Genomic DNA, 40,635 nt, shown 5'->3' with positions numbered 1-40,635 from the left:
GTTCCATCCATTACAATGGTCAAACAATCCAAATCCTTAATAATGTCAGTATTGTCGAATTTTCTAAGTTCATCACAAATGGTTTCGGATGTTGCTCCGTGCTTGTAAATGTAATCTTCAAGCATGAAGTCCAATTGTGCGGGACGAACTTCTTTTGGCATTTTTTGAATCATTTCAAGTCTTTTAGCAAAGGCACCGCCCCAGTTTGCATTGCCTGGATCAACAATACACATTCTAACACGTTCATCATAGATTGCGGCTCTAGGCACTAGAAATCCTCCAAAGCTTATTCCGAAAAGTATTATGTTTTCCTCATCTATGCCTTCAAAGTTTTCTAAACAGTAATCGATAATTGGGGTTATTACATTTTCTATATCATGTCTGAATGGAATTCCGTTCATTCTAAGGGCAAATCCCTGACCTGGACCGTCATACACAAGACAGTTTATTCCTCTTTCGAGTGCCTGTCTGTAAACCCATGCAGTATCTTCTGCGAAAGTATCTCTTCCAGGAGTCAATATCATTAACGGTGCATTTTCATCTGCAACGGGAGATTGATAATAATGTGCTGGAAGAAATGAGTCTCCATAAGGGATTTCGATATATTCCCCTGGGAAAGTGGATACTTCTAGATATTTATGATAACAATCCAAACTGTTTTGAGAATACTTGGAAAGTCTATCATCATCAATTGAGTTAAAATACATTAAAGCAATTCTCCAATAGGTTGATGCCCTTAGATATGCACTTTCTTTTGTCACGTTACTGTTGGAGTTTTCTGCTCTTTTTTCAAGTGTTGTTGCCATTTCAGACCATGCATCAATCCATTCTTTTCCTGCTTTGAATTTAGCAACTGTTTCCAGTACTTCCCCTACATCTGCCATTTGCAGGTAGGTTAATCCTAGTGCATGTCTTATCAGTGCATCCTGCAGGACATTGTCGCTGAATTTATCCGCTGACCAGTGGCCTTCAACGCCAACTGACGGCATTTTATTCATCATTTTTTTCATTAATATCACCTCAAATTGTTTTTTATAAATTCACGAGCTTTTCTAAAGTCTTTTTCGTTGGGATGGTTTTTGGCTATTCCACCGATTTTTTCGAAAAATCCATATGTGTCATATCCTCTGCAGCTGAATCCTCCAATGAATTCGCAGTCTTGGGATCTGATTGTTTTTTGGATGCCTCTTGCATAGTTTATGTAATTAATACCGCATGTGTAAACAGTGAAAACCTTTTTGCCGGTCAAGTCAATTTCTGAAGCCAGCTTTTCGATGCCTTTGTGGAATTTATGGAAATATATTCCTGAAGCAAATCCTATTGCATCATAAACTGAAAAATCTGTTTTTTTAGCTTCAGATATTTTTAATAAGTCGATATCATTTGAATATGCCATTACATCTAGAACTTTTTTTGTATTTCCATGATGTGATGAAACATATATTATTGCGGTTTTCATTTTTTATCATCTCGAAAAAATTTTATTTCCTATAAAATAATTTCCTATGAAACTATTTCATAGAAAACTATTTAACAATAATCATATATAAACATTGCTATGGAAGAAAAAAAATTAGGATTCCTAATAGCCAATCTATTCAACGATTACACAAACTACATGAATAGCTATCTTAAAGAAATGGATTTGACATTAAGTCAGACAAGAGTGCTCCTTGTTTTAGCATTGAATAATGGTGTTTCTATAGATTATCTTGCAGAAAAAGCAAACATAGGAAAAAGCAGCGTAACCAAATCTGTGAAGATACTTGAAAAGAAAGGATTTCTGACAAAAGAAATTGATCCCGAAGACAACCGTAGGAAAATCGTTAAAATCACAAAAAAAGGAAAAGAAATACAAAAGGCAGCTCTTCAAATCAATAATGAAATAGAAGAATCAATAATCTCTAAAATAGGTGAAAATGAAATTAAAACCTTAAAAGAACAGTTAATCACATTAGACGAATTAATTAAAAATTAAAAAACAGTAAATAACTTTTTGAAATTTAAATAAGGTTTTGTTTCCAATTGTGTATATTTTAATAATAGTTTGAATATACCTATTAAATATGTCAGAACTAACTAGTGAAGTTTTAAAAGAAATTGTTGAAAAATTACCTAATGATTTTATAGTTGAATTTAAAGATAGAAACGGTTCTACTGTTACTGTATCAGATGATTAACGTTAAGATATCTGAAAAAAAATTAGTATTGAGAACCTACTAAAATATTTGTTAATTTTTAAATAAAAAAGAAAAAGAGTTAACATTAACGTTAACTACTGTATAAATCTGTAAAAATCCAGGATGGATCATAAGCTATAAGATATCCATCTTCACACCAAATGGATTTAACATTTCCTGAAGTTGTATCTGCCACTGCAGCAGGATCTCTATTAATCCAATTACCCCCAGTATGTTTTTTATGCTTTAATCTTAATCTTATATGGCCAGTTCCACTCACACGACATTTAACATGGACAAACTGTACATCATACCCTAAGGATTTGGCTATACGATAATAGACTTGTCCCCAGTCCACACAATTGGAACCTTTACCTGCTTTAGCATCATTAATTGTTTTCTTGTCTGTTTTTTGTGAATCAAAGTATTTGCTGTATAATTTCTTCTTTGCTATAATAGCTAAAGCTTCATCAATTGTATTTCCTTTGAAGTTGAATACATTGATAAATAGCTTCATTGTGGAATCTTTGTAATCTGGAAGTTTAGACATCCTATATACAATAGCTGGAAGTCTTTTATTTGCTCTAATGTAAGCTTCTGTCCTTATGGCCATATCTACATATTCGGCTTTATCAATTTGTTCTCCGTTCTTTAATGTTACATAGTTTGGAAGGAAATCTAAAGACTTGTTATCTTTGATTAAGGCCATTGTATACATTGATACTAGTTTATCGTTTCCTAATTTCTTCGCTTTCTTTTCTATATCGCTACAACTACCTTTTAATGTTAATATTTGGTAATGGTCACGTTTCTTGTACTTCTTTTGGTTTTGGAGTAGCCAGTATGCTATGGAATTCATAGCCTGGCAAAAACTAGTCCAACTAATAGATTTATTATCTGACATATTATATTATTTATATAAACAAGATAATAAATTTGTTGGAATACGACTCTTTCAAAAACTTTGTTGATTTAAAATTTTTTGATGAAAATTAGTTGTGAATTTTTAATTTTATCTAAAAATAGTTAAATTTAATAAATAGGTGGAGTAAAAGTTTTTATCATGCCTAATCAAAAAACAAATACTCCAAATAGTATTTTAGATGTTAAACAATATATATTTTGCGATTCTAATGGAGGATTAGTCCTTTCAGATCCTCGTTTTGTGAAAATTTTTAAATCCTGTCAAAAAGCTCTGAAATCTTTTGATTTAAGTTTTAAAAAGGATGTTCCTTATTTTAAAATGAGTTTAGCTAGGTGCCCACATTGTGGAACTCGTCATGTTGTTAAATATGGTTTTACAAAAAGAACATTAGTATTTAAAGAAATTGGTAAAACTAATGTGAAGGTTCAGCGTTATATTTGCAAACGTTGTGATAAAACATTTCAAACAGATTTAACAAGTCTTGTTGATAAAAACAGCAATTTTACGAATGAATTGAAAAGTGAATCAGAACATTTAATTTCAGATTATCTGGGAAGCTTAAAAAATGTTTGTAAATCATTTAAAAAATTCTTTGGAATCACGATTTCACATCAAACAATTGAAAATTGGCTTTTTGTTAATGAAAACATTTTAGAATTTGATTTAGGGCGTTGCTCGGGTTATTATGTCTTTGATGTAGAATGGATAAAAATCAACGGAAAATGGAAATATCGTCACACATTACTTGATTCTATTTCAAATTGCATCGTAGCCGATGCAATTTACGATACTGAAGATGAAACAACTGTTGAAAAGTTTTTAAGAGAATCTACAGCAAATAAAAATAAAATTGCAATCACAACAGATTTAGATAAAAAATATGCCTCAATTATCCCAAAATTAGGTTTTAAACATCAATTATGTATTTTTCATACTAAAAAAAGTTTAAATAAACAATTAAAAACTTTTAAAGATAAAAATCGTATTTCTGACGAAGAATATCAAGAATGTCACAAACAACTAAAAATAATCAAAGATTTATTTGATTTAAATAATTATAATGAATTCAAAAATGAAGTACAATCTTTAATTTATCGTAAAGATGATTTTCATCCAGTGATTTATAAAATAATCAGAAAATCAATCACTCCACGATATAAAAGCTTCATTTATCACTTAAAAGATAAACGAATTGAAAAAACAAGTAACAAAATTGAAAATGCATTTCAAAAAACAATGCCAAAATCAAGAAAACGAACATTCAAGACCAAACGAGGCGTTTTAAAACGAATCTATCGCAGAGATCTCATTTGGAATGACAATCGCAAAAAGGATTTTGAAAATCAACAAAGTTTTTGAAAGAGTCTCATTATCACATTTTTATTATATTAATTATTATATTATTTATTACTTATTTTATATAAATCTTTATTATATTTCAGTACCGCTTTCGCTAACAATTCTCTCACCGACAGGCTGTTCCTCTTCAAAGTTACTGAGATAATTCTTATAGATTTCATCACCTTCAGCTGAAAGCTCCATGACATATTTAACAACATCATCTCTGGAATAGCTGAAGTAAACATCATAAGTTTCTTTAATGCCCATCAAATCCATTTGTCTTTTTAATAATTCATTGCAGTGCTTTAACACCCATTTCTGGTCATTGGCCACATTAACAATGAAACCTGTAATAGCTGAATCGTTAATGTACTCGGCCACGTTCTGATTAGACCTTTCATTACCTGCCTGAGATTGCGGAGTTACGAAAGTCCTTAAAATATTATTTCTAAAGATTTCAGTCTGTCTAGTATAATCTGACTGGTAGTTGTTACCCCCCAATATTTTAGATTCAATTCCCGGAGGCACAATAGCTACATTACTTCCAGCAGTTGTACCATAATCCGCATACAAGTTTTCTTTAGCAGTGGATGAAAGCTCAGTGATGTATGGCTGGCCGTTAGCATCCATTGCAGGCTTAACTTCAATAATATTATCCTTATTAATTCTCTCTACTTGGTTTCTTTCAAGATTGCATTTGTGATAGATATCATCCAAACAATTCAGGATAATACTTTGAGCTTCAGAATAGATTTCATTATACATAAAGTTAATAACCTCATCCGGCTCATATTGAACCGTTAATGTTCCCTCTTCAACACTGACGAAGTTATTGAACTCTTCAGGACTTCCATTAACAACATCCTTAGGCATTTCATGCAAGTATAGCTGCACTTCATTATCATCATTAAATTCTTTCTTAAGGCCATACCCATGTGCACCAATTTCTAAAAAGATAGGTTTAATATATTTGCCAATATCCTTATCCCATCTCTCTACAGGTTTAATAACTCCCTCACCATCAACCATTCCTCCTTGCAGGATATTTTTAGCAACTTGACTGATGTCGATTTTTCTTGCCCACAAGATCAAAGTCAATTTCTGTTCCGCTGAAAGCTTGTTGTCCTTGTCGACCAGGACAATATTAACATTAGCTTTATCAATTCTATTTTTCAAAATACCTGAAGTATAACCATCAAGCTTAATAGCATACCTGGCATTAGCTATAGTTTTATTAATCACTGGAGGAAGAGCATCAATCAAATCCAATCCAGTATTGATTCCATCAGTTCTAGGCTGCCTTTCATCCTCACCCCAATAGCTACGCTTGGTGTTGTACTGTTCTACTCTATTATTCAATAATCTGGTTTTAATATAATCAGTAATTCCCATAGTAATCATTTCACATTTTTTATTATATTATTTATTATATTTTTTATATAAAATATATAATAAAATTAATGTAAACTTTCCGGACTTTTTGTAAAAATTAAAGTTTAATATCAATTAATTATTTGGGCAAGCAAAACTAGTTTAATTAACATAATTGAATAAATTATTAAATAATAAAACTATCTTTCATCTTGATAACTTCTATGTCTTTAATGGTGATATTATGGAAAAACTTAAAAATTTAGAAGATATGTATGAATTAATGGAAACAATAAATTCAAGTAATTATTCAAATATTAAAGAAAAGATTAATTCATTTTTAAAAGAGACAATTAATGAAGAAAATAAAAAAGCCATTAAGTGTGAACATACATGTTTGGAATTTAGAATAATTGATGCTAAGGTTGACGGAGTATTCACTATTGAAAATAATGATGGAAAAATGGTTACGATTCCTAATCTAGATAATCTATCTGAAGAAGATTTTAAATACATTGAAAATAGAATGAATTCCGTTAATAATAAGTTCCTTAAGTTTAGATATTCAGCCATATTATGTAATAAATATCCTCATATTGATAAAGCCAGAATATGTTCAGATTCATCTTTTGAATTTATTAATGATGTGGAAAATGAGATTATTGAAAATAAATCAATCGATAGTTTTTATGTTACAACAATAATTAATTCCTATAGATTTTCATTTAAATTTGGGTATAATAAACTCCGAATTAAAAATAAAATAATTGAAATTATCAATAATGAAAATTATTGGAATAATGAGCTTTATTTAATTCCATGTAAATTAATTCAACATATTTTAGATGAAAAAAAGAATTTCAGGGATGTAGACAATTTAAATACAATTTGTTGGAATATTTATGAGAATATTAGTTCAATAAATCCCCATGGAGCTATTGATGTTCTTGAATTGGGTGAGAAAACTGATAAAAACTCACAATACAATTGGAGATTAGAAATTGGTAAAATGTATGAATGTCTCATGAATCAGAATGATAATGCAAATATCAAGGCGGATTTCTGTATTTTAGCTAGTGAAAATTATAAGAAAGGTGGTGCAAATTCAGAAGCAGAGTCATTATTAAAACAATATGAAACATTTTCTGCAGATTTTCAATATTTCAAACATTCTGAAGAAATAGAAAATTATTCTGAAATAATGGATGGTATACTTGATTATGCTGACCGCATTGTTGAAAATTGTAGTTCTTATGAAATTTTACAATATTTGATGAATGATCCAGAATTAACAAAGCATCATAAAGGCGGCTTAGAATTTGTTGAAAAATCCAAGAGAGATTTTCCTTTATTGCATGCTGTTTCAAAAAGTTTACGCGACAGAAATGGATTTGTCATTGAAAAAATCGTATCGGATGAAGAAAAAGATAATCATGCGGTCATGGAATATTATTCACGAGGTATTTCAATTTTTTATTTGCCTTTCATTACACGAATAATCAATACTGCATATTTTAAAGGAAAATTATCTCCAAAAATTGTTTTACAATTCCTAAAAGAAGAAACTTGGTTGGGTTGGAGTGAAATCCCAAATGTGGGTGAAAATCCGTATTTCATGATGATTGTCCCAATAATTAATAATTATTTTTATGAATTGGAATTAATTTATTTGTATAATATCCCACAACCTAACTTTATTTTAACTATTGATTCATTAATTTTAAAAATTGAGGGGATGCTTAAATTAGTTTACAGTATTGATAATGTTATTAAAGAACCAACCGGAGATGGGGCAACTCAGGATAAATCTTTAAATAAGCTATTGGAATATGGAACTTTTGATTTAATTTCTGAAGACGATCTTTTCTTTTTAAAATATTTGCTAATAGATAAATCTGGACTTAATTTAAGAAATAAAGTGGCGCACTCTTTAATGAAAAAAGGAGATTATTATTGGGGTAATGCAAATTTATTGATTTTAGCATTGCTTAAAATATGTGCATTTAAATTAAATTTAAAAAGGAATGATTAATAAGTAGACTGGTGAATTCAAATATTATTTTCCAAAATTAAGATTTATGGGTGGCAGTTATGGGCATTGATTATAATTTTACAATGAATGAGGAAATCGGTGAAAATTTAGTAAATCTAATTGAAAATCCGGAGTATACATTAAAAAATTTTGTTTATGATTTAATCATAGAACCTGATTATTCATTAAATGAATTTTCCATATCTGATGATGAATTAAGTGAAGTATTATTGAAGTTTGTTGAAAACAATAAACTCTATTTTCCAAAATTTAACACAAAAACTAATAATGTTCAAGAAGAATTCTTAAAGTCATTTGAAGAGCATTATACTACTTTAAAAAAAGAGCGTGAAAAACAAATCATGATTGCGACTAATAATCTCCCCATTGATTTGATTAACAATTCATTAAATGATTTTATGAGGGTTTCCGATCAAATTATGCGAATATATGATTCTCCAATAATTAATCAAGCCGTAGAAATGATGAGTCTTCAAAGTCAGATGTTAGCCCCATTTATATCTCAAGTTGATTTATTTGTTAAAATGATGCCCCCAATTGATTTAATTAAAAAGTTAACCTTAACAACTGATGCATTAACTAGAGTTCATGAAAGTTTTAATTTAATTAATTGGAATCAAATTAATTTAATTGCAAATGCCGCTATGCAAACCTTTGCAAATCTTAATTTAAATTTAATCATTATCGAAAAAGAGATATTTGCAAGAGAATTATATTCATGTGTTTGTGAAAGTGATGATGATTGGATAAAATCTGTTTTCTCATTAAATTTTATAAGAAGAATAGTTTTTGATGATTGGTGGATTATTCCAACAATAGATAAGGAATATTATGAAGAATTATCTAAAAGTGATGATGAAAATTTTAACCAATTCTTCTTAAATAATTATTATGATGATCCTAATTTAATAATAGAAAAAGTTAATGGTTGGAGATTATCTGATATTCGAAGAACTATTATTGAACAAGCTATATTTAATTATATGCATGGAAAATATGAGGCGGCTGTAATTATTCTAACATTGCAACTTGAGGGAATATTAAGGGATGAATTGGGTGTAGATAAAATGTTTGGAGGCTTAAGAAAATCTTTAGAAAATAAGTTAAATCAATGTACTAATGATGATTCATGGAAAAAATTTTTAAATAAAGTTAATGTAAAATTCATTTCTGAAATATTGAAACCTTTAGGTGACAACATAGATTTTAAAGAAGATATTGGGTTAGTGAATAGAAATGGAATAGCACACACAGGAGTTGTTGATGCGAATCAAATTGTCGCTTTGAGGTTGATTTTTATAATAGATACTTTAATTTATATAACTAAAAATCTTTAAGTTACCAATAAATTTAAAAATCAAATAAAGTAGTTTGTTTTGGTTCAATATATTTTATTACTTCAGTATCTGTTAGTTTGTCATTTTCTTTAAGGTGTCCTAGCAACAACGGTGATTTCTCATCATGCAATTTTATAACATTTTTTGGAATTTCAGGTTTTCGATTAGCGTAGCAATATTTACATTCACTTAAACAGGAATTATAAGCCCCTATGTCTCTTGATGGAATACAATGACAATTTTCCCTAATCCCTGTTCCTTTAACATTTTTATAAACTACACCATGAGCCTGTTCTAGTATTTCACGAGTGGTGCATCCTGCAGGATGAATGCCATATTTTTCATAGCTTTCATTTGTTGCACAGGATTGTGTATAAATATTATATCTCCCTGATATCTCACCAATCCCTTTCAATAGCTTCACTTTATCTTCCTCAGTAAGCGGAATTATTTCAGGCAGGTTCTCTTCAACTTTTTTGTACATATCAACAAAGCTGAATATGCATCTGTAAACTAATGGTGAGATCTTTTCGGCCATATATTCAAATGTTTCCAGATGTTTTTCAACTGTGTATTTTTCAGTCAGAAGTATTGGATCATATCTCCAGAGAATCTTATTGCTGCCAACAATATCAGATAATCGTTTCAACGTTTTAATAGATTGATTTATTGTTGGGACTTTAGGTTCTATGTCCTTGCTGTATGCAGTAATTGTGTAGTTGCACAATATATTGTACTTTTCATCAATGTCACCTATATGTTTTAGTATGGGTTGGTAGTTTTTGGAGCAGAACAAAAGACAATCAACATCTTCAGGCCTTAAGCTTAACTTGTATACATTCTCCCTTGCAAATGGATTTCTTGAATATGCATATCCTTCACTAAGCCTATTCAGTAGCCATGGAGTGTAGTAGTTTACTATATCTGTTCTTCCGCCGACGTTTATTATCATGTTATCACTTACTATATCTGGTGACATTAACATTTCTTATTTGTGTTTTGACCAGCATCATACAGCCAATTCTGATAAATAATAACTGTTCAAGACAACATTTTTATTTTTATACATTCACTAATGTTTTTATTTTATATCTGAATATATGTTAAAATTCTACGATTTGAACGAATTTCCAAAACTTTAATTACTGAGGAAAATAAAATTAGTATCTGTAGTGAGAGAAAAGTAGTAGATAATTTCGTTACTATTGGCATAACAGTATTTGCATCCATGCATGCAAGTGTTATATAATCCAATATCTCTTCCCATTAAACAGTTGCATTCACGATTCTGGTATTTTCCTTTAGGGACTATTAGATTATTTCCAATAGCCTTTTCCAGCACCTGCTGAGTCATGCATCCTGTTGAGTCAAAGCCGAATTGGTCAAGCAATGTTCCTTCAACACAGGTTTTCATCTTAATGCCATACTCTGCAGCAATCTTCGCAAAATTTTCACCAATAACCAAACGTTCTTCAACTGTAACCTCCCTGGCTTCAGGAAAATTCCTCAATACCTTCTGATACAAGTCAATGAAGCTTATTGTGCAGTCTGAAGTGTATTCATGCAGTTCAGATGCCATCTCCTCAAACTTTTCAATGTGAAAATCAAGATTGTACTTTTCAGTTATGAAGATTGGATCATATCTCCAGGACACTGCACTGATTCCTACAGTCTCGGACAACTCCTTAAATGTTTCTATAACTTTTTTATAATCGGGAACATTAACTTCTATATCTTTATCATAAGGATTTATCGTTGTAAACCAAAACTGATTATAATCGGAAAGCTTATCCAAATTTTTTACCAGGGGCTTCGGATTTTTAGAACAGAAACAGATGACATCAACAGTCTTAGGATTAAAATTATACTTATAGATCTGATTGTTGTATGGGTTCTTGCTAAAAACAAAACCTTCCTCAATCCTGTTCAGGAACCATTTTGAATAAAAAGCGGGAATGTCAGTCCTTGTGCCCGTATTGAGTATCATAAAAAAAGAAAAAGTAAAAGAGATTTATAAATCTCTTCCGAAAATGTGTACAGCTGCAGTACCACCGGTACCACCGATGTTGTGGGTCATACCGATTTCTGCACCGTCAACTTGACGTCCACCGGCTTCTCCTCTGAGTTGCCATACGACTTCAGCAGCCTGAGCGATACCTGTAGCACCTAATGGGTGTCCACGTGCCTTAAGACCACCGGAAGTGTTGATTGGGAAATCACCATCAATTTCGGTTTGTCCTTCTTCGATAGCTATTCCTCCTTTACCTTTTTCGGCAAATCCTAAGTCTTCAACTGCTAAAAGTCCATTGATGGAGAAACAGTCATGAACTTCAGTCAAGTCAATATCTTTTACGGTAACTCCTGCCATTTCATAAGCTTTTCTGGAAGCTACTTTTGTAGATTCAATGGTAGTGATATCTTTTCTGTCGTGTAAGGTCATAGTTCCAGAAGCTTGTGCAGAAGCCTTTACATAAATTGGAGTGTCAGTGTACTTTTTAGCATCTTCAGCAGGAACCATTACAACTGCTGCTGCTCCGTCAGTTACAGGGGAACAGTCAAGAAGTGTTAATGGGTCTGCAACCATTGTTGAATTGATTACCTTATCAACAGTTACTTCAAATGGGAACTGTGCATTAGGGTTTTTGGATGCGTTCTTGTGGTTTACAACTGAAAACTGTGCCAGTTGTTCACGGGTAGTACCATATTCGTACATGTGCCTTTTTGCAATCATTGCATATAATGATGGGAAAGTAGCACCTTGTTGAGCTTCCCATTCCTGATCTGATGCTGTAGCGATAGCTGGTGTAGCATCAACCACATCAGTCATCTTTTCAACACCTGCAGAAATTACAACATCATGGAAACCTGATGCAACTGCCATGATTCCTTGCCTTAATGCCAATCCTCCTGATGCACAAGCAGCTTCTACTCTTGTGGTTGGAATTGGATTAAGACCTACGTGGTCGGAAATAAGTGCTGCAATGTGTTCTTGTTCAACAAATAGTCCTGAAGACATGTTTCCAACAAACATTGCTTCAATGTCGTCACCACCAATATCCGCATCTATTATAGCTTTTAAACCAGCTTCAGCAATTAAATCTCTAAATGAGGAATCCCATAATTCACCAAATTTTGTCTGTGAAACTCCGATAATAGCAACATCTCTCATATTCAAGCCCCCTTACATTTTAATTTTACCTTTGAATTTAGCATACACAGCATAATCAACATAGGTTTTTTGTTCAATGATACTTTGTGTTTTTGGAGCTAATTCTCTTCTTTCTTCAATTTCATCTTTAACAGTTATTGTAAAACCGTCACTTCCGGCACCTGAACCATATGAAATAACAAATATGTTATCACCAGGTTCTGCCACATCTAAAATGTTAGATAATGCCAATGGTACGGCACCTGAGTAAGTGTTTCCAATGTTAGGAGTCAATAATCCTTGTTTGATTTGTTCGGATGTGAATCCTAATTTCTTACCAGCCCTCAAGTAGAATTTACCGTTTGGCTGGTGGAAACATGCATAATCATAATCTTCAGGTTTTGAATCTGTTTCTTCAAACAACATTTTTGCTGCGCTTAAAACATGCTTGAAGTAAGCAGGTTCACCTGTAAAACGTCCACCGTGAGATGGATAAGGCTGACCTTCCCTTCTGTAGAAGTCAGGAGTGTCTGTTGTAAAACTGCATGTATGGTTGATGTCTGCTATTGTGTTTTCCTTACCGATGATATAAGCTGCCCCTCCAGCAGATGCAGTGTATTCCAAAGCATCTCCAGGTGCACCTTGTGAGGTATCTGCCCCAATAGCCAATCCATATTCAATCATGCCAGATTCAACTAATCCCATAGTCATTTGAATACCGGCTGTTCCTGCCTTACATGCGAATTCCAAATCAGCAGCAGTTAATTTTGGAGTTGCACAAACCGCTTCAGCTACAATGGAAGCAGTCGGTTTAACTGCATATGGATGTGATTCAGAACCAACATAAACAGCACCGATTTTTGACGGATCAATTTGAGCTCTTGCTAGAGCATATCTAGCAGCAGTAACTGCAATGGTTGCAGTATCTTCATCAGGAGAAGGTACGGACTTTTCGTTAACGACCAATCCATTTGATATAGCAATAGGGTCATCTCCCCATACTTTAGCGATTTCTTCTACCTTTATTCTATATGATGGCACATGTGCCCCATATCCTACTATTCCTACCATTAAATCACCTTAAATTATAATCTTGAACTAAATTAAAAATCAATTTAATTATTAATATTTTATTCTTATTATTATATAAAAGTAACTAAAAATAAAGCATTTTTAAACAAAAAAAGATTTTTAAAAAAAAATAGATAAATCGAGATGCAGTCGCCGGGATTCGAACCCGGGTTGTAGGCTTGGAAGGCCCAAGTAATAACCAGACTATACCACGACTGCATATGTAAAAAGTGCGCCGTCCGGGACTTGAACCCGGGTCACTAACGTGGCAGGCTAGTATCTTAACCAGACTGGACTAACGGCGCATAAAAACTAACAACAAATAAACTTATGTTTTAATGTTATATAAAGTTTTCGTTGAAACATGAAAAAATAGAAAAAAATTAGATTTTTATTGCAGTAATGCAAATCCAATCATTTTCTTCATCAATAAATGCCTTAAAATCCTTGAAACCTGTTTTTTCAAGGGATTCCTTCAAAACATCCTCAGAATAGATTTTCATATCCAACAATTCAACCAGATCATCATACTTTTCCATTTCGCCTTCCCTGTAAACCGCTTCGTTACAGAAAAAAACCAAACCTCCTTTCTTTAAAACCCTATTGACTTCTTTGAGGTCATTGATAAAGTCCGGCCAGAAATAAATTGTTTCAAAACCGGTGACAATGTCAAATGTTTCATCATAAAAAGGCATGTCTGAAACTGATCCCTGCAATACATTGACTATTCCTTTCTCGATTGCATCCCTGTTTAATCCGATGGATTTTTCAACGCTGACTTCAGAGTAGTCAATTCCAACGACCCTTCCCTCATCGGATATCTGTGCAGCAAACCTTTCTATGTTTCTTCCACCGCCACAACCAATATCAAGAATTTTTGAGTCTTTTTGGATGTCGAAATGGGTTACACCCCACTGAGCCATGCTTTCATGGGACTCGTTCATTCTGTCAAGTATCTGATGGCCCAGCTCGCCAACAGGTTTTCTTGCATTTTTAATTAGCTCTTTATCTTCAATATGATGGCCCGTATTTACCTTATCGTTATCGCTCATAATATCACTTTCCCATTCCCTTACGGGTTTTGATGGCCTGACCTGTTTTGAACTGTCTGATTTCACATGCCCCGAGAATTGCCTTTCCATAGGCAAGGAGCTGGTCCTGCTCATTAACGATTAAAACCTCATCATTGGAACGTATGTCCTCATCACATTCAACTACAAACTTGCAGAATACGCTTTTTCCGTCAAGCGCAAATGGTTCGGAGTCCTTGTTGACAACAACCCTGTTTTTCGGGTAGGGCATTGCATTGTGAAGCCTCTTTGCACCTTCCTTTGAAAGAATCAGGTATGAATCTGATGCCCTCATATTCACAATAAGCACCTTGCCGTCATAGATGTGTCTGATTTTGCCAGTTTTCTTACTTTTTTCTATATTGATGTTGCCTTTAAAGAGCGCTTCGCCGGCTCCAGGACCAAACTGGTAATCTGCAATTGCCTTGACCTTCTTGACATCATCCTTTTTATACCTGATTTCATCTGAAGATATTGATTTGTTATATAGTCCGATTTCAAGGTTCTTGATAACCCTCGAATGAATCAGGACCTGCTCATAGTATTCCACAAATTCATTAAGGAAATCCTCCAAAAATTCTATGCTGTCAACATCACGGGTTTTTGGAGCGTCATTTTGACTTAACGGATACACCTCATCAATTTCCAATGGTATCAATCCGAACGGTATGTCCAATACCATGAAATCTGTATTTTCCAAATCTATTTCCTGTTCGGACCCGTAGATATAGAATTCGCCAAGCTTTCCGGAAACGAATTTTGAGTATGGCTTTCTTGTTGGAGGCAATATAACCAAATCACGTTTTTTAGGCATTTCACGAAGCTTCTGCATGTGCCTTAGGACTTCAGGTCTGCAAAGGGATTCGGGACCTGTGTAGAAGAATGCTGATTTTTTGCTTCTAGGTTCATACTTTTCCAAATCCTGTGTATAGTTTCCAAGTTGCCTTTGGGCTTCGAGAAGTGCAGGGTGGGCTCTGCATCTTTCTTCGACAAGTTCCATCAGGTTGCCGTCATAGATTGCCTGTCTGATTAATCTTAACTCTGCAAAAGAGACATGCAAGTTATGTTGAGCAATCAAATCTCTTCTTTGCTCTTTAGGCATTGCCCTTAAGTCATCAGGAGTGTATTTGGTACACACTTCACAGGAACATGGCATTTCCTGAAGGTTTTCCAATTTGAATGTTCCCCTAGTTGAAAGAAGCCTGTCATCTTCCGCATATAGGATATAAGCTGCTGAATCGAAAAGGTCACAACCCATTGCAACGCACAATGCGAATATCATAGGATGGCCCGCTCCCATCAGATGGCGCGGAACTGTGTCTGAAAGCTCTTTCATTGAATTCATCACCACATCAACAAGGTCCTTGTAATGATATGACTCCATCAAAGGCACAACAGCACCGATAGGATACAAATCGGCATCGAGCTTAGATAATTCCCTTGCACATTCCCTTCTTAAATCCAGGAATGTTGAGCCCTGAACGACTGAATTCAAAAGCATTTCCATATTCTGCTCTTTTTTATACTCAATGGCTTCACGAGCCCTTTCAAGTGTGATTTCCATGTCGCTTTCCGCTTTTTCCCTGTCTACAAAAGGGGCGGTCGGAATATCCAGGCTTGTTCCTATATCTGTTTTGATCAGTTCCTGAAATTCGATTACTTCCTTGTTTGTTATCTCCACATCCCCATAAACTGACAATTGAAAAGAGCCTGAATCAGTCATTATCGGCCCATCAAAGTTGATTAGCTTATGCAAACCTTCTTCCACAGCCTTTTTCTTCAAATCAGCATCTTTATAAATCAAATAAGCGTTAGTGATTACGATATCCGCACCGTATTTGCCTACATCCAAGGCCTGTTTTCGAGGATGAATAACAGGCATCAATGCAGGAGTCTTCACATCACCATGTTTGGTTTTTAAAACACCTACACGGCCTTTTCCATCTTTTGCTTTAATCTCAAACATTTACTTAACCTTTAAAAAATTCGTTAAAATAAGATTTAAATTAGAAATTATATAAATTTTGCTCATAAAAGACTTTAAAAATGATTTGAGTTTGAAAAAAAATAGTTTTCCTGAAAAATTGATTTGAAAAGAAAAAAAGAAAAATGGAAGGTTAAGTTAAACTTAACCCGAATGATGTGCTTTGTTTTACCATTTTCTTTTTAGGTTTTAAAGGGCGTATTTACGGGTTCTAATAGATTTCTTATTATTTTAGTGTTATGAAATACCCATAGGGAGATTTACTTTAAATGTCAGATTTTAAGCATTGGATATTCCATCCATGTCACGGCATAGATCAATTCCCATTTAAACCAATTTTGAAATTAGGCGTGTTATTATATCCAATTAGGTGTGACAGATCTATAACTTCCACAAACGCGTGAAGTTACCGAATCTTGAATTATTGAGGAAATGTTGTTTAAATCAGGAATATCACTTTTTATCATAATTGGAGAAATGAATCATAAGGCATATCCTGTAAAGGAGATTTAAATGAAATCTATTAAATTTTCCATCAACACATTTATCATCATCATAGAAACATGCGTTTTGATAAATTATCAGGATTCCCCACCCCTCATTCGTACAAAGTCGAATTTTCAGTATATGTTACGACAACCCCAAAATATTGTAAAAAATTTTTCAATAAATTTATTGAATAAGTACAATACTTGAGATTGACAGTTATTATTATGAAATAACTATTATATAAATGTTTTTATTCAAAAATAAGCAAATATTTAGAATTAATAAGAAAAATAAGCATTTTTAGACGAAAAATTAAATGGCTTAAAACGGTTCAAATCACCTAATTCAAATCCAGAGCAAATGTATTTCAGCTCAATGTCTCGAAACCAAACCATATCAAATAAGATTATATCCGGCTTAATAAGATTAAATATGGTTCAATAAACTTATTTTAAATAAAATATTACAAAATAATACTATTTTAATAAAAATATTAAAAATTTATCGTTTATTAAATGAAAAAAGAATGGAAAATAGAAAAGATTGTAAAAATTCCCAATCTCTAAACAAAGGAAAATCCATGAGTATTTTTAAAAATAAGTCAAAAATAATATAATTTTGAAATAAAATGATAGACACAAAATGATTGGCACCAGCACTCAAGAAAACCAATAAGTGCAATTTAAGCCCTTTTAATCAAAAATGACTCAAATAGAACTTTTTATCAAGAAATTCAAGCGTAAAATAGAATTTAATTTTAAAGGTAAAACATGAGCAATAACGCTGAAATTGAACTTGATTTATGAAAATACTCATTTTAAAGCAATCAAATATTTAAAAATTAAGTGAAATCGATGCGAAATATCCTTTTAGAGCAATATATTTAAGAATTTAAATACCGTTCTGCCAATATTACACAAAATTATTTTTCATGCCATTCATTCAAATTATTAAAAAATGACAAAGAGCGATAGCTAAATTTAAAAAATGAAATAAATAAAATCGATTAAATATGCAAAAACCTGAAATTAATGCCGAATAAGATAAACAGGTTAATTTAGACCATTTATTAAAAATGTTTTAAGAAAACCATATCCCAGCTAGAACAACAAATGAAAACATCAATGAAACAATTCTACCTGCAATAATATCACAACATTGCGGAAATGACTTCTGAAATAACCAAATATTTAAAGTTTCTGTAACCAAAAATATACTTGATAAAATGAGTTATGAAAACAGTGCTAGAATAATCAATGACGATATTTTTGATTTGGTAAATGAAACTTTTCGTCAAGAAAAAAGTAGTCGAAATAATGAATGGAGGCTCAATTTTTTTGATACTTATAACAAATACTTTGTTTTAACCGATGATGGATCCTATTCTATCAACTCTAAAGAAATAAATCACAAAGTTGAAACGCTACATACATCTACAGGTGCAATAAGTGAGTCATTTGAAAAATTTATCAAGCCGATGAAATTCAATTATGACGAAGACATAGCCATTCTTGACATATGTGCAGGATTAGGCTATAATTCATCAGCTGCAATAGCTGACTTCATGAAAAATTCAACTGCAAATCTTACAATAGACATGGTTGAAATATCAAAGGCAACACTTGCCTGCGGACTTTTGGTGCCTTCACCAATTCCCGAACATGACATTACCAAAAAAGCAATTGAAAACGAGTTGATAGCACAGGAGTATGCGACATTAAGTTTGGAAACAGGAGAAATTCCTGAAAACATGAATATAAATGTATTCATTGAAGATGCAAGGCAAACCGTCCAGAATCTTGATGACAATACTTACGATGCAATATTTTTAGACCCATTCAGCCAGAACATGGCTCCTGAACTGTTTTCAGTCGAATTCTTTAAAGAGTTCAGACGCCTAATCAAGGATGATGGAATAATTGCAACATACACCTCCTCAGCACCAGTAAGGGCAGGATTCATTGAAGCTGATTTTTATATAGGATTAGGTCCGATATTTGGAAGAATGCAAGGGGGAACTTTGGCAAGTCCAAATCCTGAAATGCTTGATTGGTCACTTCCAAAAAATGATGAGATAAGAATAGCCCTCTCAGATGTTGGAATTCCATTTAGAGATCCTGGATTGAATAACTCCAGTGAATATATTCTGGATTCAAGAACCGAAGAAAGGCATAATGCTCGCCACAACACCAAAATTTCATCAGCCGTCAAGACACCAATATTTCTGGGTCAGGAAATGGATGATGAAAAACTAAAAAGGCGGGTTGAACGCAACCTCAGCAAAATGAATATTCCATCAACAACTTCGGATGAAGCATATTACATAGTCGAAGTTGAAAATGACTACTCAGAAAAACAGGACCGCGAAAACAACTCCACAAAAAGAATTTTAAATATGAAAAAAAGATTAAAAAAAGTAAAAAAGTGAACTTTTGGTTATCTCACAAAAGTTCCGGATTTAAGCAAGTATGCAGCTTCTTTTGAAGATTTTACAGGACCATATACAACAGTCAACTTCTTAGGATTGTTATATATATGTTCCAGACCGAATACTGAGAAATCAGCATCACAATGATCACAGAAAATCATACCTTCAGTACTTCCAGGCTCTCTTCTGCCGGTAGCGGAGAAAATGCCCACTTCATCATGTTCATTTCCTGCCCAAAAGACATCCCAGTACAAATCATGACTGCCACAGTACGGACATGTTCTTTCAAATTCAGTCATATACCATGTATAACCGTATTTTGACTCTTCACCCGGTGCAGATGGCCTACCAATTGCCAATATGGTTCTTCCATCAGCAGAAACACCATATTTACTATAAGACACAGACATTCTGTCCTTTACAACAGAAATCTGACGGGTTAGCTTATATCCAACATCTAAATCTTCACATACAACCTTATATTTTCCAACAGGGAACTTGAAGTCCACATGTGCTTTACCCTTAGAATTTGTTTTAACAACATGGCTAACGCCATTTAATGTGATTTTCATCTTGGTATTAGCAGCGACTTTACCACTTTGCTTATAAAGGGTTGCATAGAATGCTGACTTCTGATTTTCAATAGCTCCGATGTTACGTGCTTCTATAGATGCCAATTTAACTGTGACCTTTTTCTTTAAGGAATAACCAGTATAAGGATCAACTGACCTGAATACATATTTTCCTTTACTTAACTTAAATTTGACAGTTGCAACACCTTTAGAATCTGTTGTTACCTTCTTTTTAGAACCATCAACATAAACTGTCATCTTCTTTTTAGAAGCCAAATCACCGTTAGGCTTATGAAGGGTTACTTTAAACTTGGAAGTGGTTCCAGTAAAGACAGACATTGACTTTGCAGACAATGGGGACAACACAGTAACAGTCTTGGTTACTTTTTCACCAGTAGCCGGATTAATGGAAATCATTTTAAAAGTTGAAGGAGCAGAAACAATACTAATTTTTGCTACACCCTTTGAGTTGGTCTTTACAGTAAAGTACTCACCATGAGCATAGAATTTAACATATTTCTTGCTTAAAACTTTACCATCTTTTCCATAAAATTTAGCTTTGAACTTTTCAGAGCCTTTATAATATTTCTTCAAATCATATGCAACAACAGATGATTTGACAATTATCTTATTGGAAATCTTATACCCATTTGGATGGACTGCATAAACTACATAGTTTCCGACTTTTAAATATTTATCGAAAGTAGCTACACCTTTTGAATTGGTCTTTTTAGTATAGGTTTTGCCCTTAAAAATAAATTTAACATCAGTATTTTTTAAAGGAGTACCGTTTGAATCCAAAAAGGTTGCAGTGTAATGAGTTGAACTCTTAAAAGTCTTTGTAATATCCTTTCCAATTATGACCGGCAATACCTTAATGTTATTATTAATTGAAATATTGCCGAAACTAGCGGATATCACATAAGTCTTCGGATTTAAGTCAATCGGAAGTGAAACTTTACCATCTTTACCGGTAGTTAACACATGAGTAACTCCGTTCAATGTTAAGGAAATGTTAGCTCCCTCGACAGGAACATTTCCATCAGATAAAGTTACCTGATAACTTGAATCACCTTTATAATACATACTTACATCGTCACCAGTCAATGAATAGTTCTTATCATCAGTCTGATCGACGACATCTTCATCAGCAGATAAAACTCCTACATCACCCGATGGAGGTTCTTCATCCACATCACCAGCAATAATGTCATCTGTTGAATTTGAGTCAGCAGCAACAACTGCTGATATAGACAACATAAATACTAGTGTCATTAAAACTAAACTAATTTTTTTATTAAACATAACGTTAACTCCATTTAACATTTGTTCTTATGTAAGTATTAAAAGTTTAAGGTATAAAAAGCTTTTGATTTTTAAAAAAAGCATAAAGAGTTTTAATTTTGAATAAATAAGTCTAAATATTTTTATAATAGCTATAAAAAGGTTAAATTAATTGAAATTAATATCAAAAGACTAAATCCATTTAAAATAGAAATATTTTTAAAAGATATTAATAAAAGTTACAGTCAAATGCACAATTCCATTGAAAATAGATAAAACAAAGATTTTAAAAATTTATGAATAAATTAAAGATTTAAATGATTTAAATTTAAAAAAAAATAGATATTAATAGCTTAAATAATATTTAAGCCATAAATATAAATTATTCTACAGTCACACATTTTGCCAAGTTTTTAGGCTTATCAGGGTCGTGACCTTTCTCAAGAGTGATATAATAAGCCATTAACTGCAATGGAACAATATAAACCAATGGCGCAATAATCTCTTTAACATCACTATTTATTGCAATGACTGCATCAGCTTTGGCTTTTAGAGATTCATCATCATCTGACCCAATAGCCAGCACATTGGCACCACGAGACTTAACTTCTTCCAAATTGCTCATTGTTTTTCTATAATTATCACCAGGAGGAATTACAACAACAACAGGAATTCCTTCATCAATCAAAGCCAAAGGACCATGCTTCAGTTCTCCAGCCGCATAGCCTTCACCATGAATGTATGTAATTTCCTTGAGCTTCAATGCACCTTCAAGCGCTGTAGGATAAGAATATCCTCTTCCCAAATAGAAGAAGTCACGAGCATAGTTATATCTTCTAGACAACTCCTCAACCAGATCAACATTTTCCAAAGTTTCATCAATGAAATCAGGAACATTATCAAGCTCCTTTAAAAGTTCTGAATTTTTGGAAATCAATGCTGCGAATAAATAAATTGCAGTCAGTTGAGCAACATAAGTTTTGGTTGCCGCAACACCAATCTCCGGACCTGCCTGAGTTTGAATGACATGTTGGGCCCGCCTTGTAATGGATGAACCCGCAACATTAACGATACCCAAGGTCATGGAAGTTTCATTGGCAACATCCAAAGCCTTTAGGGAATCAGCGGTTTCACCGGATTGGGAAATGAATATGACAAGGGTCTTTTCATTCAATGTATTTGCGGAATACTTAAATTCAGATGCAAGAATCACATCGGTAGGAATGCCTGCAAGAGACTCTATGAGATATTTTCCTGTCAGTGACGCATGATAAGAAGTACCGCATGCAACAAAACAGATTCTTTGAACATCCCCTACATCGTCAATGATTTTCTGGATATTGTCCCTTTGTGTCAATGTATTTCTAACAGCAATTGCCTGTTCGTTAATCTCCTTTATCATGAAGTGGTCATAGCCTTCTTTTTCGGCCATTTCAGGTGTCCAGTTAATGGTGTCTATTTCCTTGTTGACTACATTGTCAAATTCATCATGAACGACAACACCATTCCTGTCTAAAATGACTATCTCGCCTCTTTCAGGATATATTATGTCCCGGGCATATTTTAAAATTGCCGGAGAGTCTGAAGCCAAATAATATCCGTCTTCACCTATTCCAACTATCAGAGGGGAATCCTTACGTGTTGCAACAATTTTATCAGGCTCATTAATTGAGATTGCTGCAATCGCATAAGCCCCTTCAATAACATCAATTGTCTTTCTGACTGCATGTTCGAGGTCGAACTTTTCAGCCATGAACTTCTGAATCAAATGAGGAATTACTTCAGTATCGGTGTCTGACTTGAATACATGACCTTCAAGAATCAGTTTCTCCTTAATCTCAAGGTAATTTTCAATAATTCCGTTGTGAACCACTGCCACAGTGTTCTCCTCATCGACGTGAGGGTGTGAATTGAGCTTTGATGGGTCCCCATGTGTTGCCCATCTCACATGCGCTATTCCAAAGTTTCCAGGCATGTCTGTAAGATCCAATTTCTTATCCACTTCGGCTATTTTTCCCTTATCCTTTTTTATATGGATTTTATCTTCATAAAAGGTAGCCAAACCTATGGAATCATATCCCCGATATTCAAGCTTTGATATACAGTCAAAAAGAATAGGTGCTACATCCCTATCCTCCTTTAATATACATCCAACAATTCCGCACATCTAATCACCTTTGGTAATCATAAATTTCCTTATACATGTTTACAACATCCCCAATAATCAGTATTGCAGGAGTGTTGATCTTCTTGTCCGCAATATCTCCAAGAGTTCCAAACACCAAATTCTGATTTGGCAATGTTCCGCTTTCAACAGCACAGACTGGAGTGTCTGCCGGACGATATTTCATTATCTCTGAGGTATTCTCCTTAATGTTTCCGATACCCATCAGTATTATAAGAGTGTCTGCAGTATAGTCCCAGTGCACCTGACTTTCAGGTTTTGTTGGGTCTTCATGACCTGTTACGATAGTGACTGAAGTTGCCACTGCCCTGTGAGTTACTGGTAGTCCTAGTGAAGTTGGTGCCCCAATAGCTGAAGTTACACCTGGAATAACAACAAATTTGATATCATGTTCCATTAAAGCCAATATCTCTTCTCCACCACGACCAAAGACAAAAGGGTCACCTCCCTTAAGCCTTACAACATTCTCATGATTTTTAGCCTGTTCGATTATCAGCTCGTTTATTTCATCCTGAGTTTTGTAATGCTCACCTGCTTTCTTACCGACGTATATTCTTTCAGCAGTATCCGGAGCATGAGCCAATATTTCTTCATTAGCTAAATAATCATACAATACAACATCAGCTTTATTTAAAGCCTTCACGGCTTTAAGAGTTATTAAATCAGCATCTCCAGGTCCTGCACCAATTAAATAAACTACCATTTTATCACTATAAAAATCCTTTGAAGAAGTTTAAACCATCGTCTGAACCGAATAATTCTTCACATGCTCTTTCAGGGTGAGGCATCATTGCACATACAAGTCCTGATTCATCACATACACTTGTAATTGCTTCCATTGAACCATTTGGATTCTTGCCTTCAAATTGAAGGACGATTTGGTCCTGATCTTTTAACAGGTCAATGTCTTCTGTGTAGAATCTTCCTTCGGCATGAGCTATTGGAAGAGCAATTGTTTGATCTTTTTTGAATGCCTTTGTAAATGGGGTTCTTGAAGTTGCAACTTTTAAATCTACCCATTCACAGTTGAATTTAGGAGTTTCGTTAGTAATGAAAACACCCGGAACAAGTCCGATTTCACCTAAGATTTGTGCCCCATTACAAATTCCTAAAACCGGTTTTTCTTCCTTTACCAATTCCTTAATTCCATCAATTACTGGTGTAATGGATGCCATTGCACCAGCTCTCAAGTAATCACCATATGAAAATCCACCAGGAATGACAATACCATCATAATCTGTGAGTTTATCTTCACTCCACCAGACATATTCAGGTGTGAGACCTGCAAGCTCAACAGCTTTTGCTACATCACGGTCACAATTAGTTCCTGGAAATCTAATTACTCCAATTTTCATCTTATACACCTATTTACCGCAAGCCATGTTTTGTGGAATAACATTAATCTTATAATCATGGATTACAGGATTACAAAGCAATCTTTCACACATGTCAACGACATTTTCTCTGATTGCTTCCCTGTCTTCCCCTTCCATTTGGAATTTGATTGTTTCAACAGTTTTAACATTTTTAACTTCGTAACCTAATAAATCAAGTGATCTTTCAACTTGAGTAGCTTCAGGGTTCAACATACCGCTTTTCAATGAGATTTTAATTTCAATATCAAATAACATCTAAATCACCTTTTCATCATCTGGAATAACTCTATTATAAACTTCAATATAAGCCGCCATTACTTCATTGTCCTTTCCTTCACGGAACAGTTCCTTATCCAACATTTCCAGAGTTTCACTGTCCCATAATCTGCATCCGTCAGGAGATATTTCATCACCCAAAAGAATGTTTCCATCCTTATCCTTACCGAACTCGACCTTATAATCAACGAGGATGATTCCCGCATCCGCAAAGAATTTGGTCAAGACCTCATTGATTTTCAATGCCTTTTCAATCAGGATATCGACCTCTTCGTCTGTAGCGATGTCAAGTGCTCTTATAAGTGACCTGTTAAGCATAGGGTCATGATACTCATCATCCTTATAATCCATTTGAACCAAAGGAGGGTCCAATTTAGTGCCCTCTTCAATAGGATATTTGCGAACTAGACTACCTGTAGCAATATTTCTTACAATAACCTCAATCGGAATCATTTCAAGCTTTTTTGCAATCATGACATTAGGTTCAGGCAAGTCGACAAATTGAGTTGCAACACCATTTTCCTCTAAAACCTTGAATATTTTAGCTGAAATTACTGCATTGTAAGCTCCTTTATTGTCCATCACTTCTTTTCTTGCACCATCACCTGCAGTCATGTCATCCCTAAACTCGATTATGACCTCATCAGGATTATCAGTAGTGAAAACGCTTTTCACTTTTCCAGAATTAATCAACTCTTTTTTGTTCATGATATCAACAAGAATATTAAATTATTATATTATAATTTAAGTTCTTAATATTATATAAAAATAGTTAAAAATAGAGAAAAAATAGCAGTTATAATTTGTTGATTGGAATTCCAACACTTTCATTTTGCGGGAACTTCATGCCATTCAAAAGGCCTGTTGGAAGTTCGGACAGCACAATAACGGGAAATTCCTCGCCAGGCTTGATAAACAGATGATGTGTTACATCCTGACGTGTTGTAACTGCTATTTCATAAGTGTTTCCTTCTTTTGTGAGTTTTCCATCCAGAAAAACTTTGTTGAATGTTTGATTTAAAAGATACTCCGGCAAATCCTCATCAATATTGAAATGAATTAACAAATCCTTTAGAATCATCTTACTCATTCCATGCTTGGAAGTTTGCTTTGATCTGAATCATATGATGAACCTATCAGTTCACCAGTTTCTGTATCATATTGCCTGAATCCACCATCTTCGTAGGTGACCTCCTTATAAGAACCTTCACCATTTTGATAATTCTGCTTAACCTCTTCCTTTACAATATCTACGACATTGCCTGAATCAGAGGAAGAATCAGAACCAGATGATGAAACTGAACTTTCTGAAGAATGAATATTAAATACTTTATCAATTATGGTTTTAACTGTATCTGCATTGATGTCTTCAATGCCTGCTTCATGCATCACATGTACTGCCGCCACACCTCCGACGACCAATACAACGGCGATGATACCTAATATTAATAAAATAAAGCTTTTCATATTTTCACCTCACTAAGCTTTCAATAGATATTTAACCTAATCCATTTAAATACTTTTCTATTAATTTATATATTACTAAAATAAAATTATATGTATGAACATGAAAAATACTGTAATACTTCTTATATTTATACTATCAATATTAGGTCTGATAATGGGAGTCTACTACACAGAAGATGCAAATACCAATAGCTCTCAGGATAATGATCTTGATATTGTAAAAGAGGATTCAAACAGTATTAAAATCATAAACCTCACCGATAATGAAAATAATGTTTTAACCGGCTTTTTCAGATGACTTGTTTTAATAAAAAAAAGATAAAAGGTTAAATTTGAAATTTAACCCAAATTTAAACTCTTTCTTCAGTATTATCCCATTCAGGATTTTTCGCAGGCAAGATGGTAAATATCAAAGTGGAAACCAATAGCAGGAATGCTGAGGCAATTGTGAAGTTCAGCTGATCAAATGAACCGCTGTGAGCCACGTCAATCATTCCTCCAATCCAAATAATTGAAATGAATATTGGAAGAATATATTTGACAATCAGCAACCACCATTTTCCAAGAGTAATTGTTTTACTTTTTGAATTAAGGAAATCAATTAATTTTTCAGCCTTAAATATCCAAGCAAAGATAATGCATTCAACGATTACACCAAACAGCAATGCAATCTGGTTAATAAAAGTATCGACAAATCCAAGCAGGGACCCTCCAAATGCTGTTGCATAAATCATTGATATGCATGCGCCAACGGCAATCAATATTGTCATTGTCTTAGACCTTGAAAGTCCAAACTTGTTTTGAATTGAAAAGGACAAAGGTTCAACTGTAGACAGGATGCTTGTAAGGCCTGCAAGATAAACTGTCAAAAAGAACAGAGGTCCAAGAACATATGCCCATTGACCCAATACATTAAATACTGTAGGATAGACTACAAATACAAGTCCTGTTCCTTGAGTTACAAGCTCTGAAACTGCAGTTCCGGATTGCAATGACATATAACCTAAAATTGAAAATACACCCAATGCTGCGAAGTTTTCAAACAATGAATTGGCAAGGGCGATTGAAATTGTATTTGTGATTAAATCAGCATCATCCTTAGTGTAGCTGGCATAAGTAAATGCAATTGACATTCCCAAACTTAATGAAAACACAATCTGTCCAAATGCAGCCATCCAAATTTCAAAATGTCCTAAAAGTGACCAATCCGGATTGAACAGCTCGGCAAGGCCGATTGAAGCACCAGGCAAAGTCAATGAAAATATCACTATGATGACCATAATGATAAATAATGCAGGCACCAAGACTTTTGAAACCTTTCCAAGCCCTGCTTCAAGATCTCTGTGTGAAATAAACCAAATAATTACCCAGCCCACAATCATAGCCACTGCAATAACAGGAATGAAATTTAATAAACCAGTGTAAGATTCTGAAGATTGCAGAAGAGTGGTTGCAAAGAAAGCATCCGGATTTGCTCCCCAACCCTTAAAGAAACTCAATATTATATATATTCCATCCCAACCGAGAATGGCTGAGTAGTAAATCATAATCATAAAAACAGCAACCGGTAAAAACCAGCCTAAATACTCACATTTGGAGTTAATCTTTCTTGCAGCCTTTGCAAATGAAGATTTGAAATTATACCCTACACCATACTCCAAAATCAGGAATGGAATTCCCATTAAAAGAATAGCTACAATATAAGGGATGTAAAAGGCTCCCCCACCATTAGAATAGAGCACATAAGGATATCTCCAAATATTTCCAAGTCCAACGGCAGAACCTATCATTGCCAATATGAAAGATAGATTACTGCCCCATTCATTTTTATCTGCCATAATTTTCATTTCCATTTAATAATTTTAATATAATATATATTTGAAATCACTACTTAAAAATGTACCATATATTAGGTATCATCAAAATATTGAATTTTTAAGAATTTTAATTAGATAATAATTGTTCATTGACCCCCTAAAAATCATATAAATAAGTTGATATCCGTATTGTATAAATCAATTATTAAACATCTTTTAACAATCAAAGAAACATGAATAATTATTCAAAATACTTAAATATTACTTACGAGTTATTACTTTCATGAACAAAAAATATCTGATTGCAATTATTGCAATATTAATAATAATTTGTGCAGCAGCATTTGCACTGACAAATTCCAATAATTCAAGCAATGGATCAGTCAGCATTGATGCAAATGCTCTGGAAGACAGAGGAAACATTGTTGTTGACTCTGAAAGTTTGGATGAGCATGACGGATACTATCACAGTGATAGTGCAGACACAAATTCCATTTTAATCAAAAATGGTGGAAATCTGAAATTAACAAACTCAGCAGTTAATAAAACCGGAGATACTGCAACCAGCGGTGACGACACTGATTTCTATGGAGTCAACTCTGCCGTTTTAGTCAATACCAACGGCACATTGGATATTTCAAATGTGGAAATCAATACAGATTCCAAAGGATCAAACGGTATTTTCGTGACCAATGCAAATGCATCCTCTTCAAGCGGAGATAACCAACAACAAGGCCAAGGAGAAGGAGGCCAACCGCCTGAAGCAATGGGCAATGGCGGTGGAGATGGAGGCCAACCACCTGAAATGCCTGATGGAGATGGAGGAGAAGCTGGACAGGCTCCAGATGCACCTAATGGACAAGGCGGCGGAGAACAGCCTGGACAAAGCACTACTGAAGGAAGCACCGAAGCAAACATCAACAATGTTAAGATAACCACCCATTCAGACAAGTCAAGAGGTCTTGATGCAACCTACAATGGAGTAATCAATGCAGAAAACGTCATCATCAACACTGACGGGCAAAGCTGTGCAGCTCTTGCAACAGACCGTGGAGAAGGCCAGGTACATGTCAAAAACTCCGAAATCAATACAGGAGTCAGCAAAACCAGCGGCAGAGGATCACCATTAATCTATTCAACTGGAAACATTACCGCTGAAAATACCAAAGGTACATCCTACGTATCTCAAATCGCATGTATTGAAGGTAAAAACTCAATTGAATTGACAAATTGTGATATGACAGGATTTGCAGAAGGCAACAGACAGGATGGTGATAAATACGTGGATTTGGGAGGAATATTCATCTACCAAAGCATGAGTGGAGATGCTGATGTTGGTACATCCACATTTACCGCTAAAAATTCTAAATTAACAATAGCTGAAGACTCCTCAGTATCCAAAGAGGCCCCAATGTTCCACATTACCAATACTGCCTGTGTAATCAACCTGGAAAACGCAGAACTCAGTTTCAACAGTGGAGTATTTCTGGAATCCTCCAGTCAAAACCAATGGGGAAATGAAGGATCCAATGGAGGAACCTGTGAGTTAAACACTGAAAATGAGAATATTGCGGGTAATGTCCTCGTTGATTCAATCAGTTCATTAAACTGGAACATGAAAAATACCCAATTTAAAGGAGCAATCAATTCAACCGGAAATACAACCGTTAGTGTAGGTGAAGGTTCTACCTGGACTTTAACTGGTGACAGTACCGTTTCATCATTGGAATTGAATGGAAACATTGAATATGGCGAATACACTTTAACTGTTGACGGCAAAACATACAACAGTTCAAATCAATTTAAATAGGAAAGATGATTCTTTCCTATATTTTTTAATTTTCAGCAATTGAAACCAGCATCATATGCCTTTTTCAATTGGTCTTTTTGAGATTTCACATTGCCTAAGACTTCAAATACTTCTTTTTCTGTCGGATTTTTAGAAAAACCAATGAAGTTTCTAATTCCGGCCAATGCATCTCCGCAGCCGCTGCCCGCAGCAAGTATTATGTAATAATCCTTGTTTTCAAGATCCCTGAATATCGGATAGCACCTGTCAAAAAACATCTTCAATGTTCCGCACATACCGTAATAGTATACGGGTGTTGCATACAGTATTACATCGGCTCCCATCATTTTATCAAGAATTTCAGAGATTTGGTCTTCCTGGAAACACTTCATTTCAGGAGTCTTGCATTTGTAGCAAGCCTTGCAGGAAGAAAATTCAATATCATCCAGAAAATACTTTACCACATCATTTCCGGCTTCTAATGCTCCCCTTACAAACTCATCACATATAGTATCGGAATTTCCACCTTTCCTTGGGGATGAGCTTATTACAACTACCTTCTTACTCATCTTCAATCCATCCCTTAGCTTTTGAAACGTCCCCCATGAATCTCATTCCTTTTGCGAAATTGAGTTCTGGATAGGTGTTTGCCAAATCGCTAACACATTTATCGATTCCAGAACCTCCGGAGGTACAGAATGCCTTGATTGTCTTTCCGCTTAAATCAACGCTTTCAATGAAAGTGTTGATTATTGTAGGAGCGGTATACCACCATACAGGAAAGCCGATTGCAACTATATCATATCCGCTTACGTCACATGAGCCGGCAATCGGAGGCCTGAATTCCTTATCGTTCATTTCTATTGTTGATCTGGAGTTCCTGTCTGTCCAGTCCAAGTCTTCAGGAGTGTAGATTTCTTCAGGAACTATTTCAAATATATCATAACCGTTTTCATTTGCTATCTTTTCAGCTATGCCTTTGGTTACTCCGCTAGCTGAAAAATAAGCGACAAGTACATTGCTCATATTATCACCTATTTAAAAATAGGTTTTCATATTATATAATGTTAACATTCGCAACAATTAATCAAATCCAAAGTAAATTTTCAAGAAAAAAGTCAATTTTTAGATTAATATTAACAATGAAAAATCATATTAAAAAGTTGAAACATAATATATTACATTATTAAATTAATGAAGGTAATGAAAAATGTCAAAACCTGTTGTTGCAATAACAAGACCAAAAGACAGGGCCAAGAAAGCCTGCGAAATTGTTAGAGAATTAGGTGGCGAGCCGATATTGGCACCAACCCTTGATTTGAAACCGGTCAACACACAATCCCTAAAGGATTTGGTTGCAAAAAAGGAGGAGCTTGATTGGATCATATTCACATCCCCTACAACAATAGTTTCACTGAAACAGTTTCATCCGGACTTTCTGAAAAGCCTGGACTGCAGGCTGGCAGTCATTGGAAACAAAACCGGAAAATTGGCTGAAAAAGAGGGCTTAAGAGTTGACCTTATGCCTGAAGAGTTTACAGCCGAAGGCCTTATCGAAGAGTTCAAAAGACAAGGCATCACCGGCAAAACAATTGGAATTCCAAGAACAGCTTCTGCAAGGCCAATTTTACCTGAAGAGCTGGAAAAACTTGGAAATAAAGTGATTTTAGCCGAAGCATACAAATCACTCTTTCCGATGGATGAAAATGCGGTCAAAGAACTCATTGAAAAAATTGAAAACAGGGAAATTGATGCAATTACATTTACAAGCCCGCTGACTGTTGAAAACTTCTTTGAAATAGTGGATGACAAGCAAAAGATTGCAGGACTGCTGTCCGATAACCTGTTGACAGTTTGCATCGGCCCAATTACCGCAAAGGTTTTGGACAAATATGACATTACCTACATTTACCCAGACACTTACACAGTTCCAGACATGATGGAGCTATTATTTGAAGAATTAGACAGGTGATAAAATGATAACTATCTGGCCACAATATTTGGATAAAAACTTGACCCTGAAGGAAGGGCGCAAAATCGCTAAGGAATATGCCGTAGCGGATCCTAGCCTTTCAGACATTGAAAGGGCTGTAAAAAGACTTGGATTACAACACAGTGTTCAAAAAGAAGTTTCATACCCTGGAAAATGGTATGAAAAATCAGGACGAATACTTGTTGAATGGGAAGGAACAAAATTGGAACTTCTACGTGAAGTCAGCTTAGAAATTAAAAACATGAGAAACTGATTATTATGCAAATACCACAACTAATGTCTGAACAGTATCATGAGGCAAAAAAGATTATTGAATCATCAACCAGCATCAAAATCTATTCACACATCGACTGTGACGGAATCTGTTCAGGCGCAATACTATCAACCATACTAGACAGAGAGAATAAAGAACATGAAATTGAATTCGTAAACCTTGATGTTTTGGACAATCTTGATTTGGACCACGAACTCACAATATTTTCAGATTTGGGTTCCGGCCAGCTGATTGATACCAAAGCAAAGGAAGGTCAAAAGATCATAATTCTAGACCACCACCCACCTTTAAGGGATCTCGACTATAGAATCGGCAAGGACTATACCTATCTGGAAATCAATCCTCACCACCACGGCATCGACGGCTCATACTATGTTTGCGGCGGAGGACTGTGCTATTTCCTTTCAAAGGAATTCGGATATACTGATTTGAGCTGGATTGGAGTTCTATCTGCCATTGGAGATATGCAAAATACAAAAAGCGGACACTTTGAAGGACTGAATGAAATCATCCAGCAGGACGCAATCGATGGAGGATACCTTGAAGTTATCAAAAACGACATCAACATTTACGGAAGAAATACCCGTCCGTTATTTGTGGCACTTTCCTATTTCAACGATGTCAAGCTTCCGATTACAAACAATACTTCCGAGACTATGGCTATTCTGGAAGAGCTTGGAATTGATGAAAAACATCACAGAAAAACCTTGAATGAACTTACAATGGAAGAGAAAGGCAAACTTTACCAACGCCTTTCCGGAATGATATCACAGGTGGTTCCGGGAAGATATGTCAAATATATTCCCCAACTGATTATTGGAGATTCATATACCTTCATCAAGGAAGATGAACACAGCTTTTTAAGGGACGGATCCGAGTTTTCAACAGCCATGAACGCCTGTGGAAGAAATCATGAAGAAAAAGTAGCCATGGAAGTTCTTAAAGGTGACAGATGTTCAGCATTGGATGAACTGGAAAGCATCAGCAGAGACCACCGACGCAACTTGGCACAATCAATAGAAAAAGTTAGTGATGGTGAACAATCAAATATAATTGAGTTGGAAAACTTACAATATTTTGATGGAACCGGCATTAAACCTGAAATCGTTGGTACTATCACCGGAATGATACTAGGATACTGCAATTGGAAAAAACCTGTTATAGGATATACCCAAACCGATGATGAAGGACTTAAAATCTCATTAAGATGTTCCAGACTCCTATCCTATGATGGAATCCATTTTGGGAACATGATTCGTAAGGTTTCAGCCGAAATTGGTGGAACCGGTGGCGGACACTCAATGGCATGCGGAGCTTATATACCTATTGACAAAAAAGAAGAATTTTTTGAACGATTCAATAATGAACTTGAAGGCCAACTAACAAATTAGTATATATACTAGTAAAGATAAAAATACTAATTAATCAATTACAATTGAGGAATGAAAAATGAAGGCTTTTAAAAAAAGAGGTGCGTTAACACATTTCCAAATTTTAAGTGAAATATCAAAACAAGACCCTCACCTCAAACAAAAAGATTTGGCTGAAAAATTAGACATTACAATTCAGGCTGTTTCTGAAAATATTAAAACATTAATCGAATTAGGATATATAACTTCCAAGGATGGAAGATCACCATACAAAATCACTCAAAGTGGTATTGATAAGGTTAAAAAGGATGCAATAAGCTTAAGAAAATATAGTGACTCTGTTTTAGAAACTATGAACCATTATAAAACAATATGGCCAGCTATCGCAAAAGAAGATTTGGAAAAAGACGATATTGTTGGTTTATATATGGAAGACGGAGTTCTGTATGCTCATAAAAAAGAAGAAAACGCAACAGGTGTCGTTCTCGAATCCGCTGAAGCTGACATGGATGTGGCACTGACCAATCTCACAGGAATAATCGACATGAATGTGGGCGAAGTTACCGTAATAAATGTTCCGACAATCAAAGACGGAGGATCCAAAGCAAGCGATTTGGATTTGATTAAAAACGTCTATGAAAAAGGAACAAACAGCGGCGAAGAAATAGACAAGATTGCCGTTGCCGGTACTGTTTCAAGAGCCATCGTTAAAAAGCTCGGCTTAAGCATTGATATAGAATATGCGGCTCCTCAAGCAACTGCAAATGCTGCCCGTAAAGGATTGAACGTTCTTGCAATCTGCGTGGGAGACATGAGCAAAGCATTTACACGCGAGCTTGAAAACGAAAAAATAAAATACAACATTATCGATGGTGGAAAATAATTATTTTTCCATTAACATCTTTAATAATGCAGATGCCAATTCCAGATTATTGCATTCAGCATTATTAATCATTTTTTTATAGTTATCCAAATTATCATCACTAATTAATGATTTAGCATCATTCAAGAGCTTTTTAATTTTGATGCTTTCTATTTCCTCAAGCGTGGGAAACTCCTTTTCAATGATTTTAACATTGTTTGCCTTTCTGATATTGTTGAATCTTGCAATTTCATCCTTTGAAACCAATGTGAATGCAAATCCCTTTTTGCCGGCTCTTGCCGTTCTTCCGATTCTGTGAATATAATCCTCTATGTTTTGGGGAACATCATAATTGATAATAACATCAACATTGTCAATGTCCAAACCACGGGCGGCCACATCGGTTGCAACCAGTATGTTTATGTTTCCGTTTCTGAACTTATTCATTACCTTATCCCTTGCCTGCTGAGTCATGTCCCCATGAATACTGTCAACCTTGAAATCATCTTTCAAGTGCTTTCTAACAAAATTAACGCTTTTTTTGGTATTGCAGAATACAAGTGCCAATTTCACATCATAAGCCTCAAGCAACCGGGCCAATCCATTGAACTTATCTTTTATATCACATTTAAAAGCGTATTGGGTTATTTTTGGAATGTTCTGTCTTTTATCAGAAATTCTTATAGATTTTGGATTTTTCTGATATTTTTGCGCAATATTTTGAATCTCCTTAGGAATTGTAGCTGAAAAAAGTAGAGTCTGCCTTTGATGAGGAGTTTTAGCCAAAATCGTTTCGATATCTTCCCTGAAACCCATTTCCAACATTTCGTCAGCTTCATCCAAAACAACGCTTTCAATGCCTATCAGCTCAAGGTTTCCCCGTTCTATATGGTCAATTACACGTCCGGGAGTTCCAACAACAACATGAACACCCTTTTTAAGCACTCTTGTCTGCTTGCCGATAGGTTGACCTCCATAAACTGCAAGAACCTTCAATTTTTTAATTTTGGATCCGGTCTTTTCAATCTCTGAAGCAACCTGCATACATAGCTCTCTAGTCGGACATAGGACAATGGCCTGAGGAGACCTGTCGGGAATGAAGATTTTCTCAAGAATCGGCACTGCGAATGCAAGTGTCTTTCCGGAGCCAGTTTGTGCCTGGCCAATCAAGTCATTTCCTTTCAAGGCTTCAGGTATAGCGGACTCCTGAATCGGAGTTAACTTTTTAAACCCCATTTCATCAATAGCCCTTTTGATATCATCAGATATGTTCAATTCATCGAAATTCATTATTTTAATATATAAAAAACAAGTTATTTAACCATTTAGATTAACCGGGACTGCACTGATTTGGAAGGGAACTCATGCAAATACTCAAAGATTTCACCAAATTCATTTAAAATTCCATGTTCTCGAGTTCTCCTTTTAAAGATTCCCATCAGTTTTGCATTGTTTGGAGACGGAATTTCATAATTATCACCGAATTTTCTGATGTATGTTTCCTTCAATCCGGGAAAATGCTTATCCAAATTTTCGTAAAAATATTCCCTGTTGCCCTTTCTTAATGTAAGCCCCATCTGAAAGCACAATATCCCATGAACATTGGCATCAATGCAATAATCCAGAATCGAATTGATATTGTCTTCAGTATCATTAATGTATGGTAAAATAGGGCATAGCCATACAATTGTAGGAATTCCCTCCTCATTTAATGTTTCAAGCACTTCAACCCTCCTGGATGTAGGGCAGACATTGGGCTCGATTATTCTGCAAAGGTCATCGTCTGCAGTAGTCAGGGTCATCTGGACCACTACCCTTGACTTTTCATTGATTTTCTTAAGCAGGTCCAAATCCCTTAAAATCAAATCGGACTTTGTGATGCATGTAAATCCGAATCCATACCTGTAAATCAATTTCAATGACTTTCTGACATATTCCAATCTAGCTTCAAGTGGAATGTAAGGGTCTGTCATAGCCCCCGTACCAATCATTGATGGCTGTCTCTTAAGGAGTTCCTTTTTGAGCAATTCAAGAGAATTCTCCTTTACTTCAATATCTTCGAATTTGTGGTCCATGCCATAGATTTCACTTCTTGAATCACAATATATGCAGCCATGAATACAACCACGGTACAGATTCATACCATTGTTCTTAGACAGGATACTTTTTGAGGATACGTAATGCATGAGTTATAACTTTAACTTTTAAAGTTAATTAATTTATACCATCGCAAACAAAAAGAGAAACATGCAACAAAAAAACATTATCGAATATGATAAAACATATGAATTTAAAGACCATCCTTCAATAAAGGGACTTAAAATAATCGAAGGAAAAAACAATTTCCCAATAAGTTGGCTAAACCAACAGGGATATTGCGAATACCAGCTATATCTCGAGAACGTAAAGGGCATAGAAACACAACCTACAAAAGCGATGACCCAAGGAAGCAAGATTCACCATGAGCTTGAGGATATTTTCAAACAGGACTCAACCCCAGCAAAATTCGAAGAAGCTGTTGAAGCATAAAAAGCTGAAGCATCAATGTCAAGGGAAGTGTTTGTAGTGGCACCAGATTACGGCATCAGAGGATATATTGATGAAATATGGATGAAACCCGATGAAATAGTGATAATTGACGATAAGCCTGGAAGAACACCTTACGAATCAACAATGAACCAGGTAAGGGCATACTGTCTTGCATTCAAAGACATGACTGGTGACGATAGAAAAATTAAAGCTGCCCTTAGAGAAAGAGGTACAGAAAATCTCTTTTGGATTGAAGTTTTCACCCCTGACATTGAAAAGCAAATCCTATTCACAATTGATAGAATGCAGGGATTGTTTGACGGGACAAAACCGTTTAAAGCAACTAAAAATCCGAAAAAATGCAGATCATGCAGATTTAAAAATGAGTGCGAGCAGGCAAAATGAACAAAAAAACGATTTCAATAATCCTATTAGCCATATTCATAATAACATCTGCCCTGACATTAGCTAATGTGTTTTTGAATGATGCAGACACAGACATCAATCAAACAGGAACATTATCTATTGGAAACAAGACAGTCCATTATGAAAAAGCGGGAAAATGCCTTGATGTGATTGACGCAAACACCATCCAGGTTTACGGTGTTGGCAGAGTCCAATTAACTCAGGTTGACGTGAATAAAGAAGGACCTTCATTTAACCAGGCCAAAGACTTCGTCATCGAAAAATGTCTTGGAAAAACAGTGTATCTTGATATCGACGACGAACAGCCAAAGGACAAGTACGACCGCACATTGGCCATAGTGTACACTAATGACACAAACATTAACAGGGAACTGTTGAACAGCAACCTGGCCAAAATATCATACTTCGAGCCAAGCGAATTTGAAAAAGGGTTAAACTAGTTAAACAACCCTATTCAATCCCAAATAGATTTTATTTTTCTTGTATACCTTATCTAAAATCTCATTCCACTCTTCAATACTAATTCGACCCTTATTAGGTATCAAATTATCCAGTGAAGCTTCGGTCACATTTAAAATATCAGAAAGAACATAAGATAAAGTTCTGCCAGTCAAAGACAGGTCATAAGGATCGTAACCCGTAACCGCCAGTACCCAAACATTATCCTTTGAGGAACTGTTATACTCCTTTCTAAGTGAATCATACCAGCTTGATATTCTGGTGCCCTCATTGCCTATTCCATCACCAATTGAAATATAATAATCCTCACCGGAAAAATCAATAGAATCAACAGCCATTTGGATTTTATCTTTAAGTTCCGGAGAATCTAAATCAAGTTCAAATTCATTATTAGTAATTGTATCAGCCAAATAGTTTTCAAGCTCTTTGATATTTTTGAAATAGCCTAACGGCTCTAGCCTATCAGGATCCCTATCGCATAAGTCATAAATTAAATCCTCATCAACATCAACTATTTCATAACCTTCAAGCTTATGGGATTTGTATTCCTTAAAATCTATGCAGTAGTTCTCCAAATCTTCCTTATTTAAATACCAAAGCACCTGAACCTTCTTTATCATAAGTATATCCATCAATTAAGAATAGTCATTAACAACAATAGTTCTAGTAATGTTATTCAAAATCCTATCAGTCTTCAAAAATTTGCCTATAATCCAATCAAAAATTATAGGAACCCAAAAGATTTTGGTGAGATTACGTACAAGAGCCTGTAGCCAGGAAATTCTGGCACCATTCTTTGAACGGACTTCCAATTTCATTATTGCCTTACCTACACTTGCACCGAGGATTTTTTCACATAACACAAAGTATAAAAATCCAAAAATCGCAACTAAGAAAGGTAAAAACTGATAAGCATTATAAACATTTTTTGGACCGAATAATCCAAATAAGAAAAATGATATAATCCACATTACTGCTGAAACTACCAAGAAATCAAGCACATATGCAACAACTCTTCTTGTAAATACTGTAGCCATTTAATCACCTCAGCAAACTCTAGGAACCGGATCTGCTATTGGCGCTTCAAGGATTCTTTCACCACCTATCGGAGTGTTGACAACAACATAATCCCCTTCAACAACTTCGCCAATAATTGCTGCATTTTCACCATATTTTTCGCCTTTAATAGCTTCAAGGATTTCTTCGGCCTTATCGGCTTTAACTCCCATAACAACCTTTCCCTCATTAGCTACTTCAAACGGATCAATGCCTAACATTTCAGAAACTGCATGAACTTCCTCTTTAATAGGTATCGCTTCTTGTTCAAGCACGACCCCAACTCCTGCTTTTGAAGCCATCTCATTGATGGCATTTGCAAAACCGCCACGAGTCGGATCCTTCATTGCAGTTACTCCTCCAATTTCTAAAGCCTTTTTAATTATATTCCACATAGGAGCCACATCTGATTTCAAATCAGTGTCAAAACCAAATCCTTCCCTGAATGACATCAGACTCATTCCATGATCGCCTAAACTGCCAGTCACAATGATTTTATCTCCAACTTCAAGGCCTGAATCACGGACAACTTCACCTTTTTTGGCTATTCCAATACCTGTTGTGACCATGACAATGCCGTCAAGCTTATCCTGAGGCATAACCTTGGTGTCCCCAGTTATGACCGCAACATCAACCTCTTCACAAGCCTCATTTAAAGATTTCATGATTTTATCCAAATCTTCAATTGGAAAGCCCTCTTGCATGATGATTGCATTAGAAATAGCTAATGGACGAGCACCCATTACGGAAACATCGTTGATTGTTCCCGCTGCTGAAATTCTACCTATGTCCCCACCTGGGAAAAACAACGGATCGATAGTGTGACCGTCAGTTGTCATGACAATTTCATAATCCCCTAAAGGAATTGATGCGCCATCATCTAATTCTTCTAAGCTAATACCACCATTTACACTTTTTTTAGTGATATTATCCAAAACAGTGCTAGCAATCAAATTAGCCATAACTTCTCCGCCAGCACCATGATTCATATTGATTTTATCTTCTGACATTTTATCTCCTAATTAAAAAATATAACTAACGTATATATCATTTATAAAAACAAGTATATAAAATTATGAAAAAATTGTAAAAAAAAGAGAATTTAAAGATGGATATCTTTAAATTAAAATTCCGTTAATAACACCGTCTTGACCAGGTCTGGATGTTACTTTAGCATTACCTTCAGGGGTTTCTACAATAGCACCTTTGGTAATGATGTTCCTTCTAACATAGTTAGGGTTTGCGGTGTTTTCGATTACACCAAGAATGTCTACAACTTTGGTGTTACCGTTAGCGTCAGTAACGTTGATTTTGTTACCGGTAGCTAATCTGAGTTTTTCGTTTCCGCCACGGGTTCTAATTTTTCTTAATTTTTTTTCGTCTAATCTAGTTTCTGCAGGATCTCTTCCTAATTCAGATTTCCTTTTTCCACGGTTTGCAACATTTCTTGCACCGGATGGACTTCTAGTTGATTTTCCTTGAGAAATTGCCATTATTTCACCT

At 34.8% G+C, this 40,635-nt stretch carries 39 protein-coding genes, 2 tRNA genes and 1 pseudogene; 13 read left to right on the top strand and 29 right to left on the bottom strand.

Annotated features, from left to right (window positions below):
- Together ACJMML_RS03440 and ACJMML_RS03435 are read right to left on the bottom strand one after the other, a co-directional pair.
- The coding region (locus ACJMML_RS03440; protein ID WP_405305984.1) for an alpha/beta fold hydrolase at nt 1-1,010 on the bottom strand (1,010 nt) is incomplete at its 3' end.
- 5 nt (nt 1,011-1,015) lie between these two features.
- Complete coding sequence (locus ACJMML_RS03435; RefSeq protein ID WP_116592751.1) at nt 1,016-1,459, bottom strand: flavodoxin family protein; 444 nt, start codon at nt 1,457-1,459, stop codon at nt 1,016-1,018.
- 99 nt (nt 1,460-1,558) lie between these two features.
- Here ACJMML_RS03435 and ACJMML_RS03430 point away from each other — a divergent pair, with 99 nt between their 5' ends.
- The gene (locus ACJMML_RS03430; RefSeq protein WP_116592750.1) at nt 1,559-1,978 is read left to right on the top strand and encodes a MarR family winged helix-turn-helix transcriptional regulator; all 420 of its coding nucleotides are present in this window, start codon (nt 1,559-1,561) and stop codon (nt 1,976-1,978) included.
- Nucleotides 1,979-2,271: 293 nt separating this feature from the next.
- Here the strand turns inward: ACJMML_RS03430 and ACJMML_RS03425 are convergent, their stop codons facing one another.
- On the bottom strand, nt 2,272-2,898 hold the full coding sequence (locus ACJMML_RS03425; protein ID WP_405305983.1) for a pseudomurein-binding repeat-containing protein: 627 nt from the start codon (nt 2,896-2,898) through the stop codon (nt 2,272-2,274).
- A 345-nt stretch (nt 2,899-3,243) separates the two neighbouring features.
- Between ACJMML_RS03425 and ACJMML_RS03420 the strand changes: the two genes are divergently transcribed.
- Nucleotides 3,244-4,464 carry a hypothetical protein gene (locus tag ACJMML_RS03420; RefSeq protein ID WP_405305982.1) on the top strand — a complete coding sequence of 407 codons (1,221 nt, stop codon included), beginning with the start codon at nt 3,244-3,246 and terminating at the stop codon, nt 4,462-4,464.
- A gap of 72 nt (nt 4,465-4,536) precedes the next feature.
- Here the strand turns inward: ACJMML_RS03420 and ACJMML_RS03415 are convergent, their stop codons facing one another.
- Nucleotides 4,537-5,838 carry a hypothetical protein gene (locus ACJMML_RS03415; RefSeq protein WP_405305981.1) on the bottom strand — a complete coding sequence of 434 codons (1,302 nt, stop codon included), beginning with the start codon at nt 5,836-5,838 and terminating at the stop codon, nt 4,537-4,539.
- Between the two features lie 223 nt (nt 5,839-6,061).
- On the opposite strand from ACJMML_RS03415, the gene ACJMML_RS03410 reads away from it, so the two are divergent.
- Both ACJMML_RS03410 and ACJMML_RS03405 read left to right on the top strand, forming a co-directional pair.
- The gene (locus ACJMML_RS03410; protein WP_405305980.1) at nt 6,062-7,849 is read left to right on the top strand and encodes a DUF4209 domain-containing protein; all 1,788 of its coding nucleotides are present in this window, start codon (nt 6,062-6,064) and stop codon (nt 7,847-7,849) included.
- Nucleotides 7,850-7,908: 59 nt separating this feature from the next.
- Nucleotides 7,909-9,207, top strand: coding sequence for a hypothetical protein (locus ACJMML_RS03405; RefSeq protein ID WP_405305979.1), 1,299 nt, complete (start codon nt 7,909-7,911; stop codon nt 9,205-9,207).
- A 13-nt stretch (nt 9,208-9,220) separates the two neighbouring features.
- Here the strand turns inward: ACJMML_RS03405 and ACJMML_RS03400 are convergent, their stop codons facing one another.
- The 8 genes from ACJMML_RS03400 to tgtA form a co-directional block, all read right to left on the bottom strand.
- Nucleotides 9,221-10,159, bottom strand: coding sequence for a DUF1848 domain-containing protein (locus tag ACJMML_RS03400; RefSeq protein ID WP_405305978.1), 939 nt, complete (start codon nt 10,157-10,159; stop codon nt 9,221-9,223).
- A gap of 186 nt (nt 10,160-10,345) precedes the next feature.
- Nucleotides 10,346-11,194 carry a DUF1848 domain-containing protein gene (locus tag ACJMML_RS03395; protein ID WP_405305977.1) on the bottom strand — a complete coding sequence of 283 codons (849 nt, stop codon included), beginning with the start codon at nt 11,192-11,194 and terminating at the stop codon, nt 10,346-10,348.
- 24 nt (nt 11,195-11,218) lie between these two features.
- On the bottom strand, nt 11,219-12,376 hold the full coding sequence (locus tag ACJMML_RS03390; RefSeq protein WP_296782612.1) for a thiolase domain-containing protein: 1,158 nt from the start codon (nt 12,374-12,376) through the stop codon (nt 11,219-11,221).
- Between the two features lie 12 nt (nt 12,377-12,388).
- Complete coding sequence (locus ACJMML_RS03385; protein ID WP_405305976.1) at nt 12,389-13,426, bottom strand: hydroxymethylglutaryl-CoA synthase; 1,038 nt, start codon at nt 13,424-13,426, stop codon at nt 12,389-12,391.
- Between the two features lie 145 nt (nt 13,427-13,571).
- Nucleotides 13,572-13,645 (bottom strand) — tRNA-Gly (locus tag ACJMML_RS03380).
- Between the two features lie 12 nt (nt 13,646-13,657).
- Nucleotides 13,658-13,731, bottom strand: a tRNA-Gly gene (locus ACJMML_RS03375).
- A gap of 78 nt (nt 13,732-13,809) precedes the next feature.
- Nucleotides 13,810-14,478 (bottom strand): class I SAM-dependent methyltransferase, encoded by a 669-nt coding sequence (locus tag ACJMML_RS03370; RefSeq protein ID WP_405305975.1) that lies wholly within the window; start codon nt 14,476-14,478, stop codon nt 13,810-13,812.
- Between the two features lie 4 nt (nt 14,479-14,482).
- Nucleotides 14,483-16,462: a tRNA guanosine(15) transglycosylase TgtA gene (gene tgtA, locus ACJMML_RS03365; protein ID WP_405305974.1), complete on the bottom strand. Its 1,980-nt coding sequence runs from the start codon at nt 16,460-16,462 to the stop codon at nt 14,483-14,485.
- Nucleotides 16,463-18,194: 1,732 nt separating this feature from the next.
- Here tgtA and ACJMML_RS03360 point away from each other — a divergent pair.
- Entirely contained in the window at nt 18,195-19,397 is a 1,203-nt protein-coding gene (locus ACJMML_RS03360) for an MnmC family methyltransferase (protein WP_405305973.1), read from the top strand.
- 8 nt (nt 19,398-19,405) lie between these two features.
- Here ACJMML_RS03360 and ACJMML_RS03355 read toward each other — a convergent pair whose 3' ends face one another.
- The 8 genes from ACJMML_RS03355 to ACJMML_RS03320 form a co-directional block, all read right to left on the bottom strand.
- Nucleotides 19,406-21,229 carry a hypothetical protein gene (locus ACJMML_RS03355; protein ID WP_405305972.1) on the bottom strand — a complete coding sequence of 608 codons (1,824 nt, stop codon included), beginning with the start codon at nt 21,227-21,229 and terminating at the stop codon, nt 19,406-19,408.
- A gap of 406 nt (nt 21,230-21,635) precedes the next feature.
- A complete protein-coding gene (gene glmS, locus ACJMML_RS03350) occupies nt 21,636-23,420 on the bottom strand; it encodes a glutamine--fructose-6-phosphate transaminase (isomerizing) (RefSeq protein ID WP_405305971.1) in 1,785 nt (594 codons plus the stop codon).
- Nucleotides 23,421-23,424: 4 nt separating this feature from the next.
- Nucleotides 23,425-24,141: a uroporphyrinogen-III C-methyltransferase gene (cobA, locus tag ACJMML_RS03345; protein WP_405305970.1), complete on the bottom strand. Its 717-nt coding sequence runs from the start codon at nt 24,139-24,141 to the stop codon at nt 23,425-23,427.
- A gap of 7 nt (nt 24,142-24,148) precedes the next feature.
- Nucleotides 24,149-24,793 carry a phosphoribosylformylglycinamidine synthase subunit PurQ gene (gene purQ, locus ACJMML_RS03340; protein WP_292603727.1) on the bottom strand — a complete coding sequence of 215 codons (645 nt, stop codon included), beginning with the start codon at nt 24,791-24,793 and terminating at the stop codon, nt 24,149-24,151.
- Nucleotides 24,794-24,802: 9 nt separating this feature from the next.
- The gene (purS, locus tag ACJMML_RS03335; RefSeq protein ID WP_292603729.1) at nt 24,803-25,069 is read right to left on the bottom strand and encodes a phosphoribosylformylglycinamidine synthase subunit PurS; all 267 of its coding nucleotides are present in this window, start codon (nt 25,067-25,069) and stop codon (nt 24,803-24,805) included.
- Nucleotides 25,070-25,798 carry a phosphoribosylaminoimidazolesuccinocarboxamide synthase gene (purC, locus tag ACJMML_RS03330; protein ID WP_405305969.1) on the bottom strand — a complete coding sequence of 243 codons (729 nt, stop codon included), beginning with the start codon at nt 25,796-25,798 and terminating at the stop codon, nt 25,070-25,072.
- 88 nt (nt 25,799-25,886) lie between these two features.
- Entirely contained in the window at nt 25,887-26,180 is a 294-nt protein-coding gene (locus tag ACJMML_RS03325; protein WP_405305968.1) for a hypothetical protein, read from the bottom strand.
- Nucleotides 26,177-26,557, bottom strand: a complete 381-nt coding sequence (locus ACJMML_RS03320) for a flagellar protein, FliL (protein ID WP_405305967.1) — start codon at nt 26,555-26,557, stop codon at nt 26,177-26,179. The genes ACJMML_RS03325 and ACJMML_RS03320 overlap by 4 nt, the downstream gene beginning before the upstream one ends.
- A gap of 100 nt (nt 26,558-26,657) precedes the next feature.
- Here ACJMML_RS03320 and ACJMML_RS03315 point away from each other — a divergent pair, with 100 nt between their 5' ends.
- Nucleotides 26,658-26,855 (top strand): hypothetical protein, encoded by a 198-nt coding sequence (locus ACJMML_RS03315; RefSeq protein WP_405305966.1) that lies wholly within the window; start codon nt 26,658-26,660, stop codon nt 26,853-26,855.
- A gap of 52 nt (nt 26,856-26,907) precedes the next feature.
- Here ACJMML_RS03315 and ACJMML_RS03310 read toward each other — a convergent pair whose 3' ends face one another.
- Nucleotides 26,908-28,395, bottom strand: coding sequence for a sodium-dependent transporter (locus ACJMML_RS03310; protein WP_405305965.1), 1,488 nt, complete (start codon nt 28,393-28,395; stop codon nt 26,908-26,910).
- A 262-nt stretch (nt 28,396-28,657) separates the two neighbouring features.
- Here ACJMML_RS03310 and ACJMML_RS03305 point away from each other — a divergent pair, with 262 nt between their 5' ends.
- Entirely contained in the window at nt 28,658-30,184 is a 1,527-nt protein-coding gene (locus ACJMML_RS03305; protein WP_405305964.1) for a hypothetical protein, read from the top strand.
- Nucleotides 30,185-30,216: 32 nt separating this feature from the next.
- Here ACJMML_RS03305 and ACJMML_RS03300 read toward each other — a convergent pair whose 3' ends face one another.
- Both ACJMML_RS03300 and ACJMML_RS03295 read right to left on the bottom strand, forming a co-directional pair.
- The gene (locus ACJMML_RS03300; RefSeq protein WP_405305963.1) at nt 30,217-30,732 is read right to left on the bottom strand and encodes a flavodoxin family protein; all 516 of its coding nucleotides are present in this window, start codon (nt 30,730-30,732) and stop codon (nt 30,217-30,219) included.
- Nucleotides 30,725-31,189, bottom strand: a complete 465-nt coding sequence (locus ACJMML_RS03295) for a flavodoxin (protein ID WP_405305962.1) — start codon at nt 31,187-31,189, stop codon at nt 30,725-30,727. Before ACJMML_RS03295 ends, ACJMML_RS03300 begins: the two co-directional genes overlap by 8 nt.
- Nucleotides 31,190-31,373: 184 nt before the next feature.
- Between ACJMML_RS03295 and ACJMML_RS03290 the strand changes: the two genes are divergently transcribed.
- From ACJMML_RS03290 to ACJMML_RS03275, 4 genes are read left to right on the top strand one after another with little or no spacing between them, the layout of a single operon-like run.
- Entirely contained in the window at nt 31,374-32,135 is a 762-nt protein-coding gene (locus tag ACJMML_RS03290) for a uroporphyrinogen-III synthase (RefSeq protein ID WP_405305961.1), read from the top strand.
- A gap of 4 nt (nt 32,136-32,139) precedes the next feature.
- On the top strand, nt 32,140-32,409 hold the full coding sequence (locus ACJMML_RS03285) for a signal recognition particle subunit SRP19/SEC65 family protein (protein ID WP_405305960.1): 270 nt from the start codon (nt 32,140-32,142) through the stop codon (nt 32,407-32,409).
- A gap of 2 nt (nt 32,410-32,411) precedes the next feature.
- Entirely contained in the window at nt 32,412-33,821 is a 1,410-nt protein-coding gene (gene recJ / locus ACJMML_RS03280; RefSeq protein WP_405305985.1) for a single-stranded-DNA-specific exonuclease RecJ, read from the top strand.
- A 58-nt stretch (nt 33,822-33,879) separates the two neighbouring features.
- Entirely contained in the window at nt 33,880-34,683 is an 804-nt protein-coding gene (locus ACJMML_RS03275; RefSeq protein ID WP_405305959.1) for a winged helix-turn-helix transcriptional regulator, read from the top strand.
- Here ACJMML_RS03275 and ACJMML_RS03270 read toward each other — a convergent pair whose 3' ends face one another.
- Both ACJMML_RS03270 and ACJMML_RS03265 read right to left on the bottom strand, forming a co-directional pair.
- Entirely contained in the window at nt 34,684-35,952 is a 1,269-nt protein-coding gene (locus ACJMML_RS03270; protein WP_405305958.1) for a DEAD/DEAH box helicase, read from the bottom strand. It lies immediately after the preceding gene.
- A gap of 35 nt (nt 35,953-35,987) precedes the next feature.
- A complete protein-coding gene (locus ACJMML_RS03265; RefSeq protein WP_405305957.1) occupies nt 35,988-36,848 on the bottom strand; it encodes a radical SAM protein in 861 nt (286 codons plus the stop codon).
- 61 nt (nt 36,849-36,909) lie between these two features.
- Here ACJMML_RS03265 and cas4 point away from each other — a divergent pair.
- Together cas4 and ACJMML_RS03255 are read left to right on the top strand one after the other, a co-directional pair.
- Nucleotides 36,910-37,596, top strand: a pseudogene (gene cas4, locus ACJMML_RS03260) (CRISPR-associated protein Cas4).
- Nucleotides 37,593-38,057, top strand: coding sequence for a thermonuclease family protein (locus ACJMML_RS03255; RefSeq protein WP_405305956.1), 465 nt, complete (start codon nt 37,593-37,595; stop codon nt 38,055-38,057). Before cas4 ends, ACJMML_RS03255 begins: the two are co-directional and overlap by 4 nt.
- Here the strand turns inward: ACJMML_RS03255 and ACJMML_RS03250 are convergent, their stop codons facing one another.
- The 4 genes from ACJMML_RS03250 to ACJMML_RS03235 all read right to left on the bottom strand — a co-directional run bounded on the left by ACJMML_RS03250 (nt 38,058) and on the right by ACJMML_RS03235 (nt 40,625).
- Nucleotides 38,058-38,696, bottom strand: a complete 639-nt coding sequence (locus tag ACJMML_RS03250) for a hypothetical protein (RefSeq protein ID WP_405305955.1) — start codon at nt 38,694-38,696, stop codon at nt 38,058-38,060.
- Between the two features lie 15 nt (nt 38,697-38,711).
- Nucleotides 38,712-39,113 (bottom strand): RDD family protein, encoded by a 402-nt coding sequence (locus ACJMML_RS03245; protein ID WP_405305954.1) that lies wholly within the window; start codon nt 39,111-39,113, stop codon nt 38,712-38,714.
- Between the two features lie 9 nt (nt 39,114-39,122).
- On the bottom strand, nt 39,123-40,142 hold the full coding sequence (hypE, locus tag ACJMML_RS03240; protein WP_405305952.1) for a hydrogenase expression/formation protein HypE: 1,020 nt from the start codon (nt 40,140-40,142) through the stop codon (nt 39,123-39,125).
- 108 nt (nt 40,143-40,250) lie between these two features.
- On the bottom strand, nt 40,251-40,625 hold the full coding sequence (locus tag ACJMML_RS03235; RefSeq protein ID WP_296782554.1) for a 30S ribosomal protein S8e: 375 nt from the start codon (nt 40,623-40,625) through the stop codon (nt 40,251-40,253).
- Nucleotides 40,626-40,635: the final 10 nt, after the last annotated feature.

Origin of the sequence: Methanobrevibacter sp. (assembly GCF_045130115.1) — an archaeon.
Classification (GTDB): domain Archaea; phylum Methanobacteriota; class Methanobacteria; order Methanobacteriales; family Methanobacteriaceae; genus Methanocatella.
This window is presented reverse-complemented; position numbering and strand designations above follow the sequence as displayed.

Bases quoted from the DNA above. Each gene is read 5' to 3' on its own strand.
- ACJMML_RS03435 (WP_116592751.1), bottom strand. From the start codon at position 1,459: ATGAAAACCGCAATAATATATGTTTCATCACATCATGGAAATACAAAA.
- ACJMML_RS03245 (WP_405305954.1), bottom strand. From the start codon at position 39,113: ATGGCTACAGTATTTACAAGAAGAGTTGTTGCATATGTGCTTGATTTC.
- ACJMML_RS03295 (WP_405305962.1), bottom strand. From the start codon at position 31,189: ATGAGCAATGTACTTGTCGCTTATTTTTCAGCTAGCGGAGTAACCAAA.
- ACJMML_RS03425 (WP_405305983.1), bottom strand. From the start codon at position 2,898: ATGTATACAATGGCCTTAATCAAAGATAACAAGTCTTTAGATTTCCTT.
- ACJMML_RS03430 (WP_116592750.1), top strand. From the start codon at position 1,559: ATGGAAGAAAAAAAATTAGGATTCCTAATAGCCAATCTATTCAACGAT.
- ACJMML_RS03400 (WP_405305978.1), bottom strand. From the start codon at position 10,159: ATGATAATAAACGTCGGCGGAAGAACAGATATAGTAAACTACTACACT.
- ACJMML_RS03300 (WP_405305963.1), bottom strand. From the start codon at position 30,732: ATGAGTAAGAAGGTAGTTGTAATAAGCTCATCCCCAAGGAAAGGTGGA.
- ACJMML_RS03390 (WP_296782612.1), bottom strand. From the start codon at position 12,376: ATGAGAGATGTTGCTATTATCGGAGTTTCACAGACAAAATTTGGTGAA.
- cobA (WP_405305970.1), bottom strand. From the start codon at position 24,141: ATGGTAGTTTATTTAATTGGTGCAGGACCTGGAGATGCTGATTTAATA.
- ACJMML_RS03250 (WP_405305955.1), bottom strand. From the start codon at position 38,696: ATGATAAAGAAGGTTCAGGTGCTTTGGTATTTAAATAAGGAAGATTTG.
- purS (WP_292603729.1), bottom strand. From the start codon at position 25,069: ATGTTATTTGATATTGAAATTAAAATCTCATTGAAAAGCGGTATGTTG.
- ACJMML_RS03325 (WP_405305968.1), bottom strand. From the start codon at position 26,180: ATGAGTAAGATGATTCTAAAGGATTTGTTAATTCATTTCAATATTGAT.
- tgtA (WP_405305974.1), bottom strand. From the start codon at position 16,462: ATGTTTGAGATTAAAGCAAAAGATGGAAAAGGCCGTGTAGGTGTTTTA.
- ACJMML_RS03275 (WP_405305959.1), top strand. From the start codon at position 33,880: ATGAAGGCTTTTAAAAAAAGAGGTGCGTTAACACATTTCCAAATTTTA.
- ACJMML_RS03415 (WP_405305981.1), bottom strand. From the start codon at position 5,838: ATGGGAATTACTGATTATATTAAAACCAGATTATTGAATAATAGAGTA.
- ACJMML_RS03385 (WP_405305976.1), bottom strand. From the start codon at position 13,426: ATGGTAGGAATAGTAGGATATGGGGCACATGTGCCATCATATAGAATA.
- purQ (WP_292603727.1), bottom strand. From the start codon at position 24,793: ATGAAAATTGGAGTAATTAGATTTCCAGGAACTAATTGTGACCGTGAT.
- ACJMML_RS03265 (WP_405305957.1), bottom strand. From the start codon at position 36,848: ATGCATTACGTATCCTCAAAAAGTATCCTGTCTAAGAACAATGGTATG.
- ACJMML_RS03285 (WP_405305960.1), top strand. From the start codon at position 32,140: ATGATAACTATCTGGCCACAATATTTGGATAAAAACTTGACCCTGAAG.
- ACJMML_RS03270 (WP_405305958.1), bottom strand. From the start codon at position 35,952: ATGAATTTCGATGAATTGAACATATCTGATGATATCAAAAGGGCTATT.
- ACJMML_RS03395 (WP_405305977.1), bottom strand. From the start codon at position 11,194: ATGATACTCAATACGGGCACAAGGACTGACATTCCCGCTTTTTATTCA.
- ACJMML_RS03410 (WP_405305980.1), top strand. From the start codon at position 6,062: ATGGAAAAACTTAAAAATTTAGAAGATATGTATGAATTAATGGAAACA.
- ACJMML_RS03355 (WP_405305972.1), bottom strand. From the start codon at position 21,229: ATGTTGTCTATATCAGCAGTTGTTGCTGCTGACTCAAATTCAACAGAT.
- ACJMML_RS03305 (WP_405305964.1), top strand. From the start codon at position 28,658: ATGAACAAAAAATATCTGATTGCAATTATTGCAATATTAATAATAATT.
- ACJMML_RS03235 (WP_296782554.1), bottom strand. From the start codon at position 40,625: ATGGCAATTTCTCAAGGAAAATCAACTAGAAGTCCATCCGGTGCAAGA.
- glmS (WP_405305971.1), bottom strand. From the start codon at position 23,420: ATGTGCGGAATTGTTGGATGTATATTAAAGGAGGATAGGGATGTAGCA.
- ACJMML_RS03320 (WP_405305967.1), bottom strand. From the start codon at position 26,557: ATGAAAAGCTTTATTTTATTAATATTAGGTATCATCGCCGTTGTATTG.
- purC (WP_405305969.1), bottom strand. From the start codon at position 25,798: ATGAACAAAAAAGAGTTGATTAATTCTGGAAAAGTGAAAAGCGTTTTC.
- ACJMML_RS03310 (WP_405305965.1), bottom strand. From the start codon at position 28,395: ATGGCAGATAAAAATGAATGGGGCAGTAATCTATCTTTCATATTGGCA.
- ACJMML_RS03315 (WP_405305966.1), top strand. From the start codon at position 26,658: ATGAAAAATACTGTAATACTTCTTATATTTATACTATCAATATTAGGT.
- ACJMML_RS03420 (WP_405305982.1), top strand. From the start codon at position 3,244: ATGCCTAATCAAAAAACAAATACTCCAAATAGTATTTTAGATGTTAAA.
- ACJMML_RS03255 (WP_405305956.1), top strand. From the start codon at position 37,593: ATGAACAAAAAAACGATTTCAATAATCCTATTAGCCATATTCATAATA.
- hypE (WP_405305952.1), bottom strand. From the start codon at position 40,142: ATGTCAGAAGATAAAATCAATATGAATCATGGTGCTGGCGGAGAAGTT.
- ACJMML_RS03290 (WP_405305961.1), top strand. From the start codon at position 31,374: ATGTCAAAACCTGTTGTTGCAATAACAAGACCAAAAGACAGGGCCAAG.
- ACJMML_RS03405 (WP_405305979.1), top strand. From the start codon at position 7,909: ATGGGCATTGATTATAATTTTACAATGAATGAGGAAATCGGTGAAAAT.
- ACJMML_RS03360 (WP_405305973.1), top strand. From the start codon at position 18,195: ATGAGTTATGAAAACAGTGCTAGAATAATCAATGACGATATTTTTGAT.
- ACJMML_RS03370 (WP_405305975.1), bottom strand. From the start codon at position 14,478: ATGAGCGATAACGATAAGGTAAATACGGGCCATCATATTGAAGATAAA.